Origin of the sequence: Paenibacillus germinis (assembly GCF_013141785.1) — a bacterium.
GTDB classification, from domain to species: Bacteria; Bacillota; Bacilli; order Paenibacillales; family NBRC-103111; genus Paenibacillus_E; species Paenibacillus_E phytorum.
This window is the reverse complement of the sequence record NZ_WHOC01000149.1, coordinates 1-57671: the sequence shown is the minus strand read 5'-3', so window position 1 is coordinate 57671 and position 57671 is coordinate 1. Positions and strand designations below refer to the sequence as shown.

Here is a 57671-nt window from a genome sequence, read left to right as displayed (position 1 = left end):
GTTCGTGAACGTTCTGCTCGTAAAGGACGTAATCCACAGACTGGTGATGAGATCGAAATTCCAGCAAGCAAAATTCCAGCTTTCAAACCTGGTAAAGCACTTAAAGATGGCATTCAATAATCGCGTTTTACATACTATTGAACGTTATATAACAACAAAGCCGTGACCGCTAATAGCTGTCGCGGCTTTCTTTATTGCTGATAGAAAATGCCTTTACAATTCCAAAATCTCCTACTATAATTACAAAAGTGAATAAGTAAACCTAAGCTACAAACGGGGTATGGCGCAGCCTGGTAGCGCGCACCCTTGGGGTGGGTGAGGTCGCACGTTCGAATCGTGTTACTCCGATTATGAAAAAGACATCGAAAGTCCGATGTCTTTTTCTCATGAAGAGGCTTGTTCCAAAACAGATAGAACTTCTTAGAAGATTTAGGGGGAACGGTCTTGTATAAGTTGAAACTGAACGCGCTCGTGAAATCGCAAGATTGGACGATGTTTGGCATTATCGCTTCTATTTACTTGGTTTGGCGCATTGGCACGGTCGGGAACTGGAGTAAGGAATGTTGGATCCTGTTGTTAATATGTTTGCTAGGTGTCCGCAAAGACCAAGTTGACGTGGATTGGAGACGATTCTTCCTATTTGGTATTCCATTACTTGGAGTATTTTATTACTTCTACGGGACGGGAAATGGTTTCTGGTGGAGAGTCGCCAATTGGATGTTTGAAAATAACAGACATCCGTGGCATTGGGATGATTATATGAACGCAATTCCGCTGAATACGGGTGGATGGGCGAGATGGATTGCATCTCCTTTTCTAGATAAAGCGATGGTTTGGATTTATAATTACGGCTTTGTTTTATCTTTGTGGATCTGCATTGTGCGGAGCTTCTGGACACGCAGTATCAAAAAGATGCTTTCTTATGCATTATCGGGTCACATGCTGCAATTCCCACTTATTTTGCCCTTCTACAATTTAATTTTGTTACGTGAAGTTTGGTATGTGAATAAGCAGCCTGATTTATTACACCGAGTTTTTGCGGATGAGAATTCTTTGCTTGTCGCTACAATGAACTGTTTCCCTAGTATGCATACATCTATCTCTTTTGCTATGCTTCTTCTCGCCCTGCGAGAAAAGGACCGTATATTCAAAACGATGATGGTCACATACTGCGCGGCAATCATTTTCTCAACCCTGTACTTACAAATTCATTGGCTGATTGATGTATTCGCTGGTATGCTATTTGCTTATGGCACAGTCAAGCTATCAGATTTTCTCATTCGCTTAGGATCCAAAAACATGCTGCCAACCACATTTAAGAAATTTTACCAAAAAGGAACGAAAGCAGCATCCAATGAACTAACAGTTTGAGACTGGTTGACTTCCCAATGCTTTTTTTGGCATGATGAAGTATAGGATTGTAGTTTAGGGCAAGAACGGAGGATGGAAATGGAACAATCGAATAAATCAAATAATCCGAATACGAACGGCAATGAATATTTCGTTGTTAAAGCCAAGGATAATGGTGTACATGTTATCGGTCTAACTCGTGGTCAAGATACTCGCTTTCATCATACAGAAAAGCTGGACAAGGGCGAAGTCATGATTGCTCAGTTCACAGAGCATACATCCGCAGTAAAGGTTAGAGGCAAGGCGCTTATTATGACCAAGTACGGTACGATTGACACAGAAGAATAATTATAATTGTTAAAGCAGGCATAGCCTGCTTTTTTTCTTTGTAGAATGGTGTATAGGGCTTGGAACTATCGAAAGCTTAGTCAATTCGTTTTGTGCTTGCAAAGTGTAGGAGGTGCTTGTTAGATGAAGTGGTCGATGCGTATTGTGATGACGTTAGGTCTATCTATTATTATGGTCGTTTGTTTATCTTTACTTCCAAAGATGGATCGATCCACGGGGTTAGGCTCGCCTTATAATTGGTCAAGCAATCGCGCAGGGGAGCTCACAGATAATAATATGGTAGATTTACTGGTGCAAGTGCCACTTCAGCTGCGGATTCGCAAAGTCGAGCTGAGCAACTCCCGCATGTCGCTTGATTTGAGCTTACCGAAAAACGCGGATTCTGCAGCCGTCTATCGAGATTTGTACACAATCGCACAAACGATGATCACGAAAACGAAAAATGTAAATCAAATATGGGTTCGTGTCATTGATTATTCGGGTGTCACAGATTCAACTTCTACACAGCTTGTGCTGGCTATGGTTGCACAGCGTGAAAATGGGAAGGATATGGAGAAGAATGCGAATGAGCTCAGCCTTATTCAACTTGAGCAGCAATTACAAAACCGTTTTCGTATCACATACACTTCTAAATGGCAGCAAAGATATCCCTTATAATTAATTGTGCTTCTATGTACGTGTTATGATATAATGACTTGAATTGAGCATGTTTTGAACATAAATGATTTGGCACACGGTTACGGAGGCTTTTGCATGAATTCTTATCGGATCCCAGAGATCGCTAAGCAATACACAGAGTATGATATGATTCAAATTCACACAGACTTGCCCGATTTCCCGGAGCTTCGCACACGTCTGTTGTTTGCATTCTTGAACGGAAACAGTAAGTTTAGTTCTTCGAGCGAGTTGTATACGCTAGCTACGTCGCTTGTTCAACTAGCGCTCGATACCCACGATTTGGTTACAGCTTCCAATGATGTGAAAGAGAAAAAGGCGGCAAGATCAAGGCAGCTAAAAGTTCTTGCTGGGGATTATTTCAGTTCCCGCTTTTACAATCTCCTAGCTCAGGCAGGCCAGATCGAGATGATTAAACAGTTGTCAAACGCAATCTGTGAAGTCAACCGTCTCAAGATGAACATTTACATGAAAATGAAGCAATTGAAATTGACGGCAGAAGATTACATCCACCTAACCGTGGAAATTAAATCTCAGCTGTTTTTGTCTTTCTCTGAATTTATGTCTGAGGTCTATGATCAAGCATGGCCTGATATTCTGAGAAGTTATGCAAGGTGTGAGGTTATATTTGAAGAAATTTTCCGCGTCGAATCTGCGGCGAATTTCAGAGACAGCTGGGGATTCTGGCATATTCTGCAGCATGGTACGAAAGAAGAACGGAAGCAGCTGCATGCAGAAGAATCCGATCAAGCCAGACTTCGTACACTCATTCATAAATATAATATTACTTCACAGCTTTATCAGATGCTGGACTCCCACACCAAGCAACTACAGTCCAAAGTACAGCAGCTTGAATCGGATAAACTAATAAGTGAACTGTTTCACATTGGAGAGCCGTTTCTTCGATTCTCAGCAAAGCAGCCCAAAGTGCTAGAAGAAATTTGAGGTGACATCAAAGATGAATATGACAAAAACAAATAGCAACACGAAAACAACCAAAACCAAAGAAGAGTTCGTTCACTCTGTCTTTGAAAGTATTGCACCCAAATATGATCTTATGAACAGTATCCTAAGCTTCCGTAGGCATAAAGCATGGCGCAAATTCACTATGAAGAAAATGAACGTGAAGCCCGGGGAGACTGCGATTGACCTGTGCTGTGGTACCTGCGATTGGACGATCAGTCTTGCCCAAGCGAGTGGAAACGGTAAGATGGTGGGGCTGGATTTTAGCCAAAACATGCTGGATTATGGTGCAGAGAAAATCAAGCAGCTTCACTTGGATCAGCAGATTCAGCTAATTCAAGGTAATGCGATGAGTCTTCCGTTTGACGACAATACGTTTGATTACGCAACGATCGGATTTGCTCTTCGTAATGTTCCCGATTTGGAGCAAGTCATCCGTGAAATGCAGCGTGTCGTTAAGCCAGGAGGGCTAGTTGTGTCTTTAGAGCTCTCTAAACCAACTTGGCAGCCATTCAAGTCTATTTATTATTTTTATTTTCAACGTGTACTGCCTTTTTTGGGCAAGCTAATTGTAAAGAAGTACGAGCAGTACAAGTGGCTGCCGGAATCATTAATCCATTTTCCGGATCATAAACAGTTAGCAGCTATTTTTACGAACCAAGGATTGGAACATGTACAGGCGCACCCATTAACAGGCGGGGTTGCAGCTTTGCATATGGGTACCAAGGGGAAAACGAAATCAGGAGTGTAGTCAGCATATGTTTACTAAATTGAAAATATTTTTAGAAATGATTAAATTTGAACACAGTGTGTTTGCATTACCATTTGCTTTCATGGGAGCAATTCTAGGCTCAGTCGTATTAAATGGACATTTGCCTAGCTGGGCTCAGATCGGTTGGATAACACTAGCCATGGTTGGGGCGAGAACAGCAGCGATGGCCTTGAATCGCGTGATTGATAAAGCCATTGATAAAAGAAATCCAAGGACGGAGAATCGAGCCATTCCCGCGGGGCTAATCTCCATTCAGCAGGTTATTATTTATATTATTATTTCGTTTGCAATGCTTTTCTGGGCAACCTCTAATTTAAGCTCTTTATCCATGAAACTGCTGCCTATTGCAGTGTTTTTTCTTGTCTTTTACTCGTACACCAAAAGATTTACTTGGACTTGCCACTTTGTCTTAGGTTTGACATTAGGACTAGCTCCACTTGGGGGCTGGGTTGCCGTAACCGGTCAATTTACATGGTCTTCTATCATTTTTTACTTGACGGTAGTATGTTGGAGCGCAGGTTTCGATCTGATTTATGCCTGTCAAGATGCCGAGTTTGATCGGAATGAAGGTCTGCATTCCTTACCAAGTCGATTCGGGATTAAGGCTGCCTTGAATACAGCTCGTGTCCTGCATGTACTCACAGCTGTTGGTTTAGTCACTTTGTTTTTCATTACACATTTGAGCTGGTTCTATTTAATTGGCCTCGTTATCGCTTATTTTATTTTGTATAAAGAACATCGACTTGTCTCACCGCAAGACTTATCCAAATTAAACACTGCGTTTTTCACAATGAACGGTGTACTGAGCTTAGTGATGTTTGCCTTCACGTTACTTGATGTGATAGTGAGTCAACATTCATGAGCGGCAACTGGGTAGTAGGAATCACTGGAGCTAGTGGTGCTATCTATGGCGTACGGCTCTGCCAAGTAATGCTGGATCAAGGTTTAAGTGTACATCTAATCGTTACGGATGCAGGCTGGAGAGTGCTGCATGATGAATTGGATTGGAACGTAAGCAAACGCCAAGATATGCTGCTGGAACATTTTGGCGGACGCGCAGGTTCCTTCAACTATCATCCAATTGCTGATATTGGGGCAACCGTTGCAAGTGGATCTTTTCGGACCAAGGGCATGGTTGTTATTCCTTGCTCAATGGGAACTTTATCAGGGATCGCTCATGGTTCATCAGATAATTTATTGGAGCGAACAGCGGATGTGATGCTCAAAGAAGGAAGAAAATTAATCCTGGTTCCAAGGGAAACGCCTTTACACGCCATACATTTGGAGAACATGTTAACCTTGTCGAGAATGGGCGTACGCATGCTTCCGGCTATGCCGGCCTTTTATAATCGTCCGCGCTCAATCGATGAGATGGTCGATTTTTTGGTGGGTAAAGTGCTGGATAGCATGGACATTGAACATTCCTTGTACCGAAGATGGGGAGATAACAATGAGCAACCTAAACCCTAAAATACGAATTGGCCGGATTAATTACACAAACGTTTGGCCGATTTACTATTACTTTCCCGAACTTATGAATAGCTCAGAGGTTGACATTATTGAACAAGTCCCTACCTCACTTAATCAAGAGATGGCTGATGGGAACATCGATATGGGGCCCATTTCTTCCTTTGCTTACGGAGAATCCTTTGAAAATTATGTGCTCTACCCGGATCTTTCTGTTAGCGCCTATGGAGAAGTGAATTCCATTCTGTTGTTCCATGAAAAGCCGTTACGCGAAATTGCGAATGGTCATATTGTGCTGCCAACTACCTCAGCTACGTCGGTGAATTTACTCAAAGTCATTCTCCAAAAATTTTATAATGGGAATCCGACTTATGAATATGCGAAACCCAATTTAGAAGAGATGATGGAGAAAGCGGACGGGGCTTTATTGATCGGAGACGATGCGATTAAAGAAAGTTGGCGCAATAAAACGTATATGATTACGGATCTTGGGCAAGAATGGGCCAAATGGACAGGACAGTGGATGTCATTTGCCGTATGGGCGATTCGTAAGGAGACAACCCAGAAGTATCCGGAATTAGTTGCAGCGGCTTTTGAGGCCTTCATGGCTAGTAAAGCCAAAGCACACCAAAATCCGGAAGAGATGATACGCGAAGCACAAAGTACGGTTGGTGGGACATCTCAATATTGGCATCATTATTTTCATACGTTATGTTATGATTTTGGATCGGAACAGTGGGAAGGTCTTGCTACGTATTACAAGTACTGCTATGAGCTTGGTTTCCTGCCGAAGCCGGTAAGCATTGGGTTATGGTCAGAGAAAAAGAACGCACGGGTGACGGAATGAAAAATTTAATGGAAATCTATACAAGAAAGAAAAAGGATATAGCTGCAATTGAAAAAGAGCTCGAGGAAAGCGTGTATACAGATCATGCGATGCTTCGAGAAACTTCTATGCACTTACTGAAAGCGGGAGGGAAGCGGATTCGCCCCGTCTTTGTTCTGCTTTCAGGTGAGTTTGGGAGCTATCAGCTCCAAACGATGAAGCATGTCGCGGTACCGCTCGAGCTCATTCATATGGCATCGCTTGTTCATGATGATGTGATTGACGATGCAAACACAAGACGTGGACAATTGACGGTCCGATCCAAATGGGATAATCGGATTGCTATGTTCACTGGAGATTATATTTTTGCCAAAGCTTTAGGAGTCATAACCCAAATTCATAAGCCAGCAGTCCATCAAATTATGTCAAAAGCCATCGTAGAGATGTCAATTGGGGAAATGGAACAAATTCGTTTCTTTTTCCAATCAGAGCAAACAATTCGAGATTATTTATTACGGATTAGACGTAAAACGGCACTTCTAATTGCCATTTCATGCCAATTAGGGGCGATGGCGGCGGATACACCCGACTGGATAAGCAGCAAGCTATATGCTTTTGGCTATAACATAGGTATGGTGTTTCAAATACGGGATGATATTCTGGATTTAATCGGTACGGAAAAGCAAATAGGGAAACCGCCGGGCAGCGATGTCAAACAAGGAAACATAACGTTACCTGTCCTGCTCGCTATGCAGGATCCATCCTTGAAGCCGCTCATTTTGTCTGAATTAGACCGTATACATAAGCTGGATGGACAAACGGATGTAAGTCGATTCTTGGATATGATCCGTGGCAGTGAAGGCATAGATAAAGCTGAGGTGCTTTCTCAGAAGTATCTTGATAAGGCTATAGCTTCTCTAGATAAGTTGCCAAATGTTCAAGCTAAGAAAGACCTCATTGAAATTGCACATTTTATAGGAAATCGTTCTTATTAATGTATTGTACTTCGATTTGAGAAAAGCTGCCAAAAAGTGTAAACTAGTTGAGAATACATAGATTGTACCTGAGTAAGTTTATGCACAAGTTTTCTTATGGAAACTATAAGGAGGAAGTCCTTACATGGAAAAAACATTCTTGATGGTTAAACCAGATGGCGTACAACGCAGCCTTGTAGGCGAAATAGTAAAGCGCTTTGAACAAAAGGGCTTTCAATTAATCGGCAGCAAGCTAACTGTTATTTCGAGGGAGCAAGCTGAACTTCACTATGCGGAGCATAAAGGTAAAGATTTTTTCGAAAGACTCGTGACGTTTATTACGTCCGGACCCGTATTCGCGATGGTGTGGCAAGGGGAACAAGTCATTTCTCTATCCCGAACGATGATTGGGAAAACGAATACTCTTGAAGCCGCTCCGGGAACAATACGCGGTGACTTTGCTGTACATACGCATTTAAACCTGATTCATGGTTCGGATTCACCTGAAAGCGCTGAGCGCGAAATTAGCAATTTCTTTAAATCGGACGAGCTTTTTGAATACAATAAAGTCATTCAACAATGGATCTAGTTCACAGAAATCAAAGAACCTGACATCTTATCGGATGCGGGTTCTTTTTTTTGTCGTATTATAAAGGATTTTGGTATTTGCTTACAGAATGTATGTTACTTCAGGATAAACGACTTCGTCGTCCCTAGGGACGAGCGCGTTTGTCAAGGTTGAAGCGAAGCAAAAGTATAAAACGTATACTTTCTTTTCAACAGAAATTGACCAAGGTGGGTGGACAGCATGGAAGATCAAGATTTTTTGTTATTTATTAAAAAAATAAAAGAACACACGTCCATTGATCTTGCTCTTTATAAAGAAGCGCAAATGAAAAGACGTCTAACAACTCTACGGATGAAGCGTGGTTATAATACGTTCGTCGCTTTTTTTGATGCGATGATGAAAGATAAAGAACTATTCTATGAATTTTTGGATCGCATGACGATTAATGTCTCTGAGTTTTGGAGGAATCCGAATCGTTGGGAGCTCGTTGAGCAGAAATTTGTACCCGAGATGTTGAAGAAGAACAGACGCTTAAAAGTATGGAGTGCGGCTTGTTCAACGGGAGAAGAGCCTTATACGCTAGCGATGATTTTGGCCGAACAAGGAGCGCTTAATGAAGCTCATTTACACGCGACGGATATTGATGATGGCGCCTTGGAAAAAGCACGCAAAGCAGTCTACCTCGATCGTTCTTTGCGAGATGTGCCTGAAAAGTACGCGAAGAAATATTTTCGACAAGAACAAATGATGTACCATATTACGGACGATCTGAAAAAGTCCATAAAATTTCAAAAGCAAAACCTGCTTGTCGATACATTTGATATGGGATATGATCTCATCGTTTGCCGCAATGTGATCATTTATTTTACGGAGGAAGCAAAACATGTCCTCTACCAGAAATTTTCTAAAGCGCTGAAACCAGGTGGATTATTGTTTGTTGGTTCTACTGAGCAAATTTTCTCCCCAGGGCAATATGATCTAGAACCAGCAGATACTTTCTTTTATCGCAAAAAGGGTGTATAAGATCTTCCATATCTTCCAATACTAAGATGTAGCAGAAACATATGCTTATCATGCAAGTTTTCACGCTACGGAAATCTCAGTAACGCTTACGATGCAAGTTATTGCTAAGGCAATAACTCTTAGGAGGCAATTATGGACAAACGCAAAGTGATTACCGCATATCGTAGGGGAATGATCTCCATTCAGGAATGTGCGCAGATTTTGGGAGTCGATTCCTCACAAATCGTGGGACTCATGAATGATCCACAGCTCTCCGAACTCCCAAGAGTCGTCCGAAAGCAGCCTATGCACGGGTAATCTTTGCTCATGACTAGATGTAGACACGCTCTCGCTAAGGGGATTATCCCTTACGTGCGAAGCGTGTTTTTGCGTTTGTGCTGTTGCCAAACCCGAGTACCTATACTATAATGACAAAAGATAATCGCGCGTCAAAGCGCTAAAGTGTTTGATAAAAGCAACCATTCAAAAGCGGATGCTTATGAAGTTAGTATTGCTAAGCAAATCTTTATAGTTAATACTTACGATGTTAGTATGATATCGTAATACTCAAAAAGTGTATGCTTACGAAGCTGATGCTTCGCAAAACTCATAGGGGGTAACAGATTGTGAGATATTTAACAGCAGGTGAAACGCACGGCCCACAGCTCACTGCGATAATTGAAGGGTTTCCAAGTAATGTAACTTTAAACTTTGAAGATTTGAACTTCCAATTACATAGACGTCAAAAAGGGTATGGTCGCGGTCGTCGGATGCAGATTGAGAAAGATACAGCGACCATTGCAGGCGGTGTGCGCCATGGCAAAACAACAGGAGCTCCAATCGCGCTTGTTGTTGTTAATAACGACTGGAAGCACTGGACAACGGTAATGGGGATTGAGCCGGTTGAAGAAGATAATGAAGGCAAACGTCGTTTAAATCGTCCGCGTCCAGGACATGCAGATTTAAATGGCGGCCTTAAATATAATCAAAGAGATATGCGCAACATCTTGGAGCGCTCAAGCGCACGTGAAACAACTATGCGTGTAGCAACAGGAGCTGTTGCACGCCAATTATTAGCTGAGTTCGGCATTAAAGTGGCAGGCCAAGTCATCCGTATCGGTGATGTTGAAGCAAAGCGTCAAGAACTTCCACTAGATGAGCTTATTCGGATAACGGAAGAATCTCCAGTACGTGTCGTTGATAAAGAAGCAGAAGCCCAAATGATTGCTGCAATCGACGCGGCCAAGGAAGATGGCGATACACTTGGCGGAATCGTTGAAGTTATCATTGAAGGTGTGCCTGTAGGACTTGGCAGCCATGTGCAATGGGATCGCAAGCTGGATGGTAAAATTGCACAAGCCGTACTTTCCATTCAAGCATTTAAAGGTGTTGAATTTGGAATCGGTTTTGAAGCGGCAGAGCGAAGAGGATCTAACGTTCATGACGAAATTCTTTACACGAAAGAAGATGGCTTTAGCCGCAGAACAAATCGCGCAGGCGGGTTCGAAGGCGGAATGACAACCGGCGAACAAATTATTGTGCGCGGTGTCATGAAACCAATCTCGACACTCTACAAGCCGCTGCAAAGCGTTGATATTGATACGAAGGAAGTAATCTCAGCTCAAGTAGAGCGTTCGGATACTTGTGCGGTTCCAGCAGCAGGCGTGATTATGGAGAACGTAATTGCTTGGGAAGTAGCGAATGCTTTCTTGGATAAATTCGGCGGCGACTCGATCGAGGAAATTCGTGCGAACTTAACCAACTTCTTAGCCCAAGTGGAGAGCTACTAATATGAGAGAGCTCACCGTAGATCTTGGAGAACGGTCTTATCCTATTTATATCGGCCAAGGCATTCTTAACGATATCACGGCTCTATTTGACCGGGCGAAGCTTAGCCGCAAATCGCCTTTACTCGTAGTCACCGATGACGCGGTGGCTCCGCTGCACCTGGAGCGCGTGTTGACGCTGCTCCGTGAGGGCGGCTTCGCCGCCACAGCCTGCGTCGTGCCCGCAGGCGAAACCTCCAAATCCCTCGCGCAGCTCGAGGGAATAGTCACCGCCGCCCTCCAGGCGGGCCTCGATCGCAGTTCGGCGATCGTCGCCCTTGGAGGAGGCGTGGTCGGCGATCTCGCCGGCTTCGCTGCGGCGAGCTTCATGCGCGGGATCCGCTTCGTGCAGATCCCGACAACGATCCTTGCCCACGACAGTTCCGTCGGCGGCAAGGTCGCGGTCAACCATCCGATGGCGAAGAACATCATCGGGGCGTTCCACCAGCCCGAGCTCGTTCTCTTCGACATCGACTTGCTTCTAACATTGCCGCCCCGCCAGGTGAAGGCGGGCCTCTCGGAAGTGATCAAGCACGGCTTGATCTGGGACGCTGAATTCACGCAGTGGTGCGACGACAATGCGGAGAAGCTGCTGGCATTAAACCCGGAAGCGCTCAGTTACGCGCTTTACATAGGTTGTAAAGTCAAGTCTATCGTAGTATCCCAAGATGAGCGCGAGAATGATTTACGCGCTATCTTGAATCTCGGCCATACGATTGGTCACGCCTTGGAAGCTGTCGCCGGTTATGGCGAGCTGCTGCATGGTGAAGCGATTGCAATCGGTATGGTGGGGGCTGCTAAGTTAGCTCAGCAGTTCGGTTATGCCGAGGACATCCATACGGTGACGAAGGGGCTATTCGGGAAATACGGATTGCCAGTTAGCATTCCTTCTCATTTGGATACGGATAGTATCTTGGGCGCGATGATGCACGATAAGAAATTCAAAGAAGGCACAATGGTCTACATCATCCCGACGGAAATCGGTAAAGTAGAAATTCGTAAGGATGTTAAGGTAGAGCAAGTCAGACAAATTGTTGAGCTTTTAAAAGGGGAGAGTTAGCCGATGTTCTTAAGGGGAATTCGTGGTGCGACGACGGTTGAACATAATGAGGCTCAGGAGATTTTAACCGCAACAGGTGAACTGCTTGCAGCAATTGTAGAGGCGAATGATTTTCGTCCTGAAGATATTTGTTCCGTTTTCATAACAGTAACAGAGGATATTACGGCTACATTCCCGGCTCGGGCGATCCGCACGATGATCGGTTGGGAACTTGTCCCGCTAATGTGTTCACTGGAAGTTCCGGTTGAGAACTCATTGCCAAAGTGTATCCGATTAATGGTGCAGGTTAACACAACCAAAAGTCAAGCAGAGATCAACCATATTTACTTGAAGGAAGCTAAAGCGCTGCGACCTGATATTGTTAAATTGACAAATGAAGCAACACGGTAGTATAGTGTGATTAGATGAGTTTAGGTAAGTAGAGAAGCATTTAGTTGAGTAGAGCTTAGCCCAGTTGAGATGAGAAAAGGTAACATAGGTTTGTGTGAAGATAAGTGCGACTCTATTCGAGGGCGTCTGTTTGTTCATACATAGCCATGGCTTCTTTTATCATATTCTTCTTGAACTTCTACTGTACTAAAGTCAACCTCTACTTCGGTAGAGGTTTTTTTGTTATTCGAATAGAGTTTTGAGCACCACTGAGATCACGAGTTGCTCACAAGCTGAGAGGGGATGTTTCCATGTATACACCTGAAATTCAAGAAGTTATTCGTTTGGCTAAAGATTATAATCTCATTCCTGTTGTACGTCATTTATTAGCAGATACTGAAACCCCGATACGTGTATTTCAACATCTTTACCAAGAACCGCGTGCGTTCCTTTTAGAAAGTGTTGAGGGCGGCGTGAAATGGGCCCGATATTCCTTTATCGGCAGCGATCCCTTCTTGATGATTAAAGCGAAGCATGGGAAAACAATGGTAGAAACACAATCCGAGAATAAGGTTTTGGACGAGAAGCCAATCGATGTGTTGAAAGCCTATCTGAGATCCTACTCCAGTCCTCAGCTTGCGGACTTGCCGCGTTTTACAGGCGGTGCTGTCGGATTCTTCGGATACGATCTGCTTCAATACTACGAAAATCTCCCAGCTCATCAAATTGATGATTTGCAAATGAATGACATTCAATTCATGTTCTGCGATCAAGTCATTGTTTTCGATCATTTCAAACAACAAATCAAAGTGATTGCCAATGTGCACGTACAACCTTTTGCAACAGATGCTGACATTGTAAAAGCGTATCATGCGACTTGTGAGAAAATCGATGCAACAATCGAGAAGATCAAGCGTCCGCTTAGCTCCGAGACGATGACTCACAATCCGATTGTGTCCGAACCGGATCTCGGCGATATTCGATCCAACATCACGAAAGAAAAATACATTGCAAACGTGAATAAAGCGAAGGAATACATTCGAGCCGGTGATATTTTTCAAGTTGTGTTGTCACAGCGTTTTGAAATGGAAACGACAGTTTCGCCTTTGCAAGTGTATCGCGTACTGCGAACGATGAATCCATCTCCTTATATGTACGTGCTCAAAATGGATGATGAAGTAGTCGTTGGCACATCGCCGGAGCTGTTGGTTCGCGTTGAAGAAGAGAAGGTAGAGACGCGACCAATTGCGGGTACAAGACCTAGAGGGAAGACGCCAGAAGAAGATCTTGCTCTGGAAAAAGAATTGCTCGCAGATGAGAAAGAACGCGCTGAACATTTGATGCTGGTTGACTTAGGTCGCAATGACATCGGGCGTGTATCGGAATTCGGAACTGTGAAGTGCGATACATTCATGGACATTGAACGGTATTCACACGTCATGCATATCGTTTCTAACGTCTCTGGTAAAATTGCAAAGGACAAAGATTTCTTCGATGCTTTTCTTTCCTGTATGCCTGCAGGGACGGTGTCTGGAGCGCCGAAGCTGAGAGCTATGGAGATTATTGCTGAGCTGGAGCCAGAATCTCGCGGTGCTTATGCCGGAGCGATTGGTTATCTAGGATTTTCGGGGAATTTGGACACTTGTATTACGATCCGTACGATTATTTTCAAAAATGACAAAGCCTATGTGCAAGCCGGAGCCGGTATTGTATGGGATTCTGTTCCTGAAAGTGAATACCAGGAGACGGTTAATAAAGCGACAGCATTGCTAAAATCAATTCGGATGGCAGAGGCCATGTTCAGCCCTGAGCCTAGACCAGTTAGCGATATTAACAAAGATTATTTTGTTAACTCTTAAGGGAGAGAAGGAGAGGAGACTCTAGTCATGAGTGGACTTATTAAAATACAGCAAGCCCTCGGTAAAGTCATTAGCGGTACTCATTTGTCGCGTGAGGAAGCTCGCGGCGTCATGTCTGAAATCATGGACGGTGCGGCGACTCACGCTCAAATCGGCAGCCTGCTTACAGCACTTCACATCAAAGGAGAGACGCTGGAGGAGATTACGGGCTTCGCAGAAGCGATGCGGAACAAAGCCGTTCAGGTCAACGTACTCCAGAATGATCTGCTGGATACATGCGGGACTGGCGGAGATGGCGCAGAGACGTTCAATATCTCCACAACGGCAGCGATAGTCGCATCTGCTGGAGGGATTCGCGTAGCGAAACATGGCAATCGGGCGATGTCGAGCAAGAGCGGAAGTGCAGATGTCCTTGAAGCTCTTGGCGTGAAGATTACGTTAAGCGGTGAACAAGCGGCTAAATGCTTAGACAAAACAGGTATCTGCTTCATGTTTGCCCAAGCGTACCATCAATCCATGAAGCATGTGGCGGCACCTAGGCGCGAGCTTGGCTTCAGAACCGTATTCAACCTGCTTGGGCCGCTAACCAATCCAGCGGGCGCTGACCGTCAAGTGCTTGGTGTATTCGACAGCACGAAGACCGAACTGATTGCGCAAGCGCTGCAAGCTCTTGGACTGAAACGAGCATTGGTTGTAGCAAGCGAGGATGGATTGGATGAATTCAGTATTTCAGCACCTACGAAAGTAACGGAATTGAAAGCAAACGCCATAAGCACCTACACCATTACTCCAGATGATCTTGGTTTACGCGCACATAGCATCAAGGATGTAGCGGGTGGAGATGCAATTCTAAACGCTGAAATCATTCGTCATATTTTTGCTGGTGAGAAGGGGCCTTATCGCGATATTGTACTTGCAAACGCAGCGGCTTGCTTCTATGTGACAGGGCAAGTCGGAACCCTTCAACAGGGTGTGAAATTAGCGGCTGATGTCATTGATTCAGGCCGTGCTGAACAAAAATTGAACGATTTAATCCAATATACAGGAGAATTATGCCATGTTTCTTGATAAAATTGTTGCCACCAAGCGGGCAGAGGTTGAAGCGATGAGCAGCTTTTCGATTAAGGATGCTGAGAAGTTAATCTCGGACCTGCCTCCTTGTTTAGGCTTTGAACAAGCGTTAACTACACGGAAAAATCGTGCGATGGGTCTAATTGCCGAGGTGAAAAAGGCTTCCCCATCCAAAGGGTTGATTCGCGATGATTTTGAACCGGTTCTTTTAGCGGAAGCGTATGAAAGAGCAGGCGCAGATTGTATCTCCGTTCTGACAGATGTAGACTACTTCCAAGGCAGCAATGAGTACTTGAAGGCTGTTCGTAAGGCAGTGAATGTGCCATTGCTTCGTAAGGATTTCACAATTGATCCGAAGCAAATTTATGAAGCGCGTTTGATTGGCGCCGATGCTATCTTGCTGATTGCTGCCATTTTAACGACAGAGCAAATGAAGCAGTACCTGAAGCTAGCTAGTGATATTGGACTAGATGCACTCGTTGAGGTCCATGATCGTGAGGAACTGGAACGTGCTCTTGAATTGGATACTCAATTGATTGGCATCAACAATCGGAATTTGAAAACATTTGTTACCGACTTAGGCACGACAGAAGAACTGATTCAATTCATTCCCGCAGGGAAAACTGTCGTCAGTGAAAGTGGCATTTCTACCGTCAAAGATATGGCTTATTTACAACAAGTTGGTGCTCAAGCCGTTTTAATCGGCGAGCATTTCATGCGACAACCTATTGTTGAGCAGGCCGTTTATGATCTGATGGGTACGAGGGTTCAAAGGGCGAAGTAGTTGAAGGAGAAAGAGGCGAATTTGATGGCTGTGGGGACAGTTCCAACGGTAAAAATTTGTGGACTTCAAAGCGTTGAAGTGTTAAAATCAATCGTGCATTTGCCGATAGCACATATCGGTTTTGTTTTTGCACCGAGCAAGCGGCAAGTTACGGCAGAGAAGGCTGGAGAGCTGATTTCCTTTTTGAAATCAGAAGAGGCTAAAGGGGTATCTATCCCATTAACCGTAGGGGTATTCGTTAATCCGACCAAGGAGCAGTTAACCGACATTCTAGCGGTGGCTCCACTTGATGTCGTACAGTTACATAGTCAGGAAACACCTGACTTTTGCCGATGGGTTCGTCAACATTTTCAGGTGAAGGTGTTCAAGTCCGTTTCGATTTCCAAAACAGAAAATAAAATCCCCGATGTAGAGGATGTAGCCGCGCAGCTTGACCCTTATATAGGGACTGTCGATGCTGTTTTATTGGATACGTTCGACCCTGTATATGGGGGAGGATCAGGCAAAACTTTTGCTTGGGACTGCATTCCTGTTTATCAGGAGTGGGCACGTTCAGCAGATGTGGCGCTTCTTGTAGCAGGTGGGCTTCAACCTGATAATGTAGATCAATTAATAACTGCATATTACCCCGATGGCGTTGATGTTTCCAGCGGCGTTGAGACCGATGGCGTGAAAGATATAGCCAAAATTACAGCATTTGTCGAAAGGGTGACTCGAAAATGACGCAAGTACCTGACCAGCATGGCAGATTCGGCAAGTTCGGCGGCCGTTATGTTCCTGAAACGTTGATGAATGCTCTAATTGAGCTTGAAGAAGCTTATGAACAATATAAAGATGATCCTGAATTTATTGCCGAGGTGCGCTACCTACAAAAGCAATATTCGGGTCGGCCAACACCGCTTTATTATGCAGAGCGGCTTTCTGAGCTCTTGGGTGGAGCCAAAATTTATTTGAAACGTGAGGATTTGAACCATACGGGTGCTCACAAAATTAATAACACCATTGGCCAAGCCGTTCTCGCTAAAAGAATGGGGAAGAAGAAGATTATTGCGGAAACAGGAGCTGGGCAGCATGGAGTTGCCTCAGCAACGGTAGCTGCTTTAATGGGATTTGAGTGTAAAGTATTCATGGGTGAGGAAGACACGAAGCGTCAGCAGTTGAATGTTTTCCGCATGAAATTGCTTGGATCTGATGTTATTCCAGTTACTTCTGGTACGCGTACGTTGAAAGATGCTTGTAACGAAACGCTTCGTTACTGGGTTAGCAATGTTCAGGATACTTATTATATCCTTGGGTCCGTTACAGGACCGCATCCTTACCCTATGATGGTGCGTGATTTTCAACGTGTCATTGGCGATGAGTCACGTGAGCAAATCCTTGAAACCGAAGGCAGATTGCCTGATGCTGTAATTGCTTGCGTAGGCGGAGGCAGTAACGCCATGGGTATTTTCTACCCTTTCGTCCAAGATGAATCAGTGAAACTCATTGGCGTGGAAGCGGCTGGCCGCGGTATTCATACCGAGGAACATGCAGCTACAATGACCAAGGGAACTCCTGGTGTTTTCCAAGGCTCACTTAGCTATTTGCTGCAGGATGAGTATGGTCAAGTATTGCCGGCTCATTCCATTTCAGCAGGCTTGGATTATCCCGGTATTGGACCGGAGCATTCCTACCTCAAAGATATTGAGCGAGCAACGTATTATCCGATCACGGATCAGGAAGCACTAGATGCACTTCAACTTCTTAGCCGTACAGAAGGAATAATTCCAGCCTTAGAGAGTGCACATGCCATTGCCCAAACAGTTAAAATAGCTCCTACCATGTCCAAGGATGAAATTATTATCGTAAATCTTTCTGGACGTGGCGATAAAGATGTTGAATCCATTATGAGCTATCTTGGCATGGGGAGGGAATAAGCGATGAACCGTATTGATAGTCGATTTGCCGAGCTCAAAGAGCGCGGAGAAACAGCGATGATTCCTTTCTTGACCATCGGAGATCCTTCCCTTGAAGCATCCCTTGAGCTTATTCTGGAAATGGAACGCGCAGGCGCCGACTTGATCGAGCTAGGTGTTCCTTATTCTGATCCGTTAGCTGACGGCCCTGTGATTCAACGTTCCTCTGAACGTGCTTTACAGCGCAAAATTTCAATCTTTGATGTGATGGATGTCGCTCGTCAGGCTAGAAGCAGAGGGTCTAAGCTGCCTTTCATTCTTTTTACGTATTATAATCCAGTTTTACAAATTGGACTGGAGCGTATTTTCAAAGCGATGCAGGAGAATGAAATCAGCGGAATTATTATTCCTGATCTTCCGTTGGAAGAAGATAGTGAGACTAGAGCGATTGCTGAAGCTAATGGGATCCATCTTATCCCGTTAGTTGCGCCAACATCCAATGAGCGCGTTAAGCGAATAGCAGCTGGAGCTCGTGGATTCGTGTATTGTGTATCATCATTAGGTGTAACAGGTGAGCGCGCCGAATTCTTCGGAGGCATCGAAGATTTCCTTGCAACGGTAAGGGAAGCTGCTAGTGTTCCGATTGTCGTCGGCTTCGGAATTTCGAATCGCGATCAAGTTAAGCGCTTTGAGAAGCTTTGTGACGGAATCGTTGTTGGAAGTGCCATCGTACGAACGATTGAGAACGTACTACCTCATCTAGAGGCCGATGCTGCACATCCGGAAGGACTCTTGCAAATTCGTAACTTTGTGGGACAATTAAAACGTTCGGACATATAATTGACGAGGTGACTATCATGAAACCGAAACAAACGATTGTACATTTACCTGTCTATCAACCTGGTAAACCTATTGAAGAAGTGAAGCGTGAGCTAGGTTTGACAGAAGTTATTAAGCTGGCATCTAACGAAAACCCTTTCGGCTCCTCGCCAAAGGTAAAAGCTGCGATTGAAGCGGAATTATCCAACATCAGCTTATATCCTGATGGGGGAGCTGTGCAATTGACAGAAGCAGTTGCTGAGTCCCTTGGTGTGGCATCTAATCAGCTTATTTTTGGCGCAGGATCCGATGAAGTTATTCTGATGCTGGCGCGTGCTTTCCTTGTTCAAGGTGACGAATCCGTTATGGCTACACATACGTTCCCCCAGTACAAGCATAACTGTGAAATCGAAGGAGCTGTGTCCATTGAAGTTCCTTTGATAGAAGGAACACACGATTTGGATGGCATGCTGGCTGCGATTACGGAACGAACGAAAATCGTTTGGATTTGTAATCCGAACAATCCGACAGGAACGATGAATACCGATGCGGAGATTAAGGCGTTTTTGGCCAAAGTTCCAGATCATGTTTTGGTCGTTCTTGATGAAGCTTACTGCGAGTACAACACAACGGGGGAATTCCCGGATAGCATAGAACTAATTGGTCAATACCGCAATGTTATTGCGTTGCGTACTTTTTCAAAAATTTATGGGCTGGCATCCCTTCGAATTGGTTATGGGATCGGGCATCCCGATGTTATTCGGTCGATTAATCAAGTGCGAGAACCTTTTAATACAACAAGATTTGCACAAGCCGCTGCGCTTGCTGCAATTAAAGATCAAGACTTTATCCAAAGCTGCCGAGAAGCGAACACGGCTGGCTTACAATACTTAACAGAAGAGTTTGACAAGATGGGTCTGCAAGCATTTCCAGCACATGGTAACTTCATCATGGTGAATGTTGGCCGGCCAGCTGCAGATGTATTTAATGGTTTGCTGCGCCGTGGTATTATCATTCGTGGAGGTCATATGTTGGGCTTCCCAACGTCGCTTCGGGTTACAATTGGCTCGCGCGAACAGAATGAGAAATTCATTGCCGCTCTAACAGAAGTGCTTGCTGAGGTTGCTGTTCAGGCCTAATTTAAATCATAAAGGTTGATTTCATGACGAAAATTGCGATATTCGGTGTAGGGCTGATCGGTGGATCACTCGCCTTATGCTATAAAGGAAAACCTGGATTTACAGTCGTTGGTCACTCACCGAATCCGAAGTCAGTTGAAAAACTTCTAAAACGGAATGTTGTCGATACGGCAACAACTAGTATGGCTGAAGCTGTAGAAGGAGCGGATTACATTTTTCTATGCGTGCCAGTTGGTATGTTAGAGGAATATGTCCAACAGCTAGTACAGCTCCCTCTCAAAGACGGTTGTATCATCACAGATGTCGGTAGTACCAAAGCTTCAATCACGGAGAGTGCAGCCTCGTTTGTCAAGGAAAACGTCTATTTTATCGGCGGTCATCCAATGGCAGGCTCCGAACGTCATGGGGTGGAGGCAGCTTCCTCGCACCTTTTTGAAAATGCGTTCTATGTCCTGACACCGGCAGAGGGTACACCACAAGCTGAGGTTGATCGTCTGACGGAGCTGCTCAAGAAAACGAAGGCTCAAATTGTTCAAGTTGGCGCCCGTGAACATGATGACATCGTAGGAGCGATCAGCCATTTACCGCATATTATTGCGGTAGCATTGGTTAATCAAGTAAGAGGCTATAACGAATCGAATCCTTTGTATCAAAATCTGGCCGCTGGCGGCTTCAGAGATATCACACGTATCGCATCCAGTGAACCGATGATTTGGCGCGATATTCTTGTAAACAATAAAGATGTGCTGCTTAAACTGCTCACGGATTGGAATTTAGAAATGTCTCGGTTCATTAAGTTGTTGGAACAAAGTGACGGCGAAGGGATCGCTGAACAATTCCGTGTTGCAGGTGAGTTCCGCAGTCAATTGCCAGAACGCAGAAAAGGAATGATTACGTCCTTATTCGATATTTACGTTGATATTCCCGATCATCCTGGTATTATTGGCCAAATTACAACCTTACTCGGTAACGCTAGAATCAATTTAAGCAACATTCAAATTATTGAAAGCCGTGAAGATGTTCCTGGTGTACTGCGTCTTTCTTTTCGAAATCAGGAAGACGCCGACCGGGCATCTGAGCTGCTCAGCGGGCCGTACGCAGTGCATGTATAACGCTCATAATATTATGATAAATAAGCTGTTTTCTTTCCTTTCTTGAACAATTCGAAAAGGGGGAAGAGATCAGCTTATTTTATTTTTGTTAACTCATTCTCAAAGAAAATGCTTCGTGATATAATGACATCTGTTCATATATATATTACATATTTTTATTGTGGGGCGAACGTGATGAAGATCAAATTGATAGGGAAAAGTATGCTTATTTTGTTAATCGCTTTCATGAATTTTTTACCTTCCCTTGTACGTGCAAAAGATGTCATTTATTCAAACGAAGTTGTCGTACTTGTGTATCATCATATCGACGATCAAGTACAGGGCTCTGTGACGATTTCGACAAAGCTGTTCGAAAAGCAGTTGGAAGCTATGCAGCGGAAAGGCTATCATTTCATTAGCATAGATGAGTTTAAAAGCTTCAAGTCAGAGGGGACGTCAATACCTGACAATGCGGTACTTGTAACGTTTGATGATGGCTACAAAAGCTTCTATACCAATGCTTTCCCGATACTCAAAAAAATGCGAATACCTGCGGTGAACTTTGTTATTACCAAAGATCTGGACAACCCGGTAGGAACGCTTTTACCTTCCTTGTCTAGAGAAGAGATTAAGAAAATGAGAAAAGAGTTCGCTGGTATCGATTTTCAATGTCATTCGGATGGGCTGCATGCAATGAGCAATGGCAAGCCGATGTTGACCAACAAAATAACACAAAACGGTATAACAGAAACAGACGATGAATTCAAACAAAGAGTTCTGAACGATACTCGTATGAGCCTTACTAAACTTATTGAATTAAATGGCTCAAAGTCCGTCGATTCTTATGCGTACCCTTTCGGAAGCTATGATGATCATACGATTACGTATCTTCAGGAAGCTGGAGTTAAGTTTGCCTTTACGACTAAATCAGGGATAACTACAAAGGAAACGGATCCTATGCAAATCCCACGGATCAATGCAGGCAGTCCATTCATTCGAGCACATTCCATAAATAATTTGATTAAACAAGCCAAAAGGCATCAAATACAACCTATTCAATCTTAAAAAAATGAGTTGGTAAACGTTTTCAAAATATGTATTGACAGAATGAAACCGTATACATATAATAAAAGTACAGTATGGTTTCTCTCCACTCCTATCCGATAATCGCACCATAAGTGCAACCGCCGATTCGGCGGTTTTTTTTTGTGCATATGTACCATATTTTTCTGATTTTATTATATAATGGGAAAGGACAGTCCTGTTGTGTGCATCAGACATACTGCGAATTGAAATTTATCGAACAAATTGTCGAATCTAGCAGGAATTTCGTGATGAATCAAGAAGTTTTTATAGGCTCGTATTTTATTCGTACATAAATTCATAATTCTTTTACAAATAACCGCAACTTTTCACTCCTGCCGCAGTACAACATGTATGAGCAGTTGGAGTGGTACCCGGGATCGTTAGGAGGGCCGCCACGTAATGACCGATTCCCAATTGATCAGAGAAATCAAGGATGGAAATGTTCAACTTTATAATGAACTTATGCGTCGTTACGAGCGTAAAATCCTTGCATTTATATTTCATATGTTAAAGAATACGCAGATGGAAGCCATCGCTGAAGATCTGTGTAACGAAACTTTTTATAAAGCGTACCGCAGTTTGCATTCTTTCCGTGAAATCGAGGCATCCTTTTCAACTTGGTTGTACACCATTGCCCGTAATACGGTTCTGAGTGAGCTGCGCAAAAATAAAAGCGTTCAAGTTTCGCTGGAACAAAGTGGACTGACGCCACATGCATCCTTTGATGCCATGCCCGAGCAAGCTATGCTGCGTAATGAGAAAGTGTCTATGGTTCGCGAAGCTATTAATAGTTTACCAGAGAAACAACGGTCGGCTTTGATACTTAGAGAGTACGATCAGATGGATTATCAGGAAATCGCGAACATTTTAGGCCAAACGGTAAGCTCGGTGAAGTCACTCTTGTTTAGAGCAAGGGCATCCGTTAAATTACAACTGGATCCTTATTTCAGTGAACCGATATTCGAAGAATCGAAGGGATGAAAGATCATGAAGTGTAGTGAGATCCAGGAATTATTTGGGGTATACTGGGATTTGCCGAATGATGACCTGCGTCGTGCCGCGGTAGATGAGCATATAACAACTTGTGCCGAATGTGCAGAAGAATTTCAAATATGGGAAGAAAGTACGATACTCATTCGTACTGCGGCAATCGAGAGTGAGCTGCCTGATTATGAGCCAATGGTTTCGGGCAAGGTTATGAATCGAATTTACGAAGATGAGTCATGGCGAATTCCAGTTTCTGAACGTATGTATGCAATCTCTTACACGCTTAGACGGAATCTTACTGCTGTTATTGCATTTTGTTTAGCCTTATTCGTATTCAGCTTCTTATTTGCAGTCGTGTACGATGGAACGCCGCAATCTTCAATAGCAACTGCGGATAATTCCTTGTTTGATCTCCAAGCGCCGCAAGCCTTGAAGACCAGTGGTGCTGAATCCATGAATGGTCATAAGATGGGAGACGCTGTAGCGAGTCTTAATCCTAGTTTCATGGAACCTTTACGCTTCCACGTTGGACCTATTCACTCCTATCCGCATTACTTACTGGTCGTTTCGATACTAGGTCTAATTGCAACAATCATTATTATGAATTGGTTGTCACGAACAAAAGCATAATGCTCCTGTAGGAGCATTTTTTATTTATAGAGATGGTGGAGGGGCAAGCAAATGACAACAATCGGATTCATACGTCATGGGAGTACAGAATGGAATCGTCTTGGAAAGCTGCAGGGGCAACTGGATACGGAATTAACCGGGGAAGGCAGAGAGCAAGCACGGTTACTTGGACTAAGATTAGCCAAAGAATCCTGGGATGCCATTATAAGCAGTGATCTGACGAGAGCAAGAGAAACTGCACAAATCGTTTCGGACCTATCGGGAATACCCTTTATACGCACGGACAAAAGGCTAAGGGAGCGTAAATATGGGCAGGTAGAAGGAACTACTGTAGCAGAAAGAGAAGAGCGCTGGGGGCCAAATTGGAAGCTTCAGGAACTAGGTCAAGAGTCGGATGATGATCTATGGAAACGATGGACAGAGTTAGAAGAAGAATTGATTCAGGCTTATCCGAATGGGAAAATATTATTAATTTCTCATGGCGGTTTTATCGTGCAGATTCTTAGGGTTCTTCGCCTGGATAGTGAAGATTTTCTACAGAATACATCGCTGACTATTCTACTTCGTCAAGAAGAGGGCTGGGAGCTTCAATTATATAACTGTTTAACTCACTTACAATCTATAACTGAATAATCGCTATAAAGTAAAACATGACTTTTTGAAAGAGTCATGTTTTTTTATTTCGTTTGGAATATTTTCGGTGAAAAATCCCATAATGGTTACTAGAAACCTCGGAGCTGAAAGCTTCGCTAATTGGGGGATGTAGGATGGAAATGAACCTAGCGGATATGCTCAGTTATGCCGATATCCATGAATTAGGCCGAATTGCTCATACCTACGAGTGTGAGTGTAATGGTCATTCGAAGAATGAATTGATTCAATCGATTTTGAGCACAGCGCTCCGTAGAGAGATTTTCGAGAAGCATATTCAAGGCTTAGCTTTGGAGGATATTCGGTTTTTGAATTCGCTGCTTTTCGATCCTCGCAATGCTTTCAGTATTGAAGAACTTGTCGCTAGAGTTCAACAATCAAGATTTCAGAAGGAGGATTCGGAGGAATGGAATCCCCGGGATATGATCATTAAATTCAAGAAACTTGGATGGTTGTTTAACGGCTATTCACAGCAAACGAAGTTTCTGTTTCATGTCCCGCAAGATCTGAAGCGTAGATTTAGTGATGTTCTAACCGGTCAGTTCAAACAAAGCCTGAAAACAACAAATGAACCTAATGTATATCGTGATGAGCAATTACTTATCGTCGATGACATCTTTCATTTCTTGACGTACATCTCTCAAGAGCAGGAAATACCACTTACAGCGGAAGGGTCTATGTACAAAAGACAGCTTCAACAAATTCTCAATCGATTATCGGTTCAAGAAGAGATGGTATCCAAAGGGACATGGCGATTCGGCTATGGCCGCATGTTTAAAGAGTATCCGAACCGGTTTTCTTTCATCTATGATTATTGCTATTACAGACAACTGATTAGTGAGCATTCACAAACACTTCGATTAACAGAAGAGGGAAAAGCGCGGCTGGTAGATGGTAAGAAAGAAAACCTAGCAGAAGTGTATAAATTCTGGCTGCGGCTTTATAAAAATCCGATTCCGAATGTCCAAAGCATTGTGGCCTGGATAGACCGTCTAAGTGGGCAATGGGTGACCATGGCATCACTAGGAGAAGTGCTTTGTAAGCTTGTTAAACCCTTCTATTATGATAGTTCTGAATCGATCGTGGAACAACGTATTCTACAAATGATGATGCATCTGGGCCTGATTCGGATCGGGGAAGATCAGGAGAATGGAGCTGTCATTCAAGTCACCAAGATCGGAAAGAAAGTGATTCAAGGAACATTTGTAGCTGAAGAAGATAAGGTTGTCCTCTTTCTGGATAAAGAAAGTACACGTTTCAAAGAAGACGTCAAGTAGATAGGTAAAGACACATTCCTATTGAATCGGGCGATTGAAGGAAGCGCTAATGTACCGAGTGAATATGATGAAGTAGGGGCATACACAAGGGGTTGGCATACACCAAGAAACAGACTAACATGTTTTTGCGAAAAAGAAGCTCCTGACAAACCGCGGACAACATTTGGAGGTAGGTCTCATGGGAAAAATGAATGTATCTAACGATGCGCTGCTGGCACTTTTCGCGGAAATGGTTTGGGATAATGCCATACGCAAATATAAAGAAGAAAATCTCTATAAAGAGATTGACCGTGCTTTAGCCAAGGGAGATCAAACTACGTTCCTAGCTCTTACATCTGAGCTTAAAACCTTACAATCTTTGGGTTAAATACTTATTTGGTGGCGGCCATAAACACGTATAAGAAGGGCATGTGAATCTTATTCACGTGTCTTTTTTTGCTGCATATCTGGTGAAAAAAGAACTAATTCGACGACCCATGCGTCCATTAATAAGAGCATAATATCAAAACTTAAGGAGACAACGAATGAAAAAAATGATAAAAAATCCCCGTATTCGAAAAGTAATGACATCCGTTCTTTTGATCACAGGTTTAATTGTAGGAGCTGCGTCTGTGTATGCCACTTTTCTATATAACAAGTTGAATCAGACGCTGGATCATATTGCTGCGCCTGAAGCCACTACAGCATCAAATATAAATGGAGAAAGCTTTGTACCTTTTTCGCAAGCAACCAATCCCATCGAAAAGCCGCTAACGTTCCTCCTAACGGCAGTAGATGAGCGAGAAGGTAATGAGGGATCGCTGAATACGGATGTCATGATGCTGTTCAGTGTTAATCCGAAAACGCATCAAGGTACGGTGGTATCCATTCCAAGGGATCTGGAGATCGAAGCAAATAAGTCGGGGTTAGACGGATCTCATAAAGCAAATTATTTCTATGCTTACTATTACAATAAAAATAGAGACACGGCCCTTCGTGAAACTAAAAGACTGTTCAGTGATGTTTATCAAGTTCCAATTGATTATATGGCTGTTATTAATTTTGATGGCTTTCGGAAGCTCATCGATCAATTAGGTGGAATGACCGTCGAAGTAGATATGGATATGCGTTATCAGGACGATAGTGATGGAACAGATATTCATCTGAATAAAGGAAAACAGCAGTTGAATGGCAAACAAGTGTTGGATTTTATCCGTTACCGTAAATCCAATTTAGGTACTGCAGAATCCTCTGATATGGAGCGGAATCAAAGAGAACAGCTAGTACTTAATCAGTTACTAGATCAATTAACCACATTGAATGGGGTGACCGCTTGGGCGGGTGTGCTTGATATCATTGGAGGATCCATAAAGACGGATATTCCAGCCGATGAGCTTCGTACATTTACGAAATCCTACCGCGACTTGAAGCCGGCAACCGTTCGCTACATCCAATTAAAAGGCGAATGGGAGAGTCCCTATCTGGTTGTGAAGCAGCAAGATCTGGAGGAAGCGATTGGAGCGTTGCGTGGTCAACAATCGAGTGAGCAAATTGACAGTCGGATAAGGACGGATTAAAGTACAAGAAGAGATTCATAACATTACATAGCATGCGTACATTTGGCAAACAATAGGGAGGACGATTCGGTGAAGTTTAATGATATATCAGCACAAGATTGGCCAGAATTGAAACCGTATTTGGACACGTGTTTACTTCCATTGACGGGGTTGACGGGGTTAGAAGATCCTGCACAAGTGACAATTGCGTTAGAACAGCTTCGAGATGCTCTGGAAACGATTGAAATTCCTTATAAGGGCAGAGTAGTAACCTATCCAGCGCTTCACTACATAACGGGTACGGATTTGAGAGAACAGTTGAATGCCATCTCACTTCATTTAAAAAGAATGGGGTTCCGTTATGTAATCGGTCTTACCATACATACAGAAGCAGCACTTTGGAAAGCAGAGCAAACGGATTTGCTGATTGCTGTCGATATGGAGCAGTGGACGAGCCAATCGGAACTAATCAAATCAAGTATTTCCAAACAAGTACAAGAATTATGGCATCAGAACGATTAACTTTAAACGGATAAGCGTATTAATGGAAAAAAAGTTGTGCAGGATAAGGGGAGAAATTAATTTCTATAGCTACCAAAAAGTTGTGACAATTTCGTTAAAATTTGTCCAATGGCTGAGATTTCAACCGATGAAAAGGAGTTATGGATTCTTGACGACCTAGTAGACGTAGGCTATTATTAGTAATGTCCTAGTTATGTAGTGTAATGTCGAACGACACGTGATAGAGGTAACTGACGTCCGAGAGGGTTCGGACTTCGGCCAATGTAGGAGGGTAGACCTGAGAATGAGTGATCATAACAATCACAAAGAAGAACAGCATGGGAAGAAACCCGGGACCAAACGCGAAATGTCTCGTCGACAATTTCTTTCTTACACCCTTGGTGGCGCTGGAGGATTCATGGGAGCCGGGATTATTATACCGATGATACGGTTTGCTATTGATCCTGTCCTTCAAAAGAAGAGTGCTGCGGATTGGGTTAAAGTTGTCGAAGAAAGTAAAATTACAAATGTTCCACAAGCGTTTACGTTTCAAGTTCATCAGGTAGATGGCTGGTACGAAAGCGATGCTGAACTGGTTGCATGGATTTCCAAAGACAGCGGCGGCAAGCTCTTTGCGTTGAATCCAACTTGTAAGCATCTTGGATGTACAGTCAACTGGAACGATAATCCTGCTTACAAAGATCAGTATTTCTGTCCATGTCACGGTGCTCACTATACGCAAGATGGTAAGAACCTTGCAGTAGCACCAAAGCCTTTGGATGAGTACACGACCAAAGTAGAGAATGGTTTCGTTTATGTGGGACAACTACATGCTAACACAAGAGTATAAGGAGGCGTCAGCATCAGATGTTTAAAAACGTATACAACTGGATTGACGAACGTCTTGATATTACGCCAATGTGGAGGGATGTAGCAGACCACGAGGTTCCAGAGCACGTAAACCCTGCTCATCATTTTTCCGCTTTCGTATATTGCTTCGGCGGATTGACGTTTTTCATTACAGTCATTCAAATTTTGTCAGGTATGTTCTTAACCATGTATTACACACCTGATATTATCAACGCGTATGCCAGCGTTGACTATTTACAACATAAAGTGGCTTTCGGTGTTATTGTCAGAGGTATGCACCACTGGGGAGCCAGCTTAGTAATCGTGATGATGTTCTTACATACCCTGCGCGTGTTCTTCACAGGCTCTTATAAAGCACCCCGTGAAATGAACTGGGTTGTAGGCATGTTGATTTTCTTCGTTATGTTAGGTCTTGGTTTTACCGGATACCTGCTACCATGGGATAACAAAGCGTATTTCGCTACACAAGTAGGTATGAAGATCGCAGCAGCGGTACCGTTCGCGGGACCATATATTGAAACATTGCTGCAAGGTGGAAGCATTGTTGGCGCTCAAACATTGACTCGTTTCTTTGCCATCCACGTATTCTTCCTGCCAGGCGTTCTGCTAGCTTTGCTTGCTGGACATTTCTTCATGATTCGCAAACAAGGTATTTCCGGACCGCTATAATTGAAAGGAGGGTCAATGCGTGGCGCATGGTCATAAGTCTGACGAAAAAATCGTTTATGTGGGAGATTCCCGCGTAATAAAGAAATCACAAGAGCAACGACTGATTCCTAAAGATTATTCTGCATATCCGGGGAAATCAGAAGCGTTCATACCAAACTTCTTGTTGAAAGAATGGATGGTTGGTGTAGTCGTATTGGTCGGTATGCTAGTACTGGTCATGTCGGATCCAGCTCCGCTAGGATATCCTGCGGATCCTAAGAACACAGCGTTCATTCCAATGCCGGATTGGTATTTCTTATTCATGTATCAATTATTGAAATACCCATATACATCAGGAGATTACGTTGTTCTTGGTGCGGTTGTAGTACCTGGTTTACTGTTCGGCGGCTTGCTGCTTGCTCCTTTCTTGGACACAGGTAAAGAGCGTCGTTTCTACAGAAGACCGATCGCTTCAAGCTTGATGATTTTATCTCTTATCGCTTGTACGTATTTGACGTACACATCTTGGTCTCATTACCAAGTAGAACTGAAAGAGAAAAACATTGTTCCAGAACACATTAAGCGTGAGGAAGAGATGCACGCGAACAAAGGTGTTGCTGGTGGCGGCGGTGCTAAGGAAACGAAGAAGTCTGCAGCTATCGTTGCAGCTGATGATCCTGGTGCAGAGATATACAAGAAAGCAACTTGCTTATCTTGTCACGGTGCTGGACTTAAAGGGATGCCTGCTTCTGGCGTGCCTGCCTTACTTGGTGTTGGTGATAAGCATCCCCAAGATGAGATTCTTGGCATTATCAAGAATGGTAAAGGCAATATGGGTAAGCAATATCAAGCTAACATTGATAAAGGCTTAAGTGATGCTGATATTAATAAACTTGCTGAATGGTTATCCAAACAAAAAGCTCAATAAAAAAGGGAACCTGATCGCGAGAGCGGTCAGGTTTTTTTAGATAAGTTCGCACAAGAGGAGGAGCTTACTTGCAGCAAGGGTTGTCCGTTTCCTATTTTTGGAGCAAGGATTTTCTGCTCAGCAAAAAGATGTTGTGGGCGTTTTTCATTTCAAACCTTTTAGGTACAATTTATGGTTATGAGTGGTATTGGGCACAAATGGTCGATACGATTGCTAATTATCCTGCTTGGTACGTATATTTCGTTCCCGACAGCCCAACAGCCAGCTTGTTTTTCACTTTATCAATCGGTTTCCTGCTTATGGACCGTTCTTTGGACCAGCAACCCAATAAGCTTTATCGAGCTATTCGCGGGTTTGTTGAAGCATTCGCATTGATTACTTCGTTTAAATATGGCATCTGGGCGGTTGCCATGATTTGGACAGGTGCGTGGCAGGGTGTTCCAGTCGGCTGGGACGGTTGGATGCTGACAGGTTCCCATTTGGCAATGGCTGTGGAAGCGCTGCTATTCGTTCGATGGTATAGGTACAGGCTAACGGCTATTATCATTGTTGCCATCTGGACATTTTGGAACGATTTCATGGATTATGAAAGAGGGATTTTTCCGCGATTACCTCGAGAACTTGATGACAATCTACTTACGATTGAATGGTTCACAGTTGGCTTAAGTATGACTGGCATTTTGATAGCAGTTGTATGCCTGCTTATCCGCAAGAAAAGAAGTACATAACCGCATAGCAGCTGGTCTAAATTGGGACAAACTTCCATATGATGATGGTGAAGGAGGGGATGTCCCATGTTTAATTATTCCGGTATGAAATGGCTAACGACCACACTTCTGCTTGCAGCCGTTATAAGTTTAAGCTCAGCTTGCGGAGTTAGCACGAGTACAAACGGACAAGCCGCTAAGCCAATAGATCCTGAACAAGTAGAGCGGATAGCGTTTTTGAACCAAATTGCCGATGATATGTACAAACAAACCATGGATGGTCAAGTCACAGAAGCGAGAAATAAACTGATGCAAATGTCTGATCAGATTCCTAAGATTCATTTCGAGGGGATTACATCTGTTGAGGGGTTAAATGCTTTAACAGAGACGATTACACAAGCGAAAAGGGTCTACAATGCCGCAGCTTATTCACCGGAAGAAGGGCAGGTCGCTGTCGCCAAAATTCGACTAGCCACCGATGCATTAACACATAAGAACCAGCCTATGTGGCTGCAATATTATAAAGTGCTGCAAAATGATACAAATAACCTATCCGAGGACGTTAAAGCGAATAAACAGAAAGAGGCGTTGGCGAATTTCGGTAAGCTGTCGCAGCATATTGCCATCATTCATCCTTCCTTGCTGATTAGTCGAGATGCTGCTTCCGTCGAAAAGCTTGATTCGCTGCTCGCTTTTATCCGAACAAATTTGAATAGTCAACCTATGTCGACTCGACAATTGGAATCAGGGCTTGACCATCTAAATCACGTTTTGGATGATTTGTTTCTGAAGAACAAGGATGCGATCGCTTTCGTGCCCATTACTGACCCTAGACAGCCAATCATCTGGTCGTTAGGTATTGGTCTCATTATTGTCAGTGTGCTATCCTTCGTGGGATGGAGAATGTACCAATCAGGTCGACATATTGTTCCGGTTAAGCAAACGAGAGAAACTGAAAATAGGTGAAACATAAAAGTGGGTCGAGCTAGCTTATAAAGCTGCTGGACCCACTTTTTGCGTTACTTTTGTTTGAATCCTTCACCAATAACATCATGCACATCACCTATTATGATGAATGCGCTAGGATCCATTGAATGAATGAGTTCACGAAGCCTTCTGGTTTCGTGACGATAGACGACGCAATAAACAACTTCCTTATTGTTGCCGGAGTAGGCACCTCTAGCTGGGAATAAAGTCACTCCTCTGTCTAGTTCCGTCGTAATGGCTTGTGCTAACTGAGATGCTTGATCGCTAATAATGGTAAACGCTTTGGCCGCGTAAGCGCCCTCGGAAATATAATCGATGAGACGAGAGCTTACGAAGACGGCAACAAGTGAATATAAGACCTTCTCTTTTGGTAAATAGATTAACGAAGAGCCAATGACGATGACGTCAATAATGAGGATGACTTGTCCAACACTCCAGCCTCTCTTCTTATTGCCTATATGAGCCAAGATATCAGAGCCACCCGTAGTGCCACCGAAACGGAAGACAAGTCCTAGTCCAGTTCCGAGTGTAATACCTGCATATAGAGTCGCTAGAAAGTAATCTTGAGTGGTATGAAAAGGTATCAGCCATTCTTTTCGAATGAGCAGCTCCATGATCCATAAAAAGAAAGACAATGAGACGACGCCGAAGATGGTGTAAAGCATCTGTCCTCTTCCAAAATTTTTCCATCCGATATAAAACAAAGGAATATTAATTAACAGCGTAGATAGGGAAGGTGGCACGTTTAGTACATATTTGAGCAGCAAGGAAACACCTGTAACCCCGCCTTCCATTAACTCATTGGAAATAACAAAATAGTGCAAACCAAACGCATAAATAGCCGTACCGATCATAATTGCAACAACATTCGTAAATCGATCAGCAAATCGTTCCTTAAATCTCATTCCTGTTCCTCCAAATACTTGATGGTATCGCCAAAAAAATTTGTCAACTTTTCTTCTATAGTTTAACATAGTAATGATAGCTCGGTGAAGATGATGGAAAGAAGGGTGAACATGTCTGAACGTACTCTTAAAGATATACAACAAGAGGTTGACACTTATATTTCCCAGTTTAAGGAAGGATATTTCAGTCCTTTAGCTATGCTGGCCAGAATGTCAGAGGAAGTTGGTGAATTAGCCCGAGAGGTGAATCACACATACGGTGAAAAGCCCAAAAAAAGCACGGAAGAAGACAATTCAATTGAGCTCGAACTCGGTGATATTCTTTTCATAACCATCTGTTTCGCGAACTCTTTGGGCATTGATTTGACGGAAGCACATGATAAAATCATGCATAAATTCAACACGCGTGACGCAGGTCGATGGACTAAAATTAACACCGAAACTACATAACCTTCATAAACTATACCATCCCCAATAACGGGAGACTCGATTTCGGGTGGAGGAGGATGGGCAGATGAATGGAGAAACTCAAATACAGAAAGCGTACGAATCCATACTTGGTCATGATTTTGAAAAAGCCATTGAATGGTTTGAAAAAGCGATAGCTGAAGAACCAAACAATGCTGCCTATCACTACAAGTTATCGATTACTTTCGCAAGAAGTAACAAATTGTTTAAAGCCATTGAGCATGCTTCAAAGGCACTAGAGTTGGTTAAAGATAATGAAGTTTATCGTTACCATCTGCAAGTCCTGCATGCAAGAGAATTAGTTGAACAAGCACAAAAACAGCTAAGTGCCCAGTCTGAGCATGCGGAACGCGCAATTTTTTTACTAAAAGAAGCGATTACTCTTGATCCTCTGGCTATTGAAGCGTATCTTATTCTAGGAGAAGCTTTTGCTTTTCGAAAGGATTATGGGAGAGCCTATCAAACCGTTATGGAAGCGGTGCGTTTGGAGCCTCACCATGAAATTGCGAAACAGCATGCGGCGCTCTATCAACAAAAGATGAAATTATAGCCTTGAAACATACGAAAAGGAGATATTCTCAACATGGATCGTAAAATTCGAGTAGCCGTTATTGGTGCAAGTGGAAGAATGGGGCGAGAGGTCGTGAAGACCGTTCTCACAGAGTCCGATATGGAACTGGTGGCGGGGGTTAACCGCTCCTCTGGCCCAATTGATTTGGGAAGGATGGTAGGATTTGAAGAATGTGGGGTTATAATGAGCAATGATTTGGAACAAGCTCTCACAGAATCCAGGCCAGACGTTTTAGTAGATTTTACAGGACCGCAAACAGCGGTTTCACATACAAACTTGGCTATTCGCCTAGGAATTCGCCCAGTAATGGGAACAACAGGATTTACGCCGGAAGCTATTGCTGAATTGGACAAGCAGTGTCAAGAAAATGGAATTGGCGGAATAATAGCTCCGAATTTCTCAATAGGGGCTATACTAATGATGAGATTTGCAGCTCAAGCGTCTAAATATTTCCCGAATCTCGAAATAATTGAGTATCACGGGGATCAAAAGCTGGACGCGCCTTCAGGAACGGCAGTGAAAACGGCAGAACTTATCTCCGAAGTTAGAGGAGAACTGCGTCAAGGTAATCCGAATGAAGAAGAAACAATTGAAGGTTCGCGCGGCGGGTATTACAATGGATTTAGAATACATAGTGTTCGACTGCCTGGTGTCTTTGCTCAGCAGGAAGTGATTATGGCGGAGCAAGGCCAAGCGCTCAAAATTAGACATGACTCCTATGATCGTGCAGCCTATATGCCGGGCGTTGCCATTGCTGTACGTAAAGTGATGACATATAGCGGAATGATTTATGGATTCGAGCATTTTATAGATTAAAGAGCCCTAGGGGAGTGGAAGACAAGATGTTAAAGATAGCATTAATTGCCCATGATCGTAAGAAAGATGAAATGGTGAACTTCGTTACAGCGTATGAACATGTATTCGAGGGTCATAAGTTATATGGTACTGGTACGACAGCACAGCGGATTATGGATGGCACGAAATTAGACGTACATCGATTTATGTCAGGTCCTCTTGGGGGAGACCAGCAAATTGGCGCATTGGTAGCTGAAAATGAGATGGATTTTATTATTTTCCTTCGAGATCCATTAATGGCTCAACCACATGAACCGGACATTATTGCTCTGCTGCGTCTTTGTGACGTTCAGGGGATTCCATGCGCAACGAATGTAGCAACAGCAGAACTACTTGTCAGAGCGCTTGATCGCGGTGATTTCGGTTGGAGAGAGTTAGTACATAAATATAAGCCAGGTATTGAATAAGATGAGCGAATCTCTCGATATTCTTATATTTGGCGCACATGCAGATGATGCTGAAATTGGCATGGGTGCCACCATTGCCAAACATACCAAGCGTGGGCTTAAGGTTGGACTTTGTGATTTAACTTATGCCGAAATGTCTTCTAATGGCACAGTAGAAACAAGGATCGAGGAGGCTGAACTGGCTGCGAGCATTCTAGGAGTGAAGGTTCGTACGAATCTGGGGCTAGAGGATCGTGGATTATTTGCCACACAGGCAAATATTGAGCGTATTACGCAAGAAATTCGTAAATTTAAGCCGAGAATCGTATTTGCACCCTACTGGCAGGATCGGCATCCAGACCATGTTGCTTGTTCGGGGTTGGTTCAGGAAGCTGTTTTTAACGCTAAGCTTCGCAAGTATTTGCCTGATTCTGAGCCTGTGAACGTGGAGCAGATGTACTTTTATTTTATAAATGACGTTTACGAAGCTGATCTCATGGTAGATGTAACCGATTGTTACGATGAAAAAATTGCTGCATTGAGCGCTTATCGCTCACAATTTATAACGGGTCAAGGTACGGTAGCCACGCCCTTAAATCAAGGCTATATCGAACGAGTGGAAGCTCGAGATCGCATATTAGGTCAAAAGCGCTTGTTAACTTATGCAGAAGGTTTCGTTTCTAAGCTGCCATTAGTGGTAGATCGATTCATTTGATCGGAAAAGAGGTGCATGATGAAAGATAAACTTAAGATTGGAATTACCTGTTATCCGACTTTAGGTGGTTCAGGTGTTGTCGCTACTGAACTTGGCAAGCTGCTTGCCGAAAAAGGACATGAGGTTCATTTTATTACTCACAGTATGCCTTTTCGTTTGGGTAAATTTCATAAAAATATTTTTTATCATGAAGTGGAAGTCAGTCAATATTATGTCTTTCGGTATCCGCCTTATGACCTTTCTCTCGCCAGTAAATTAGCGCAGGTCGCCAAGATGGAAGAGTTAGATTTACTACATGTTCATTATGCCATTCCTCATGCTGTATGTGCACTTCTGGCGAAACAGATGGTTGGTAGCAAGCTCAAGGTTGTCACGACACTCCATGGAACGGATATAACCGTTCTAGGACAGGATCAATCGATTTCCGACTTAATTCGTTATGCGATTAATGAAAGCGATGCGGTTACAGCGGTTTCGAAAGATTTAATCAAAGAAACAAGAGAATTATTGGACATCGACCGTGACATAGATCTAACTTATAATTTCGTCGATAAACGGGTGTATTACCCGCGGGATATTTCAAAGCTTAGAGGCGAGTTTGCCCGGCCTGAAGAGAAGATTCTTATTCATATTTCTAATTTCAGACCAGTTAAACGTGTGCAGGATGTTATTGATATTTTTGCAAAAGTGAGCAAGCAGATTCCGTCGCGTCTTTTGTTCGTGGGAGAAGGTCCTGATTTATCCAAAATGATTTCTAAGGTAAAGGAACTTGGCCTTACAGATAAGGTAACGTTTTGTGGTAAACAGGATGACGTAGCGCAAGTGATTTCCCTTGCCGACGTGATGCTGCTTCCTTCTGAAAAAGAGAGCTTCGGTCTCGTCGCCCTAGAAGCGATGGCATGCGGGGTACCAACGGTCGGCTCCAATGCCGGGGGGATTCCCGAGCTCATTACGCACGGTGAAACCGGGTATTTAGCAGATGTTGGGGATACTGATAAAATGGCCGAACATGTCGTAAACTTGCTTAGTAATCAAGTATTGTATGAACAAGTGGCGCAGAATTGTTTGACTCGTGCTCGGCATACATTTTGTAATGATATAACGACGGTTCAATATGAGGAAATTTATTATCGCGTGCTGGGAAGAGAGCTTCCAGAATCTCATCGCATTACAGCTTCGTCCTGTCAATAAGAGGATGTTAGCAGGTTAGGAGTAACATGTCGGATGTTGTTAAAATAGAAGTAATAGATCGTGGTGCTTCCTTAGTTCTCTCTAAGCTTACAGAAGCTGGGTATGAGGCGTATCTTGTAGGTGGTTGCGTTCGTGATGCTGTGCTAGGCCGACCGATTAAGGATATCGACATTGCGACGTCAGCATTGCCGGAGCAGGTTATGTCTTGTTTCCCGCGGACAGCGCCGACAGGGCTGCAGCACGGCACTGTAACCGTCATCCTGTCACAGGGGACCTATGAGGTGACGACGTTCCGGAAGGAAACGGAGTATGAGGGCTTCCGCCGCCCAACATCTGTCGAATACATTTCGGATTTGACGGAGGATTTGAAGCGGCGCGATTTTACGATGAACGCTATGGCGATGGACGCGGTGGGCGTTGTATTGGATCCTTTTGCAGGGCAGAAGGATCTGGAACTAGGTGTGCTGCGCTGCGTAGGGGCTGCAGAGGAGCGATTCGGCGAAGATGCGCTGCGCATGCTTCGCTGTGTTCGTTTTGCCTCGACCTATGGATTGGAGGTCGAATCAAGCACTTGGCAAGCACTGCTTGCGCAAGCTCCGCTGCTGCGCCACATCGCTATGGAGCGCGTGCGCAGCGAGCTGCAGCGCATGGTCGAAGGCACAGCCCCCGCACGGGCTGTGCGGTTGCTCCTGGCGAGCCGCCTCACGGCGCACCTCAAAAAGCAGCTGCCGCTGCCTTTTGAGCGCTGGCTCGCGTGGGATGACGCGCTGGACGCTGTCAGCGCGCTGGAAGGGCAGCATGACCGCTGGGCCATGCTGCTGATGCTTCTGGAGATGCCGGCGGACACGGTCCGCACGGCGCTCCAGGAGCTGACCTTCTCCCGCGCCGATTGCGAAGCGGTCGTGGCGGTGCTGGCCCTGCGCGAGGCTGTTGCCGCGCAGCTTATGAGCGGCGCTTCGCAGAACGCCGCAATGGTTCCAGACCCGGCTCCGCTGGAGCGGGTCTGGAAGCTTGGCGCGGTGCGCCGCGGCGAAGCCGCTGCCCGCGCTTTGCTGCGGCTGCTGAGCGTGCTGCCGCAAAGCCTTGAGCAGCGCGGCGAGCTCGCGCGCTTCTTGCAAACCGCCGCGCCGGAGCTGCTGCGCCGCGGGGATGCTTGGCTGAAGGAGGTTCCCTGCTTCAGCCTGAAGGAACTCGCCATATCCGGCACGGATTTGGCGGAAGAGCTTGGCCGGCAGCCGGGCCCATGGATGGGCATACTGCTGCAGCAGCTGCTTGAACGAACCGCGCTCGGTGAAATTCCGAACGAGCGAGAATCTCTTTTACTAGCCGCGCGTGCTGCGAAGTAGCAGCGCAGCGCGGTTTTTTTATTATTTGAATGATGATGATATAATAATGAATCCATAATCTCTGTAGATTGATGTTGTAGATATTGCAACAATTGCTGCCTAAATCCGGCTTCTGTCCCTTCGATGTTGCATAATGTACAACAATTTGTCCCTAAAAAGGCCATTTCGCAACAAATGGGCTAGAAATGTTGTACAAACTGCAACTTCAACTTGCAAATTAGCCTTTGGGAGGATGAATTGTTGTAAAAATTACAACATTCCTGCACACTATAGCCCATCCTTAAATTCCCGATAGATCGTGAGTGAAATCGTATGAACAAACGTATATTAGAGCTGTTCCAAGAGTTCCCGGAAGCATACGTTTCCGGCGAGGAAATCAGCCGCCGACTTAACGTTAGCCGCACCGCGATCTGGAAGCATATTGAAGAGCTTCGATCGGCAGGCTATGAATTTGAAGCTGCGCCTCGTAAAGGGTACCGATTGCGGAGCAAGCCTAATTCATGGCAAGTGAACGAATTGTTAAGCGGTTTAAAAACCAAGGTACTTGGCCAAAAAATTCATGTTTACGGGGAAGTTGAGTCTACACAGACGATTGCCCACGCTCTCATTGCATCAGGTGCTCCTGAAGGCACGATTGTGCTGGCAGAGGCACAGACAGCTGGAAGAGGCCGAATGGGGCGCACGTGGCATTCTCCGGCCGGTAAAGGGATCTGGATGAGTCTTGTGTTAAAGCCGCGCATTCCGGTCTATTTCATGCCTCAATTAACACTGCTTAGTGCGGTAGCGCTGTGTCGCTCCATCCAAAAGGTTTGCCAGGTAGACATCGGCATTAAGTGGCCAAATGATCTTCTAATTAAAGGTAAGAAGGTAAGCGGCATCTTACTTGAAAGCAGTGGGGAAGATGAACGGCTCAAGTATGTGGTTGCAGGGATTGGCATCAGTGTAAATTTGAAAAGGGAAGATTATCCCGAGGAACTTCGGAATATTGCGACCTCACTTGCGATTGAATCGGGCACTGACATCCCAAGAGAAAGTTTGGTACAAGCTTTTCTTTTAGAATTTGAAGATCTTTATGCGCTTTATATGGAGAAGGGCTTCGCACCAATCCGTTTGCTATGGGAGGCTCTTAGTGTAACTTTGAAGCGTCCAATCCGTACGAATACACCTTCAGGAGTCATTGAAGGCATCGCTGATTCGTTGGATGATTCAGGTGCATTAACGGTAATAACGCAAGCTGGAGAGAAAATAAAGATCTATTCCGGAGATATTGAACTGAAGTAAAGGTATCAAATGGAAGCAACATTTGGTATAATAGCAAGACAAGGCGGTATCCTTAAAGGAACTGCACTTGCAGCTTGACGTTGGTAGTTTTTTTTACAAAGGAATAGGACTTGAAACAAGATGTTGGATTCTGCTCTGAGCCTTATGGGACCGAGACAGAGGGATCATTGGATTCTTTCTGCATGCGATCCTTTTAGCTCTTAGCTAAAAGGTTTTTTATTTTATATGAGGAAGCTGGGATAACAATGGAACAACGTAAGCCGCTTACGACAGCTAAGATGAGAAAAATGAAGCAAGATGGCGTTCCCATAACAATGGTAACTGCTTATGATTATCCCTCAGCCCGCTTGGCGGAAGAGGCTGGTATTGATGTCATCCTTGTAGGAGATTCTTTGGGGAATGTAGTACTAGGCTACGATTCAACCCTGCCTGTCACACTGGATGATATGGTTTACCAGACGCGAGCCGCGGTGCGTGGAGCTTCAAATACGTTCATTGTAGCGGATATGCCTTTCTTGACTTACCATGGAAGCTTGGACTCAACATTTCGTGGTGTTGCCCGATTAATGCAAGAGGGTGGAGCAAAGGCGGTTAAGCTGGAAGGCGGAGCTGAGATTGCTGCAACTGTCAAAGCGATTACGGAGGCCGGTGTGCCGGTCGTCGGACATTTGGGTTTAACTCCGCAATCCGTACATCAACTTGGTGGATTCCGTGTACAAGGACGCAGCTCCGAACAAGCGGAGAAACTGCTCAGTGACGCTAAGGCTCTTGAGGAAGCGGGAGCTTTTGCTGTGGTCTTAGAGCTGGTGACTGATGAACTAGCTGAGTGGATAACAAAGCAGCTATCAATTCCTACAATTGGAATTGGTTCTGGGATTCATTGCGATGGCCAGGTACTTGTTTATCATGATCTTCTCCAGTATGGTTCTGACAGTGCTGCCAGAAAGTTTGTAAAAGCATACGCGAATATAGGGGAAACTATTCGTGCAGGTATTGGGGAATATGTGAAAGAAGTGAAAGCACGGGCATTCCCTGCGCCAGAGCATACGTTTCATATGGACAATGATGTTGTTGAATACTTATATGGCGATAAGGAGAAGTGAGAGGCATGGAAGCGATCCAGACAATGGAAGTGATTCATTCAATTGCTGATTTGCGTTCTCGCATAAAGGACTATCGACGCAAGAACGACCAATCCGTTGGGTTTGTACCCACAATGGGCTATTTACACGAAGGTCATGCTAGTTTACTGCGCAAAGCACGTGCTCAAAGTGGACTTGTCGTGCTAAGTATATTTGTTAATCCGCTCCAGTTCGGTCCAGGTGAGGATTTCGAGCGATACCCGCGTAATACGGAGCGGGACCTGCAATTAGCTGAAGCCGCAGGCGTTGACCTAGTGTTCATGCCATCAGTGAGCGAAATGTATCCGTCACCGACACGCACTACGGTCAGTGTGACAGGTCTTACCTCTAGACTTTGCGGAGCATCGCGGCCTGGACACTTTGATGGGGTCGCAACTGTCGTTAGCAAGTTGTTTCATATTGTACAGCCTGATCAAGCCTTTTTTGGCCTGAAGGATGCCCAGCAGGTTGCTGTCATTGAGCAAATGGTGCAGGATCTCAATCTCGGCATCGAGATTGTTCCATGTCCTATATTGCGTGAAGCAGACGGGCTTGCTATGAGCTCGCGCAATGTGTATCTTTCTGAGGAAGAGCGTAAGGAAGCTTTAGTTTTGTCTCAATCCTTACAGAAAGCAAAGGCATTTGTGGAATCACATACAGCTTTCACGCCGCAGGAGCTTGAAAGTTTGGTCAGCCAACATATTGCTACTTCATCTTTAGCCATCATTGACTATGTAGAGGTACTAGCTTATCCGACTTTAGAACCTTTTAAAAATAGCCATCATACCCATTCTATTATCATTGCTTTGGCTGTCAAATTCGGCAAAACGCGTTTGATCGATAATTTAATTTTACAAGTAGGGAAGTGACTTCCATGTTTCGAACAATGATGAAAGCTAAGATCCACCGGGCAACCGTTACGGAAGCGAATTTGAATTATATCGGAAGCATTACGATTGATGAAGATTTGATCGATTTGGTTGGTATGCTGCCGAATGAGAAAGTGCAAATCGTGAACAACAACAATGGTGCACGTCTCGAAACTTATATTATTCCGGGGCCGCGCGGCACAGGTGTGATTTGTTTAAATGGGGCTGCGGCTAGGTTAGTTCAGACCGGTGATACGGTTATTATTATTTCTTATGCGATGATGACCGATGAAGAAGCGAAGAAGCATCAACCAACGATTGCCATTATGGGTGATAATAATAAAGTTGCGCAGCTTCTCAAAGAAGAAGAGCATTCCACCATCCTTTAAGAGGGATCACTTCCATGCATGAAATCGGCTCTGTTTACAAAGAATGAGGATAAGCTTTCGAAGCAAAGGTGGGATGCCAAATGTTTAAGCATTTATTTTCCACAATGAACGAGGTTTTGGAAGAAATCCAAAAAGAATATCCGAATAGTGACGTGGAAAAAAAGGCGGAGCTCGACGAACAATTGCAGGTGTTGAAAACGATGAGCGATGAGTTCATCGAAGCGTGGCTGCTTTTTGAGGAGAAATTGGGAAAGTTTTATGGGGCCGTACCGATGAGTACCCAAACCCTTCATGATGAGCTGATGGATCTAGATGTGTCGGGAAAGCAGACGGATGAATTCATGCGGGGCCAGGGATATTACAAGCTTTATATGTACGATCAAGCGATCAAAGAATTCCAAGTGCTGATTCAAAGGCAGCCGGATTTCTTGCTAGCTAGGGTATATTTAGCGATGGGTCATTTGCGCAAAGGGGAGTTTGGAGAAGCGTATCAACACTTCAAGTTCCTTTTGCCCTTGACCGACAATACCAAGATGAAGGCCATTTCCTACAACGCAATGGGCTGCATTCAAGTGCAAAATCAGAATATGGAAAAAGCCTTTGAATATTTTCAAAAAGCGTATCACACTGATCCTTCTTGCATGGAGCCGCTGATCAATTTGGACGAATCCTAAAACGGAAGCGGCTAACTGGGTATTCCCTTTTCCTAATAAGATTTGGTATGCTAGGAGAAGTGCAGGACGAAAGGGTTGAAGATACACGTCATGAAATTTGCAGTTTTGGATTTTGAAACGACAGGAAGTCAGCCTGCGGATGAAATTATTCAGGTTGGACTCGTCATTATAGATCAATTTCAAATTACTCACAGGTATACTTCTCTGGTCAAACCAGGGGTAAGTATACCTTCTTCGATTACAACACTTACAGGGATTACGGAAGACATGGTTGTTGATGCTCCCCCACTTGACCAAGTCATGGCGGATATGTTTCCGCTGTTGTTTGATTGTGTACTTGTGGCGCACCATGCGGCTTTTGATTTATCCTTTTTGCAAAAAGGACTCACGAAAACAGGATACCCGCCTTTCACAGGACGTGTGCTGGATACGATGGATTTGCTGCGCATCCTATTTCCATCGATTTCGAGTCTTCAACTCAGCATGGTAGCCGGTTTGTTTGGTATTGATCATGAAAGGCCACACCAGGCGGATAGTGATGCGGAAGTAACGGCAGCCATATGGATAATTTGTTTGGAACGCTTGCTTGGGTTGCCACTTCTAACGATTCAACGTTTGCAGCATATTTTCGAAAACGGCAACAGCGATTTAGGCTGGTTCCTCGATGAAATATGCATCTACAAAGAGTCTATCACCAGTGTGGATATGGATACGAATCGATATTTCAGGCAATTTACGCTGGGTGTCACCGATTGGGGTGATGAGGAAGATACGCGCAAAGACTCCGATGCGGATGGTTTAGGTTCTTCTTTTACAGAGTTCCATCAAGGTTTGAAAACAGCCTTACGAGAAAAATTCGAGATCTTTGAAGACCGCGAATCCCAAGAGCAGATGATCCGGGAAGTTGAAAAGTCACTCGAGCAGGATCAGCATTTGATGATTGAAGCGGGAACCGGGACAGGGAAGTCACTAGGGTATTTAATACCATCTATTTATTATGGCATCAAGTATGAGAAGAAAGTGATCGTCTCTACGCATACGATTAACTTGCAAGAACAACTCCGTGAGCGGGATATTCCTCTCTTGAAGGAGATTTTCCCTATCCCATTCAAAGCTGCTGTACTCAAAGGCAGAAGTCATTACTTATGCTTGCGTAAATTTGAGACAAAGCTAACAACACGTGATTACGAGAATGGCAAGGAAGATCCGATCACGGCAGCGCAAATGGTTGTATGGCTGAGTGAGACGGAGCATGGAGATGAAGAGGAGCTGCATTTTGGAAATAAGGGTGCTCAATTCTGGTATTCGGTTGCAAGTGACACTGATTCTTGTTTGAATCGCATGTGTCCTTGGTACAAGAAGTGCTTCTATCATCGCGCTCGGAATGACGCCAATACGGCCGATGTGATCATTACGAACCATTCCCTCCTTTTCACGGATATGAAGGCTGAGAACCGTCTTCTACCGTCTTACAAGCACCTTGTCATTGATGAGGCTCATCACTTCGAAGAAGTGGCCAGTAAACATCTTGGTATTGAGCTGCATTCTTCCGCATTTTATCATTCGTTGCTATGGCTTTATAAAGATAATCGAAGCGGCCAATTACCGATGCTGCGGTTTCGATTGCAGAAATCGGATGAGCAGCCGGAACGCGCGGCTGCTTGGAGTCAAACCATTGACGGGCTCTTTCCCAAAATTGTGCAAATCAAAGAGGATTGGGATCGGCTCAGCGAAGCGCTCTATGAACTGTTATCTTCTAGGAGCGATCCTTCGCAGTCTGAAAACTCACAGTACGTACTGCGGATGAAGCCCGAAACGCTTCCACCCGAGTGGCGAGAGCTTCTGATCATGGAAGACAATATTTATTTGAATGCGAATGATTTACTCCGCACGCTGGATAAATTGTTAAATGAAGTGAAGGACATGCAGGAAGTTTTCGGGGTCCAAGGTTTAGTCACCGATTTGAATGGCACGGTAAAGGAATTGTACAACCATCGAGATGCCCTGCACTTTTTTATGAAAATGGCCGATGAGGGTTATGTGTATTGGATGGAAGCGGGCACCTATGCCAAATCAAAGTCGCTGCAGCTTGTTTCGGTGCCAACGGATGTAAGTGGTCTGCTGCAGCAGCATTTCTTTGAGACTAAAGACAGTATTATCCTGACCTCCGCGACGTTGTCTGTTAATAAATCTTTTCAATATTCAGCGGATCAATTAGGGTTAGTTATCCCTGAGGATGAAGAATCGGGCAAGCTGAAAACCGTTCAATTGCCGTCTCCATTTAATTATAGAGAACAAGCTCTCGTCGTCATTCCTCGGAACTTCCCAACAATCAAAGGTGCCGGTGATCCTGTTTTTATCAACGCACTTATTGAGTCGCTTAGTGATGTTGCGCGAATTACCAAAGGACGTATGTTGATTTTGTGCACTTCGAATCGTATGCTTAAGCAAATTTATGCTGGTATGAAGGATCTCTTGAAGCCACATGGAATTACCGTGCTCGGGCAGGGGGTTGATAGCGGCAATCGGAGTAAACTGACCCGGATGTTCCAAGATAACAAAATGTGCGTTCTACTGGGCACCAGCTCGTTCTGGGAGGGTGTCGATATTCCAGGAGATGCGCTAAGCTGTCTTGCGATTATACGACTGCCGTTTCAACCGCCAAATCATCCTCTTGTCGAGGCGAAATGTGAAAATATAAAAAAACGCAATGAGAATCCATTTATGAAATTTTCTGTGCCACAGGCTGTCATTCGATTTAAGCAGGGCTTTGGGCGACTTGTCAGACGTGCATCCGATAAAGGCATCGTTATCATCTATGATACTCGTGTCATTGATACGTATTATGGCAAGCACTTCCTTTATTCATTGCCTGGTCCGAAGATAGAACATATGACGACCGAGCAAATGTTACCTAGGATTGAAGAGTGGATGGGGGAGGCGTAAAGTTGAAAACACAAAAAATATCGGAAGCCGTCGTTCGGAGGCTGCCCATTTATTTACGCTTTCTGAATGAACTTGCAATGAAAAATGTTTCGACGGTATCTTCGCAGGATTTGGGTCAAAAACTCGATCTGAATCCGGCACAGATTCGCAAGGATTTGGCTTATTTCGGGGAATTCGGCAAAAAGGGAATCGGTTACGATATTGCTTATCTAATTGAGAAGATTAGACAGATCCTGAAGTTGGATCGCCATATTCAAGTTGCTCTTGTTGGAGCGGGTAACCTAGGCCGTGCTTTATGCAATTATAATACTTACTTACGGAATGATATGAAAATTGTCGCTGTTTTTGATGCAATGCCAAGCAAAGCAGGGGAATCGATCAACAATCTCATTGTTCAACCGATGCATGAGATGAAGAGTGTTTTATCTGAATTAGGCGTTCGCATCGGCATCATTACGGTTCCAGCGAACGAAGCTCAAAATGTAGCCAATCAATTCGTAGACTGCGGGATTGAAGCGATATTGAATTTTGCTCCGGTCATTATTAAGGTTCCTCCCGAAGTTCGAGTGCATCATGCGGATTTTACAACCGAATTGCAAAGTTTAGCTTATTATTTGGAATAGAAAAAGGCATGACCCGATTTGCTTGGGTCGTGCCTTTATTTTTAGAAAATGAGTCTGAACAAAACGAAGTAGATCGAGAATGCGAGAGCGATGCTGATTGGAATCGTAATAACCCAAGTGATCAACATGCGTCCAACCGTGCCCCATTGAACTTCATGGAAACGCATGACACTGCCTGTTCCGATAATCGCGGAGGAAATAACATGTGTTGTTGACAATGGTTTACCAATATGAGTTGAGAATTGAATAACAAGTGCTGACGTTAAGTCCGATGCAAAGCCGTTAATCGGTTCGATTTTAACAATCTTTCCTGAAACGGTTTTAATAATTCGCCATCCACCGATGGACGTTCCCAGTCCCATAGCCAAAGCTGCGGAGATTTTCACCCAAAGCGGTACTTCCAGATCCGTTTGAACACCGGCCGCTACTAATCCGAAAACGATAATCCCCATTGCTTTTTGTGCATCGTTTCCACCATGGGAGTATGAAAGTAATCCCGCGGATAAAATTTGCAAGGTACGGAATATGCGATTTAGCTTCGATCTAGATGTGTTGCCTGACCATAATACGATGTATTTGATCAAAATCATAATTAGGTAACCTAGGGCGAAAGCAATAATGGGCGATAGTACCAAAATGATAATAATTTGAGTAAAACCATTCCAATTCACCGAATGGACCCCAGCGCCAGCGATAACAGCTCCAGCTAGCGAACCAAGGAGTGTATGCGAAGAAGATGAGGGAATCGCCAGATACCAGGTCAACAAGTTCCAAATGATAGCCGCAAGTAAGGTAGCAATGACGATTTCAACACCGTTTTCAATTTTGGCTGGGTTCGCTATACTTCCTCCAACGGTTTTGGCCACCTTAGAGGAAACCATGGCTCCGACAAAGTTGAGTGTGGCGGCCATTGCGATGGCTACACGCGGGCTTAATGCACGTGTGGAAATGGAAGTTGCAATCGCATTAGCCGTATCGTGAAATCCATTAATGAAATCAAAAAGTAAGGCAAGCACAACGATAACGATTAAATAAGTTAACATGATTTCCTCCTAAGAGTTTTCCATTTGGAAAACTTTCTTCGTAAACATGGACACGAAAGTGCCTTATGAATAACGAAGTACAACGCTATCAAGGATATTGGCTACATCTTCACAAGCATCTGTTGTTTCTTCCAAACGCTCATAAATTTCTTTTAATTTAAAATCTTCGTACAGGTCTTTACGTGTGATGAAAATTTGGCGAATCCCTTCGCGCATCAAACGGTCTCCGTCATTCTCGAGGGAATTAATAGCAACCGTATGCTCAGGAATTTGCATGTATTTTTTCTTCGCTAGAAGCTTGAACGCATCCAGCATATGCTGGCAAGAATCTACAATGACAGCAGAAAACTCTTTCATATAAGAATCTGTATGGGACACAGAAAGATAGTCGAAACGAGCAATTGTAGCTTCAATACCGTCTGTTACATCATCCACTTTGGAGGCTAGAACCATAATATCTTCACGATCAATCGGTGTAATAAATACTTTGTTTAAACCTTTAAAAATTTCGTGAGTAATGGAATCGCCTGCATGCTCTAAATCGTTAATCGCTTTTACATACTCAATTGGCGGTTTATCACCCATCATGGCTGTGCGAAATAGTTGAGCAGTTTGCAATGCGTTTTCTGCAGCACGGATGAGAAGCTGCAAGAAATCGACTTCGTTCTTTTTCGTGAATAACGTTGTCATATAATCCTCCTATATTTTACTATATGTACTAGTTTTTGATCGAATATTTATGATAAACAGACCAAATGGTAGAAAAAACTCACAAAGTTAAAAGTATCATAACAATTGCATTGAAAGCAACGAAAATTCCGTGACATTTAACAATTTCTTAACATCATTTGGCTTCCTTGATTTTACAAGCCCGAAGATGTAAAGTTTATAAAGCAATGTCTTTAATAGAATGAGCATAGAGAGGGATTTTTAGTATGAAAAAAACATTAATTATGAACGGTCTTTTTATTTCAAATAATGAAGCGAAATCGTCTATAAAAGGCTGTATGGTTATAGAGGGCAGCCAGATTACATACATCGGTGAGGAAATACCTGAACCTCGAGAAAATTATGACGAAGTCATTGACGGTACGAACAAGCTTTATATGCCTGGTCTTGTGAATACCCATGGTCACGCAGCGATGTCACTTTTACGCGGATACGGTGACGATCTTGCTCTCCAAATTTGGTTAGAAGAGAAAATGTGGCCAATGGAAGCTAAATTCAGCGCCCAAGATGTGAAGTGGGGGACGCAGTTATCTATTCTAGAAATGATTAAAGGCGGTACGACGACTTTTGTAGATATGTATGACCATATGAACGAAGTTGCTAAGGCCGTTGAAGAGTCAGGTATGCGCGGTGTGCTGACCCGAGGAATTATTGGTCTTTGTCCACCGGACGTACAAGCTGCTAAATTGAAGGAAGCCACCGAGTTCGCAAAAAACTGGCATGGCGGTGCGAATGGAAGAATCACGACCATGATGTCCCCACATGCTCCCTATACATGTCCACCAGACTATATAGAGCGGATTGTTCAAGTAGCTCATGATTTAAACCTGCCCATTCATACCCACATGTCGGAGACAAGTCGTGAAGTTCAAGGAAATGTTGATCAATACGGTTTGAGACCCGTTGCACACCTAAAAAAGCATGGCGTGTTCAGCAGACCGACGCTCATCGCGCATGGTGTTCATCTCACAGATGAAGAAATCAGTATCCTTAAGCAATATGATGTTCGTATTTCCCACAACCCAGGAAGCAATCTGAAGCTTGCTAGCGGTGTTGCACGAGTTCCTGAACTACTTCGTGCAGGCGTGAAGGTTTCGCTTGGAACGGATGGAGCGGCCTCCAATAATAACTTGGATATGTTCGAAGAAATGAGACTCGCCGCGTTGATTCACAAAGGTGTTTCTGGCGATCCTCTAGCTGTGCCGGCTGCAGAAGCGCTTCTAATGGGAACAAAAATGGGTGCAGAATCAATATGGTTAGACAATGTAGGCCTACTGCAGGCTGGCATGAAGGCAGACTTTATCGCACTGGATATCGACCAACCTCATTTCCTTCCGAAGACGGACTTCGTTTCCCATATTGTTTACTCTGCCTGTGCAAAAGATGTAGTTGATGTGTGTGTAGACGGAAATTGGATTGTCCGCAAGGGTGAATGTTTAACACTGGATGAAGAAAAAATTAAGCGTGAGTTTGAACAATGCTTTGATAAGCTCATTGGCTAAGTGATTCCTTGTAAGTTCGTCTGGGGAGGTGAGCGGCGTTCATGAATGCGAAGCGAACAAGGATCATAGCATTCGGTGTATTTATTATTTTGACTCTTGGTGTAGTGCTTAGTCGCTTTTATTTAAATGTTCAGAATGAGCACTGGGATGATAAGCGCAAAGCGGTAGAAACAGCTTATGAGAAAAGTATTATGACGAAAGCAACCAAGGTGGATTTCTTCTATGGAGATGAACCGCTTCAAATCGTTTATGGTGAAGACAAGCTGGGGCAAGGCGTTATCGTTTGGGTTTCAGACAAAGGGATACACGCTGAGATGACTGCAGAATCGTTCTCCGAAGCGCAAGTCCGGGAAACCGTGCTTAAAAAAGCTCCAGAGATTGAAATAGAACGTGTGCTGCCAGGTAAGCTTGGTAATGACTATGTCTGGGAAGTTTTCTATAAAAAGAATGAAAATAGCGGTATTCGCTATTTCTATGATTATTACAAATTCAAAGATGGACTCTATATGGATACGTACCGACTCAGCCTGCATTAGGCTGAGTTTTGTTGTTTCCACTCATTTCATAAAGCTAATGTATGTATCGCGTGATATACTCTTCGTATAGCAAATGAGGCAATAAAATACGTGTAGAAAGGGGGACGTTGACTGATGAAGCTGCGTCTCTTACCTGTCGTCATGAGTGTTGTAATTTCTGCTGGAGTTTTATTCGGTGGTTGGTTCGCTTATACAAGTTTAGCTATGGAGAATCCATTATCTGATATCATTAGCAAGGTTCCCGGTGTAACGAGCTCAACGATGAAATTGGACAATAACCAAGTTGACATAGAAGTTAGTCTAAACCCAGATGCCAATTTAAGAAATGTTGTTGAACGTATTCATAAAGAAGGTGCATCAATAATCGGCAAGCGTTCTGTGAATATAAATGTGAAGAGTAACCCGTCTGAGAAACTGGATCAGTGGTGGTCTAAAGCATTATTTGAGGTAGCACAAGCAATGGAGACAAAGCATTATGCAGACATTCCAACAACACTGCAGAAATACGCTGAGGGTGTTCCAAATATGAAAGTAGACAGTGAAATGGATCAAACTAATGTATATATTCGTTTGACAGATGGTGATGCCACCAAATTCATCATGCTACCTAGAACTTCCCAGATAGGAGTGTGGCCGAATGAGTAAAATTTATAAAGAAATTGGGATTGGATTTATACCGGTTCTACTGATCTTTTTAGTTTTCCTAGGTGTTAATGTGATACCTATCCTGTTTGTTAGTGTATTGGGTGTTTCCTTGTTTTACATGATTAAAGGCCGCGGCGGTGCTGGGATATCTACTGGTGGTGGTGATCGTAAAAGCAAAAATCGTACGCCTTCGTATTTAACGTTTGATGAGATCGGCGGACAAGATCGCGCTAAGAAAGAATTGATGGAAGCTCTTGATTTTCTAATCAAGCATGAAGAAATTAAGAAATTAGGTATTCGTCCACTCAAAGGGATTCTGCTTACTGGCCCTCCTGGAACAGGGAAAACGCTAATGGCTAAAGCAGCTGCGCATTATACGAATTCTGTATATATGGCCGCTTCAGGTAGTGAATTTGTTGAAATGTACGTCGGTGTCGGTGCAAGTCGTGTACGTGACCTTTTTAAGGAAGCTCGAACACGCGCTGTTAAAGAGGGCAAAGACAATGCGATTATTTTTATTGATGAGATTGATGTTATCGGTGGTAAACGTGATGGTGGTCAACATCGTGAGTACGATCAGACGCTGAATCAGTTATTAACTGAAATGGATGGTATTCATACGAATGATGCTCCCCGTATTTTGATCATTGCAGCAACGAACCGCAAAGAAATTCTCGACAGTGCTTTATTGCGTCCGGGACGTTTCGACCGTCATATTGAAGTGGACTTACCGGATAAGAAAGGACGTCTTTCCATTCTAGATATTCATGTAAAAAATAAACCGCTGGCTCAAGGCGTTTCTTTGGATATGATCGCTGATCAAACCTTTGGTTTCTCTGGTGCACAGCTAGAAGGCGTTCTGAATGAGGCCGCCATTTATGCCATGCGAGAAGATAAACTAGCTATTGAACAGCACCATCTAGCTTCCGCGATTGATAAAGTGATGATGGGGGAAAGAACGGATAAAGAAACGGCGCAAGAGGAAAAAGAGCGCGTCGCCTATCACGAATTGGGCCACGCGATTGTTGCTGAAATTGTTCGCCCTGGTTCTGTTTCTCAGGTTACCGTTAGTCCGCGGGGGAAAGCGCTGGGATATGTGCGACATAATCCGCCTAAAGATCATTATTTGTACACCAAGGATTATATAGAGCAGCAAATCATGATTGCTCTCGGCGGCGCCGCGGCTGAAGAAATCTTCTATGGTGGACGCAGTACAGGTTCGCGTAACGATTTCGAGCAATCACTTTCCATGGTTCGTAATATGATGGATTCCGGACTTACTTCCCTTGGTATCATTGACCGCGATATGGTGACGAAGGATCAACTCATGAAAGAGAACACGAGCATCCTAGATGCGCTCATGATTCGCACAAAGGAGCTTTTAGAGCAGCAGCGTAGTGTATTCGACCATTCCTTTGCGATTTTGATGAAGGAAGAAGTTCTTTCCGGTGACACTTTCCGCAAATTGTTTGATGATTCTGTTACGAAGAGTGCATAAGTTGACCGTTGGCCCTGTGGCCAGCGGTTTTTTTCGTATGTTGGAGCTTATTAACCATGTATGTTCTGGGCCATCATTCGGCTTTCGCGGGGAAAATGAGGTTTTGATTACTTATTGTTGAACCAATGTTGCATTTTCTACAACAATTCACACGCCAAAAGGCTATTTCGCAACTTGAAGTTGCAGTTTGTACAACATTTTCGAGCCCATTTGTTGCGAAATGGCCTATATAGGACCAAATTGTTGTACATAATGCAACAACGAAGGGGGAAAGGCGAGATTTAGGCAGCAATTGTTGCACTTTTTACAACATCATTCAACCGCGAATAATGGATTCATTCATCTGTCAACCTCAAGTGAGCACATACGACGACGGTTTCCGATTTGAGAGACCTCCATGTAGAACAAGATTGGATGAATGAATCGACGGTCTCAAGTGTACAACATTGTACTGCACTGTACCGATAGATATCACGCAGCAGTTACATATTATGCCCAGTAACTAACTGTGGATAATTTGCGGTTTACTTTTATGGGAGCTATTCAGCACGAAGATACTTCGATAAAGTGTTTATAATGATTAGGGTTTAATAATTAGTTGATCTCCCTCCAACGAGCAAGAATTGTGTCAAAGCTGAGATGTTTTGTGTATACTAATGAAATTGGGGAACAAAAATTGTATGATATGATTGGGTTTTCGAGACGAGACTGGATTGAGAATTCTTTGAGAATGTGATCGATTAAGAAAGTGGAAAATTAAGAAGTTGGTAAGACGCAGCGTGGGAGAAGGAGAAACGTGGTATGGTATTCAAAACAATAGGTGTAATCGGTGGGGGAACGATGGGACAGGGGATTGCAGAAATGCTCGCTGCCCGTGGTTTGGACGTATTACTCGTTGAGAAAACAACAGATAAGCTCGACCGAGCCTTGGAACAGATTGCGGTCAGCTTAGATAAGCAAATAGAACGGTGGTCATTGACAGAAGTGGAGAAAAAGCTGATTTTAGCCAAAATCAGAAAAGCTGATTCACTACAAGATATGGCTGCTTGCGATATGGTTATAGAGACGATTTCGGAAGATTTGAATGCTAAAAAGCATGTATTTTTTCAACTGAATCAAATTTGTTCGCCAGCCATTATTTTAGCAACGAATACATCCACTCTTAGCGTGACTGAGATTGCTGCGGTCACCACGAATCCTGAACGTGTGATAGGACTTCATTTTTTACATCCCGTGGCGAAAATTGATCTCGTCGAAATTATCCGAGCGATGAAAACGTCGGACGAAACCTTTGAACAAACCCGCCGTTTTGTGGACGAGCTTATTTTAAAGAAAAGTATTAAGGTCACGGAGTCGCCTGGCTTCATTACAACAAGGCTTATTTGCACATTGATCAATGAAGCGCTACACACGCTGTCCGAAGGAGTAGCTTCGGCTGAGGATATCGATAATGCCATGCGGATCGGTTATGATTTCAAATATGGTCCTCTGGAAATGTGTGACCGATTCGGGTTAGATTCGGTACATGCAGCGCTTGAAGGCATGTTCCGCGATTATGGAGACATGAAGTACCGTCCATCCTTCCTATTGAAACAAATGGTACGAGCAGGGCATCTAGGAGTCAAAACAGGAGAAGGCTTTTTCCGTTATGACAAGGATGGTGACCGTTTGTGAATATTCTCGTAATTAATGCAGGAAGCTCTTCGCTTAAATACCAACTATTCCAAATGGAAAATGAAGCTGTTCTCGCCAAAGGCAAAGTAGAGCGAATCGGGATGGAAACGGCAATATTGATACATGAACCTACGGGGAAAGCCGAAGTTCATGAGGTTAGGGAGATTCTCGAGCACACGACAGCCATTCGCAAGGTGCTGGAGTTGCTGGTGCACCCTGAACACGGCGTGCTAGTATCCACGTCGGAAATCGACGCCGTCGGCCACCGAGTCGTTCACGGTGGCGAATCCTTCAAAAACTCCGTCCTCGTGAATGACGAGGTGAAGAAGGAGATTAAGCGGCTCTTCGACTTGGCGCCGCTCCACAATCCGGCGCATATGCTCGGCATCTCAGCGGTGGAGGCGAACATGCCCGGCGTGCCGCAGGCCGTCGTCTTCGACACCGCCTTCCATCAGTCCATGCCGGCGCATGCCTACCTATATCCGGTACCGATGGCCCTGTATCGGAAGCACAAGGTGCGCCGCTATGGCTTCCACGGCACCTCGCACAACTACGTGAGCGAGCGTGCCGCAGCCTTCCTAGGCCGCCCGCTGGAGCAGCTGAAGCTCGTTACCTGTCACATCGGTAACGGAGCTTCCTGCGCCGCCGTGATGGGCGGCAAGTCGGTGGATACGAGCATGGGGATGACACCGCTCGAAGGGCTGATGATGGGCACGCGCAGCGGCGATCTCGATCCGGCCATCGTGCCCTATGCGATGGGCAAGGAGGATTTGACGCTGGGCGAGATCAGCTCCATGCTGAATAAGCACAGCGGGCTGCAGGCGATCTCGGGGATCTCCAGTGATATGCGGGAGATCGTCGAAGCACTGGAGGCGGGCGATAAGAATGCCGCGCTTGCTTTTGAGATGTATGAGTATCGGCTGCGCAAATACATAGGCGCTTACGCCGCGGCGATGAATGGCATCGATGCGATTGTTTTTACAGCTGGCGTCGGAGAAAACTCTGAGCTGCTTCGTCAAAAGGTCTGCGAACGCCTGACATTCCTCGGAGTGGAATTCGATGAAGAAGCGAACTGCAAAGGGAGAGGTCTGGAGCGACGGATTACGAAGCAAGGCTCGAAAGTGGAAGTGCTTGTGATCCCAACGAATGAGGAGTGGGTGATCGCTCGAGATACATTTGGTCTCATTCAGTCACAAACGGTCTGATTTTGAATGGTCTTGATAGAGGTTTTCTCATGGAAATAGTGTACAATAAAGAAGTGTTCAGTAGGCCGAGGTTTCGGGATTTTATTGAATATAAGTAGGAAGTTAGGTTTTCACGAAAACTTTAAGGAGGTTCAAAAGCAGAATGAAATGTACGATAAGCGAAGTTAAACATCATGTCGGCGAGTCGGTTACCATTGGCTGTTGGCTAAACAAGAAACGTTCAAGTGGTAAAATTCAGTTTTTACAACTAAGAGACGGATCCGGATATATACAAGGTGTTGTAGTCAAAAGTGATGTAGGAGAAGACGTCTGGGAAGCCGCTTCTAAGCTAACACAGGAAAGCTCGCTTTACATAACAGGAAAAGTGAAAGAGGATACGAGGAGTAAAGGCGGCTTTGAACTTGATGTCCTAGGCATTGAAATCATCCAAGTGACGGAAGAATATCCAATAACACCGAAGGAACATGGCGTTGATTTCTTGATGGATAACCGCCACTTGTGGATTCGGAGTCCACGTCAGCGTGCGGTGCTCGTAATTCGCGCTCAAATTATTCAAGCTGTACAGCAATTTTTCAATGAGCGTGGTTTCCATTTGGTCGATCCGCCGATTCTAACCCCTTCCTCATGTGAAGGAACAACGAATTTATTTCATACCAAATACTTTGATGAGGATGCCTTCCTTACACAAAGTGGACAGCTCTATATGGAAGCAGCCGCGATGGCACTTGGCCGTGTGTACTCTTTCGGTCCTACATTCCGGGCAGAAAAGTCCAAAACACGCAGACATCTTATCGAGTTCTGGATGATTGAACCGGAAATGGCTTTTGTCGATCATGTCGAGAACCTGGAGGTACAGGAGCAATTCGTTTCTTATATCGTTCAAACCGTGCTCAAGAATTGTGGAGCAGAGCTGGAAACCTTAGAAAGAGACACATCGAAGCTGGAGAAAATTCAAGGCAGCTTCCCGCGAATTACGTATGATGAGGCTGTAGACTATTTACAAAAGAACGGTCATGAATTCAAATGGGGTGAGGATTTCGGCGCTCCGCATGAAACAGCAATTGCTGCTCAATATGAAACACCGGTTTTCATTACGCATTGGCCGACAGAAATTAAAGCGTTCTATATGAAACCTGATCCTAGCCGTCCTGAAGTCGTGCTTTGTGCCGATATGATTGCACCTGAGGGGTATGGAGAAATCATTGGAGGCAGTCAAAGGATTGATGATCCCGAGCTAATGGAGCAACGCTTCCAGGAGCATGAGTTATCGAAAGAAGCCTATCAATGGTACCTTGATCTTCGGAAATATGGTACTGTGCCGCACTCCGGTTTCGGACTTGGACTGGAACGTACGGTTGCTTGGATTTGTGGTTTGGATCACGTGCGCGAAACAATTCCATTTCCACGTCTCTTATACCGTTTATACCCGTAACCGGGTTTATCGACCATGGGTAGAAAGGGGATCGGATGAGTATACAATCTAGTACACAGCAGCAGATAGAAGCTGTCCTTGTGGCCGGCTTTCTGGAAGGGAATGTTGGAGTCCCAAGCCTTCTTCTCAAAAATTACCGCGCCCTTCAGTTGAGCGAAATTGAAGTCATGACACTGATTCATTTGATCTCATTTCTGGAAAAGGAAAAGAACGACTTTCCAACCACGGATGAGATTCAATTCCGCATGTCAGCTTCACCAGATTTGGTCATTGCTAGCTTGCAGAAATTGATTCATGAGCAGTTCATCGCGATTGATGAGGATACAGCAGAAATAACGGGGATACGCAGTGAGCGATACAATCTTACACCGTTATACCAAAAATTAGCCAAACAGGTAGCTGAGCGGCAGATGGCAGAGTTAAGTACGATCCGTGCATCCATTCCGTCTGATGAGAGTGCCAAAAATATTTATACAACGTTCGAAAAAGAATTCGCACGTCCATTAACGCCAATGGAGCTGGAGACAATCAGCGGTTGGCTGGATAAGGATATGTACAAAGAAGAGCTCATTATGACAGCTCTCAAAGAAGCTGTATTTGCAGGTAAAGTACACTTCCGTTATATTGACCGGATATTACTGGAATGGAGCCGCAATCGAGTGGCGACTGTGGACCAAGCCAAGGAATATTCACAAAGATTCAGACAATCCAGATAATTAGAAAAACGTCCTAATCTTCTCGCGTTCAAGGGAGAATGGGGCGTTTTTTTCTTTTTATATTGATTAGGAGGAGAGTATAGTGCGTGTATCTATGGAATAGGAGGAGGAAGTCTTGACGAAGCGCTTGAGACTGTCCGCAGGCTGTATGCCGAGGGTAACCAAGTTACTCTTGCTTCACCCGAAGAAATAGGCGATGATTGGCTCATTGCTTCTCCGTATTATGTCATTCGGTCGCGCCTCCAAGTGAGGAAATACATCATGTGCCATCGAAACCGCGATTCGTTGAAACGTTCCTTTAATCAATGCGGATCCTGAGGGCCGTGCCGTATCACCCAATCGATGGGAACCGCTTGAAACAATCCGTAATTCCGAATACATTAACTCTAGCGGAAAGTGTTGGACGAGGAAGACGAGTAGGTTTAGAGGAGATTCGTTCCCCGATCGAGAATATCGTATTGTCCGGAAACGGAAAGCTTCTGATTGAAGGGACTGTCCATCTTTGGCCCAACGTATAACGGTTTAGAGAATGACCTTTATATAGCTTTAAAGAAAAAATAGGATTCTTGGACATAGAGGAACTCCATTCAGGGGAAGAGGCGTGAGGGAACATGGACTTCAGAAAATACAAGACATTTCAGGTTGTTGCCGATTGTCTGAATTTAACAAAAGCTGCCGATCAACTA

General features: G+C 44.2%; 63 protein-coding genes and 1 tRNA gene (1 of these 64 running past the window's edge). 61 read left to right on the top strand and 3 right to left on the bottom strand.

Annotation, left to right across the window (positions count from 1 at the left end; genetic code table 11):
• From hbs to GC102_RS27405, 38 genes are all read left to right on the top strand, one after another.
• Positions 1-120, top strand: the final stretch of a protein-coding gene (hbs, locus tag GC102_RS27590) for a non-specific DNA-binding protein Hbs (RefSeq protein WP_029193008.1). It extends 153 nt beyond the left edge of the window; the window shows 120 of its 273 coding nt (coding positions 154-273); its start codon lies beyond the left edge, outside the window; it ends in the stop codon at positions 118-120.
• 154 nt (positions 121-274) lie between these two features.
• Positions 275-348, top strand: a tRNA-Pro gene (locus GC102_RS27585).
• 96 nt (positions 349-444) lie between these two features.
• Positions 445-1371: a phosphatase PAP2 family protein gene (locus GC102_RS27580; protein ID WP_246321153.1), complete on the top strand. Its 927-nt coding sequence runs from the start codon at positions 445-447 to the stop codon at positions 1369-1371.
• A gap of 78 nt (positions 1372-1449) precedes the next feature.
• Positions 1450-1698 carry a trp RNA-binding attenuation protein MtrB gene (mtrB, locus tag GC102_RS27575; RefSeq protein ID WP_171643390.1) on the top strand — a complete coding sequence of 83 codons (249 nt, stop codon included), beginning with the start codon at positions 1450-1452 and terminating at the stop codon, positions 1696-1698.
• 123 nt (positions 1699-1821) lie between these two features.
• Entirely contained in the window at positions 1822-2355 is a 534-nt protein-coding gene (locus tag GC102_RS27570) for a hypothetical protein (RefSeq protein ID WP_171643389.1), read from the top strand.
• A 96-nt stretch (positions 2356-2451) separates the two neighbouring features.
• Positions 2452-3318 carry a heptaprenyl diphosphate synthase component 1 gene (locus GC102_RS27565; protein ID WP_171692371.1) on the top strand — a complete coding sequence of 289 codons (867 nt, stop codon included), beginning with the start codon at positions 2452-2454 and terminating at the stop codon, positions 3316-3318.
• Between the two features lie 19 nt (positions 3319-3337).
• The gene (locus tag GC102_RS27560; RefSeq protein ID WP_171692532.1) at positions 3338-4087 is read left to right on the top strand and encodes a demethylmenaquinone methyltransferase; all 750 of its coding nucleotides are present in this window, start codon (positions 3338-3340) and stop codon (positions 4085-4087) included.
• A gap of 7 nt (positions 4088-4094) precedes the next feature.
• Entirely contained in the window at positions 4095-4970 is an 876-nt protein-coding gene (locus tag GC102_RS27555) for a UbiA-like polyprenyltransferase (RefSeq protein WP_171643387.1), read from the top strand.
• Positions 4967-5578, top strand: coding sequence for a UbiX family flavin prenyltransferase (locus GC102_RS27550; protein WP_171692370.1), 612 nt, complete (start codon positions 4967-4969; stop codon positions 5576-5578). The genes GC102_RS27555 and GC102_RS27550 overlap by 4 nt, the downstream gene beginning before the upstream one ends.
• Entirely contained in the window at positions 5559-6422 is an 864-nt protein-coding gene (locus tag GC102_RS27545) for a menaquinone biosynthetic enzyme MqnA/MqnD family protein (protein WP_171692369.1), read from the top strand. Before GC102_RS27550 ends, GC102_RS27545 begins: the two co-directional genes overlap by 20 nt.
• On the top strand, positions 6419-7396 hold the full coding sequence (locus GC102_RS27540; protein ID WP_246321152.1) for a polyprenyl synthetase family protein: 978 nt from the start codon (positions 6419-6421) through the stop codon (positions 7394-7396). Before GC102_RS27545 ends, GC102_RS27540 begins: the two co-directional genes overlap by 4 nt.
• 124 nt (positions 7397-7520) lie before the next feature.
• Entirely contained in the window at positions 7521-7964 is a 444-nt protein-coding gene (gene ndk, locus GC102_RS27535) for a nucleoside-diphosphate kinase (RefSeq protein WP_171692367.1), read from the top strand.
• 219 nt (positions 7965-8183) lie between these two features.
• Positions 8184-8966 carry a CheR family methyltransferase gene (locus tag GC102_RS27530; protein WP_171692366.1) on the top strand — a complete coding sequence of 261 codons (783 nt, stop codon included), beginning with the start codon at positions 8184-8186 and terminating at the stop codon, positions 8964-8966.
• 132 nt (positions 8967-9098) lie between these two features.
• Positions 9099-9263, top strand: a complete 165-nt coding sequence (locus GC102_RS27525; protein ID WP_171692365.1) for a hypothetical protein — start codon at positions 9099-9101, stop codon at positions 9261-9263.
• 308 nt (positions 9264-9571) lie between these two features.
• Positions 9572-10735 (top strand): chorismate synthase, encoded by a 1164-nt coding sequence (gene aroC, locus GC102_RS27520; protein WP_171692364.1) that lies wholly within the window; start codon positions 9572-9574, stop codon positions 10733-10735.
• A gap of 1 nt (position 10736) precedes the next feature.
• On the top strand, positions 10737-11831 hold the full coding sequence (gene aroB / locus GC102_RS27515; RefSeq protein ID WP_171692363.1) for a 3-dehydroquinate synthase: 1095 nt from the start codon (positions 10737-10739) through the stop codon (positions 11829-11831).
• Between the two features lie 3 nt (positions 11832-11834).
• A complete protein-coding gene (gene aroH / locus GC102_RS27510) occupies positions 11835-12221 on the top strand; it encodes a chorismate mutase (RefSeq protein ID WP_047674202.1) in 387 nt (128 codons plus the stop codon).
• Positions 12222-12511: 290 nt separating this feature from the next.
• Positions 12512-14059 (top strand): anthranilate synthase component I, encoded by a 1548-nt coding sequence (gene trpE, locus GC102_RS27505; protein ID WP_171692362.1) that lies wholly within the window; start codon positions 12512-12514, stop codon positions 14057-14059.
• 27 nt (positions 14060-14086) lie between these two features.
• Positions 14087-15127, top strand: coding sequence for an anthranilate phosphoribosyltransferase (gene trpD / locus GC102_RS27500; protein WP_171692361.1), 1041 nt, complete (start codon positions 14087-14089; stop codon positions 15125-15127).
• The gene (gene trpC, locus GC102_RS27495) at positions 15117-15914 is read left to right on the top strand and encodes an indole-3-glycerol phosphate synthase TrpC (protein WP_171692360.1); all 798 of its coding nucleotides are present in this window, start codon (positions 15117-15119) and stop codon (positions 15912-15914) included. The genes trpD and trpC overlap by 11 nt, the downstream gene beginning before the upstream one ends.
• A gap of 24 nt (positions 15915-15938) precedes the next feature.
• Positions 15939-16637 (top strand): phosphoribosylanthranilate isomerase, encoded by a 699-nt coding sequence (locus GC102_RS27490; RefSeq protein ID WP_171692531.1) that lies wholly within the window; start codon positions 15939-15941, stop codon positions 16635-16637.
• The gene (gene trpB, locus GC102_RS27485) at positions 16634-17830 is read left to right on the top strand and encodes a tryptophan synthase subunit beta (RefSeq protein WP_171692359.1); all 1197 of its coding nucleotides are present in this window, start codon (positions 16634-16636) and stop codon (positions 17828-17830) included. Before GC102_RS27490 ends, trpB begins: the two co-directional genes overlap by 4 nt.
• A 3-nt stretch (positions 17831-17833) precedes the next feature.
• Positions 17834-18649 (top strand): tryptophan synthase subunit alpha, encoded by an 816-nt coding sequence (trpA, locus tag GC102_RS27480; protein ID WP_171692358.1) that lies wholly within the window; start codon positions 17834-17836, stop codon positions 18647-18649.
• Positions 18650-18666: 17 nt separating this feature from the next.
• Positions 18667-19767: a histidinol-phosphate transaminase gene (gene hisC / locus GC102_RS27475; RefSeq protein ID WP_171692357.1), complete on the top strand. Its 1101-nt coding sequence runs from the start codon at positions 18667-18669 to the stop codon at positions 19765-19767.
• A 23-nt stretch (positions 19768-19790) separates the two neighbouring features.
• A complete protein-coding gene (locus tag GC102_RS27470; RefSeq protein WP_171692356.1) occupies positions 19791-20879 on the top strand; it encodes a prephenate dehydrogenase in 1089 nt (362 codons plus the stop codon).
• Positions 20880-21053: 174 nt separating this feature from the next.
• A complete protein-coding gene (locus GC102_RS27465; RefSeq protein WP_171692355.1) occupies positions 21054-21923 on the top strand; it encodes a polysaccharide deacetylase family protein in 870 nt (289 codons plus the stop codon).
• A 420-nt stretch (positions 21924-22343) separates the two neighbouring features.
• A complete protein-coding gene (locus GC102_RS27460; protein WP_047674226.1) occupies positions 22344-22925 on the top strand; it encodes an RNA polymerase sigma factor in 582 nt (193 codons plus the stop codon).
• A gap of 6 nt (positions 22926-22931) precedes the next feature.
• Positions 22932-23561 carry an anti-sigma factor family protein gene (locus GC102_RS27455; RefSeq protein ID WP_171692354.1) on the top strand — a complete coding sequence of 210 codons (630 nt, stop codon included), beginning with the start codon at positions 22932-22934 and terminating at the stop codon, positions 23559-23561.
• Positions 23562-23612: 51 nt separating this feature from the next.
• The gene (locus tag GC102_RS27450; RefSeq protein ID WP_171692353.1) at positions 23613-24194 is read left to right on the top strand and encodes a histidine phosphatase family protein; all 582 of its coding nucleotides are present in this window, start codon (positions 23613-23615) and stop codon (positions 24192-24194) included.
• A 140-nt stretch (positions 24195-24334) separates the two neighbouring features.
• The gene (locus tag GC102_RS27445) at positions 24335-25489 is read left to right on the top strand and encodes a hypothetical protein (RefSeq protein WP_171692530.1); all 1155 of its coding nucleotides are present in this window, start codon (positions 24335-24337) and stop codon (positions 25487-25489) included.
• 178 nt (positions 25490-25667) lie between these two features.
• Positions 25668-25856 (top strand): IDEAL domain-containing protein, encoded by a 189-nt coding sequence (locus GC102_RS27440; RefSeq protein WP_047674234.1) that lies wholly within the window; start codon positions 25668-25670, stop codon positions 25854-25856.
• A 157-nt stretch (positions 25857-26013) separates the two neighbouring features.
• Complete coding sequence (locus GC102_RS27435) at positions 26014-27045, top strand: LCP family protein (protein ID WP_171692352.1); 1032 nt, start codon at positions 26014-26016, stop codon at positions 27043-27045.
• Positions 27046-27114: 69 nt separating this feature from the next.
• A complete protein-coding gene (locus tag GC102_RS27430; RefSeq protein ID WP_171692351.1) occupies positions 27115-27546 on the top strand; it encodes a DUF2487 family protein in 432 nt (143 codons plus the stop codon).
• Between the two features lie 283 nt (positions 27547-27829).
• Complete coding sequence (locus GC102_RS27425) at positions 27830-28375, top strand: QcrA and Rieske domain-containing protein (protein WP_171643366.1); 546 nt, start codon at positions 27830-27832, stop codon at positions 28373-28375.
• A gap of 17 nt (positions 28376-28392) precedes the next feature.
• Positions 28393-29064: a menaquinol-cytochrome c reductase cytochrome b subunit gene (gene qcrB / locus GC102_RS27420; RefSeq protein ID WP_029193037.1), complete on the top strand. Its 672-nt coding sequence runs from the start codon at positions 28393-28395 to the stop codon at positions 29062-29064.
• Between the two features lie 19 nt (positions 29065-29083).
• Positions 29084-29971 carry a menaquinol-cytochrome c reductase cytochrome b/c subunit gene (locus GC102_RS27415; RefSeq protein ID WP_171692350.1) on the top strand — a complete coding sequence of 296 codons (888 nt, stop codon included), beginning with the start codon at positions 29084-29086 and terminating at the stop codon, positions 29969-29971.
• Between the two features lie 68 nt (positions 29972-30039).
• Positions 30040-30699: a DUF1405 domain-containing protein gene (locus tag GC102_RS27410; RefSeq protein ID WP_246321151.1), complete on the top strand. Its 660-nt coding sequence runs from the start codon at positions 30040-30042 to the stop codon at positions 30697-30699.
• 66 nt (positions 30700-30765) lie between these two features.
• Positions 30766-31644: a sporulation protein YpjB gene (locus GC102_RS27405; RefSeq protein ID WP_171692349.1), complete on the top strand. Its 879-nt coding sequence runs from the start codon at positions 30766-30768 to the stop codon at positions 31642-31644.
• Positions 31645-31697: 53 nt separating this feature from the next.
• Here GC102_RS27405 and GC102_RS27400 read toward each other — a convergent pair whose 3' ends face one another.
• Positions 31698-32570, bottom strand: coding sequence for a YitT family protein (locus GC102_RS27400; RefSeq protein ID WP_171643363.1), 873 nt, complete (start codon positions 32568-32570; stop codon positions 31698-31700).
• A gap of 111 nt (positions 32571-32681) precedes the next feature.
• On the opposite strand from GC102_RS27400, the gene GC102_RS27395 reads away from it, so the two are divergent.
• From GC102_RS27395 to GC102_RS27330, 14 genes are all read left to right on the top strand, one after another.
• Complete coding sequence (locus GC102_RS27395; RefSeq protein WP_029193041.1) at positions 32682-33020, top strand: nucleotide pyrophosphohydrolase; 339 nt, start codon at positions 32682-32684, stop codon at positions 33018-33020.
• 64 nt (positions 33021-33084) lie between these two features.
• The gene (locus GC102_RS27390; protein WP_171692348.1) at positions 33085-33588 is read left to right on the top strand and encodes a tetratricopeptide repeat protein; all 504 of its coding nucleotides are present in this window, start codon (positions 33085-33087) and stop codon (positions 33586-33588) included.
• A gap of 33 nt (positions 33589-33621) precedes the next feature.
• Positions 33622-34425 carry a 4-hydroxy-tetrahydrodipicolinate reductase gene (gene dapB / locus GC102_RS27385; RefSeq protein ID WP_171692347.1) on the top strand — a complete coding sequence of 268 codons (804 nt, stop codon included), beginning with the start codon at positions 33622-33624 and terminating at the stop codon, positions 34423-34425.
• A gap of 26 nt (positions 34426-34451) precedes the next feature.
• Positions 34452-34871 (top strand): methylglyoxal synthase, encoded by a 420-nt coding sequence (locus tag GC102_RS27380; protein WP_057301781.1) that lies wholly within the window; start codon positions 34452-34454, stop codon positions 34869-34871.
• 1 nt (position 34872) lies between these two features.
• Positions 34873-35565 carry a bacillithiol biosynthesis deacetylase BshB1 gene (gene bshB1 / locus GC102_RS27375; protein ID WP_171692346.1) on the top strand — a complete coding sequence of 231 codons (693 nt, stop codon included), beginning with the start codon at positions 34873-34875 and terminating at the stop codon, positions 35563-35565.
• 18 nt (positions 35566-35583) lie between these two features.
• Positions 35584-36756, top strand: a complete 1173-nt coding sequence (gene bshA / locus GC102_RS27370) for an N-acetyl-alpha-D-glucosaminyl L-malate synthase BshA (protein ID WP_171692528.1) — start codon at positions 35584-35586, stop codon at positions 36754-36756.
• 26 nt (positions 36757-36782) lie between these two features.
• Positions 36783-38102 (top strand): CCA tRNA nucleotidyltransferase, encoded by a 1320-nt coding sequence (locus tag GC102_RS27365; protein ID WP_171692345.1) that lies wholly within the window; start codon positions 36783-36785, stop codon positions 38100-38102.
• 312 nt (positions 38103-38414) lie between these two features.
• The gene (locus GC102_RS27360; protein WP_171692344.1) at positions 38415-39383 is read left to right on the top strand and encodes a biotin--[acetyl-CoA-carboxylase] ligase; all 969 of its coding nucleotides are present in this window, start codon (positions 38415-38417) and stop codon (positions 39381-39383) included.
• A 245-nt stretch (positions 39384-39628) separates the two neighbouring features.
• Positions 39629-40486: a 3-methyl-2-oxobutanoate hydroxymethyltransferase gene (gene panB, locus GC102_RS27355; protein WP_171643355.1), complete on the top strand. Its 858-nt coding sequence runs from the start codon at positions 39629-39631 to the stop codon at positions 40484-40486.
• Positions 40487-40509: 23 nt separating this feature from the next.
• Positions 40510-41373: a pantoate--beta-alanine ligase gene (gene panC / locus GC102_RS27350; RefSeq protein WP_171692527.1), complete on the top strand. Its 864-nt coding sequence runs from the start codon at positions 40510-40512 to the stop codon at positions 41371-41373.
• Between the two features lie 5 nt (positions 41374-41378).
• Positions 41379-41762, top strand: coding sequence for an aspartate 1-decarboxylase (gene panD / locus GC102_RS27345; protein WP_171643354.1), 384 nt, complete (start codon positions 41379-41381; stop codon positions 41760-41762).
• 80 nt (positions 41763-41842) lie between these two features.
• Positions 41843-42436 (top strand): tetratricopeptide repeat protein, encoded by a 594-nt coding sequence (locus GC102_RS27340; RefSeq protein ID WP_171692343.1) that lies wholly within the window; start codon positions 41843-41845, stop codon positions 42434-42436.
• A gap of 90 nt (positions 42437-42526) precedes the next feature.
• Entirely contained in the window at positions 42527-45382 is a 2856-nt protein-coding gene (locus GC102_RS27335; RefSeq protein WP_171692342.1) for an ATP-dependent DNA helicase DinG, 3'-5' exoribonuclease type, read from the top strand.
• Between the two features lie 2 nt (positions 45383-45384).
• Entirely contained in the window at positions 45385-46005 is a 621-nt protein-coding gene (locus GC102_RS27330) for a redox-sensing transcriptional repressor Rex (protein ID WP_171643351.1), read from the top strand.
• Between the two features lie 41 nt (positions 46006-46046).
• On the opposite strand, the gene GC102_RS27325 is transcribed toward GC102_RS27330, so the two are convergent.
• On the bottom strand, positions 46047-47048 hold the full coding sequence (locus GC102_RS27325; protein WP_171692341.1) for an inorganic phosphate transporter: 1002 nt from the start codon (positions 47046-47048) through the stop codon (positions 46047-46049).
• A 63-nt stretch (positions 47049-47111) separates the two neighbouring features.
• Positions 47112-47738 (bottom strand): DUF47 domain-containing protein, encoded by a 627-nt coding sequence (locus GC102_RS27320; protein ID WP_057301770.1) that lies wholly within the window; start codon positions 47736-47738, stop codon positions 47112-47114.
• Positions 47739-47983: 245 nt separating this feature from the next.
• Between GC102_RS27320 and GC102_RS27315 the strand changes: the two genes are divergently transcribed.
• From GC102_RS27315 to GC102_RS40740, 9 genes are all read left to right on the top strand, one after another.
• Entirely contained in the window at positions 47984-49279 is a 1296-nt protein-coding gene (locus GC102_RS27315; RefSeq protein WP_171692340.1) for an amidohydrolase, read from the top strand.
• A gap of 41 nt (positions 49280-49320) precedes the next feature.
• Positions 49321-49815 (top strand): cell wall elongation regulator TseB-like domain-containing protein, encoded by a 495-nt coding sequence (locus GC102_RS27310; RefSeq protein WP_171692339.1) that lies wholly within the window; start codon positions 49321-49323, stop codon positions 49813-49815.
• A 114-nt stretch (positions 49816-49929) separates the two neighbouring features.
• Complete coding sequence (locus tag GC102_RS27305) at positions 49930-50460, top strand: hypothetical protein (protein WP_171692338.1); 531 nt, start codon at positions 49930-49932, stop codon at positions 50458-50460.
• A complete protein-coding gene (locus GC102_RS27300) occupies positions 50453-51958 on the top strand; it encodes an AAA family ATPase (RefSeq protein WP_171692337.1) in 1506 nt (501 codons plus the stop codon). The genes GC102_RS27305 and GC102_RS27300 overlap by 8 nt, the downstream gene beginning before the upstream one ends.
• A gap of 801 nt (positions 51959-52759) precedes the next feature.
• The gene (locus GC102_RS27295) at positions 52760-53632 is read left to right on the top strand and encodes a 3-hydroxyacyl-CoA dehydrogenase family protein (RefSeq protein ID WP_171692336.1); all 873 of its coding nucleotides are present in this window, start codon (positions 52760-52762) and stop codon (positions 53630-53632) included.
• Positions 53629-54837 carry an acetate/propionate family kinase gene (locus GC102_RS27290; protein ID WP_171692335.1) on the top strand — a complete coding sequence of 403 codons (1209 nt, stop codon included), beginning with the start codon at positions 53629-53631 and terminating at the stop codon, positions 54835-54837. Before GC102_RS27295 ends, GC102_RS27290 begins: the two co-directional genes overlap by 4 nt.
• Before the next feature lie 142 nt (positions 54838-54979).
• Positions 54980-56269 (top strand): asparagine--tRNA ligase, encoded by a 1290-nt coding sequence (gene asnS / locus GC102_RS27285; RefSeq protein ID WP_171692334.1) that lies wholly within the window; start codon positions 54980-54982, stop codon positions 56267-56269.
• 35 nt (positions 56270-56304) lie between these two features.
• Positions 56305-56985: a DnaD domain-containing protein gene (locus GC102_RS27280; RefSeq protein WP_171692333.1), complete on the top strand. Its 681-nt coding sequence runs from the start codon at positions 56305-56307 to the stop codon at positions 56983-56985.
• 305 nt (positions 56986-57290) lie between these two features.
• Positions 57291-57503 (top strand): S-methyl thiohydantoin desulfurase domain-containing protein, encoded by a 213-nt coding sequence (locus GC102_RS40740; RefSeq protein ID WP_376769412.1) that lies wholly within the window; start codon positions 57291-57293, stop codon positions 57501-57503.
• Positions 57504-57671 lie beyond the last annotated feature (168 nt).

Coding starts and splice junctions, on each gene's coding strand:
- mtrB (WP_171643390.1), top strand. CDS start 1,450: ATGGAACAATCGAATAAATCAAATAATCCGAATACGAACGGCAATGAA.
- GC102_RS27570 (WP_171643389.1), top strand. CDS start 1,822: ATGAAGTGGTCGATGCGTATTGTGATGACGTTAGGTCTATCTATTATT.
- GC102_RS27565 (WP_171692371.1), top strand. CDS start 2,452: ATGAATTCTTATCGGATCCCAGAGATCGCTAAGCAATACACAGAGTAT.
- GC102_RS27560 (WP_171692532.1), top strand. CDS start 3,338: ATGACAAAAACAAATAGCAACACGAAAACAACCAAAACCAAAGAAGAG.
- GC102_RS27555 (WP_171643387.1), top strand. CDS start 4,095: ATGTTTACTAAATTGAAAATATTTTTAGAAATGATTAAATTTGAACAC.
- GC102_RS27550 (WP_171692370.1), top strand. CDS start 4,967: ATGAGCGGCAACTGGGTAGTAGGAATCACTGGAGCTAGTGGTGCTATC.
- GC102_RS27545 (WP_171692369.1), top strand. CDS start 5,559: ATGAGCAACCTAAACCCTAAAATACGAATTGGCCGGATTAATTACACA.
- GC102_RS27540 (WP_246321152.1), top strand. CDS start 6,419: ATGAAAAATTTAATGGAAATCTATACAAGAAAGAAAAAGGATATAGCT.
- ndk (WP_171692367.1), top strand. CDS start 7,521: ATGGAAAAAACATTCTTGATGGTTAAACCAGATGGCGTACAACGCAGC.
- GC102_RS27530 (WP_171692366.1), top strand. CDS start 8,184: ATGGAAGATCAAGATTTTTTGTTATTTATTAAAAAAATAAAAGAACAC.
- GC102_RS27525 (WP_171692365.1), top strand. CDS start 9,099: ATGGACAAACGCAAAGTGATTACCGCATATCGTAGGGGAATGATCTCC.
- aroB (WP_171692363.1), top strand. CDS start 10,737: ATGAGAGAGCTCACCGTAGATCTTGGAGAACGGTCTTATCCTATTTAT.
- aroH (WP_047674202.1), top strand. CDS start 11,835: ATGTTCTTAAGGGGAATTCGTGGTGCGACGACGGTTGAACATAATGAG.
- trpE (WP_171692362.1), top strand. CDS start 12,512: ATGTATACACCTGAAATTCAAGAAGTTATTCGTTTGGCTAAAGATTAT.
- trpD (WP_171692361.1), top strand. CDS start 14,087: ATGAGTGGACTTATTAAAATACAGCAAGCCCTCGGTAAAGTCATTAGC.
- trpC (WP_171692360.1), top strand. CDS start 15,117: ATGTTTCTTGATAAAATTGTTGCCACCAAGCGGGCAGAGGTTGAAGCG.
- GC102_RS27490 (WP_171692531.1), top strand. CDS start 15,939: ATGGCTGTGGGGACAGTTCCAACGGTAAAAATTTGTGGACTTCAAAGC.
- trpB (WP_171692359.1), top strand. CDS start 16,634: ATGACGCAAGTACCTGACCAGCATGGCAGATTCGGCAAGTTCGGCGGC.
- trpA (WP_171692358.1), top strand. CDS start 17,834: ATGAACCGTATTGATAGTCGATTTGCCGAGCTCAAAGAGCGCGGAGAA.
- hisC (WP_171692357.1), top strand. CDS start 18,667: ATGAAACCGAAACAAACGATTGTACATTTACCTGTCTATCAACCTGGT.
- GC102_RS27470 (WP_171692356.1), top strand. CDS start 19,791: ATGACGAAAATTGCGATATTCGGTGTAGGGCTGATCGGTGGATCACTC.
- GC102_RS27465 (WP_171692355.1), top strand. CDS start 21,054: ATGAAGATCAAATTGATAGGGAAAAGTATGCTTATTTTGTTAATCGCT.
- GC102_RS27460 (WP_047674226.1), top strand. CDS start 22,344: ATGACCGATTCCCAATTGATCAGAGAAATCAAGGATGGAAATGTTCAA.
- GC102_RS27455 (WP_171692354.1), top strand. CDS start 22,932: ATGAAGTGTAGTGAGATCCAGGAATTATTTGGGGTATACTGGGATTTG.
- GC102_RS27450 (WP_171692353.1), top strand. CDS start 23,613: ATGACAACAATCGGATTCATACGTCATGGGAGTACAGAATGGAATCGT.
- GC102_RS27445 (WP_171692530.1), top strand. CDS start 24,335: ATGAACCTAGCGGATATGCTCAGTTATGCCGATATCCATGAATTAGGC.
- GC102_RS27440 (WP_047674234.1), top strand. CDS start 25,668: ATGGGAAAAATGAATGTATCTAACGATGCGCTGCTGGCACTTTTCGCG.
- GC102_RS27435 (WP_171692352.1), top strand. CDS start 26,014: ATGAAAAAAATGATAAAAAATCCCCGTATTCGAAAAGTAATGACATCC.
- GC102_RS27425 (WP_171643366.1), top strand. CDS start 27,830: ATGAGTGATCATAACAATCACAAAGAAGAACAGCATGGGAAGAAACCC.
- qcrB (WP_029193037.1), top strand. CDS start 28,393: ATGTTTAAAAACGTATACAACTGGATTGACGAACGTCTTGATATTACG.
- GC102_RS27405 (WP_171692349.1), top strand. CDS start 30,766: ATGTTTAATTATTCCGGTATGAAATGGCTAACGACCACACTTCTGCTT.
- GC102_RS27400 (WP_171643363.1), bottom strand. CDS start 32,570: ATGAGATTTAAGGAACGATTTGCTGATCGATTTACGAATGTTGTTGCA.
- GC102_RS27395 (WP_029193041.1), top strand. CDS start 32,682: ATGTCTGAACGTACTCTTAAAGATATACAACAAGAGGTTGACACTTAT.
- GC102_RS27390 (WP_171692348.1), top strand. CDS start 33,085: ATGAATGGAGAAACTCAAATACAGAAAGCGTACGAATCCATACTTGGT.
- dapB (WP_171692347.1), top strand. CDS start 33,622: ATGGATCGTAAAATTCGAGTAGCCGTTATTGGTGCAAGTGGAAGAATG.
- GC102_RS27380 (WP_057301781.1), top strand. CDS start 34,452: ATGTTAAAGATAGCATTAATTGCCCATGATCGTAAGAAAGATGAAATG.
- bshB1 (WP_171692346.1), top strand. CDS start 34,873: ATGAGCGAATCTCTCGATATTCTTATATTTGGCGCACATGCAGATGAT.
- bshA (WP_171692528.1), top strand. CDS start 35,584: ATGAAAGATAAACTTAAGATTGGAATTACCTGTTATCCGACTTTAGGT.
- GC102_RS27365 (WP_171692345.1), top strand. CDS start 36,783: ATGTCGGATGTTGTTAAAATAGAAGTAATAGATCGTGGTGCTTCCTTA.
- GC102_RS27360 (WP_171692344.1), top strand. CDS start 38,415: ATGAACAAACGTATATTAGAGCTGTTCCAAGAGTTCCCGGAAGCATAC.
- panB (WP_171643355.1), top strand. CDS start 39,629: ATGGAACAACGTAAGCCGCTTACGACAGCTAAGATGAGAAAAATGAAG.
- panC (WP_171692527.1), top strand. CDS start 40,510: ATGGAAGTGATTCATTCAATTGCTGATTTGCGTTCTCGCATAAAGGAC.
- panD (WP_171643354.1), top strand. CDS start 41,379: ATGTTTCGAACAATGATGAAAGCTAAGATCCACCGGGCAACCGTTACG.
- GC102_RS27340 (WP_171692343.1), top strand. CDS start 41,843: ATGTTTAAGCATTTATTTTCCACAATGAACGAGGTTTTGGAAGAAATC.
- GC102_RS27335 (WP_171692342.1), top strand. CDS start 42,527: ATGAAATTTGCAGTTTTGGATTTTGAAACGACAGGAAGTCAGCCTGCG.
- GC102_RS27325 (WP_171692341.1), bottom strand. CDS start 47,048: ATGTTAACTTATTTAATCGTTATCGTTGTGCTTGCCTTACTTTTTGAT.
- GC102_RS27320 (WP_057301770.1), bottom strand. CDS start 47,738: ATGACAACGTTATTCACGAAAAAGAACGAAGTCGATTTCTTGCAGCTT.
- GC102_RS27315 (WP_171692340.1), top strand. CDS start 47,984: ATGAAAAAAACATTAATTATGAACGGTCTTTTTATTTCAAATAATGAA.
- GC102_RS27310 (WP_171692339.1), top strand. CDS start 49,321: ATGAATGCGAAGCGAACAAGGATCATAGCATTCGGTGTATTTATTATT.
- GC102_RS27305 (WP_171692338.1), top strand. CDS start 49,930: ATGAAGCTGCGTCTCTTACCTGTCGTCATGAGTGTTGTAATTTCTGCT.
- GC102_RS27300 (WP_171692337.1), top strand. CDS start 50,453: ATGAGTAAAATTTATAAAGAAATTGGGATTGGATTTATACCGGTTCTA.
- GC102_RS27295 (WP_171692336.1), top strand. CDS start 52,760: ATGGTATTCAAAACAATAGGTGTAATCGGTGGGGGAACGATGGGACAG.
- asnS (WP_171692334.1), top strand. CDS start 54,980: ATGAAATGTACGATAAGCGAAGTTAAACATCATGTCGGCGAGTCGGTT.
- GC102_RS27280 (WP_171692333.1), top strand. CDS start 56,305: ATGAGTATACAATCTAGTACACAGCAGCAGATAGAAGCTGTCCTTGTG.
- GC102_RS40740 (WP_376769412.1), top strand. CDS start 57,291: ATGCGGATCCTGAGGGCCGTGCCGTATCACCCAATCGATGGGAACCGC.